This is a genomic window from Raoultella sp. T31 (assembly GCF_002806725.1).
Classification (GTDB): domain Bacteria; phylum Pseudomonadota; class Gammaproteobacteria; order Enterobacterales; family Enterobacteriaceae; genus Klebsiella; species Klebsiella electrica.
Genome location: NZ_PIBO01000028.1, coordinates 1 through 57142, shown reverse-complemented (window position 1 = coordinate 57142; position 57142 = coordinate 1). Strand labels below are relative to the sequence as shown.

Here is a 57142-nt window from a genome sequence, read left to right as displayed (position 1 = left end):
GGCGCTTTAGTTTTATACGTCATCTTCCAGCAGTCGCGCGCCGGTCCCCTCTTCACCCAGCTTATCTCCCGGGTTGCGCAGCGGGCAGTCGCGTCGCGACAGACAGCCGCAGCCGATACAGCCATCAAGCTGGTCGCGCAGCGCGGTCAAGGTATGAATACGCCGATCAAGCTCTTCCCGCCACTGCGATGAGAGCTGCTTCCACTCCTTCGCGCTGAGGTTATGCCCTTCCGGCAACACGCCAAACGCATCGCCAATGGTCGACAGCGGAATGCCGATTCGCTGGGCGATCTTGATGATCGCCACCGCGCGCAGCACATCGCGGCGATAGCGCCGCTGATTACCGGCATTACGCTGGCTGTGGATTAACCCTTTGCTTTCATAGAAATGCAGGGCAGAGACGGCCACGCCGGTTCGTTTTGCCACCTCGCCGGGGGTCAACAGCATTTTCATACGGGGGGATTTCTTTTCCATAAAAGCGCTTTACCTCAAGTTAACTTGAGGAATTATACTCGCCCGCAGACAAAACGACGAATCGAGAATTGAGAGAGGCCGCTTTATGTCCCATCAGGATATTATCCAAACGCTTATTGAATGGATTGATGAACATATCGATCAACCACTTAACATTGATGTAGTCGCCAGAAAATCGGGGTATTCAAAATGGTACCTCCAGCGGATGTTCCGCGCCGTGATGCATCAAACGCTGGGCGATTACATCCGCCAGCGGCGGCTGCTGCTGGCGGCGGAGGCACTCCGCACGACCCAGCGGCCGATCTTTGATATTGCGATGGATCTGGGCTATGTGTCGCAGCAGACGTTCTCACGGGTATTTCGCCGGGAGTTCGATCGTACCCCCAGCGATTATCGCCATCAAATTTCCGCCTGAGCGTTCACATACAAGGGCTGAGCAGCCCAGGCGCGTTGGCCAGCCACCGCCTGAACTCCTGCGGCGGCATCGCTTTCGCAAAGTACCAGCCCTGACAATACCGGACCCCGCGCTTTCGCAGCCAGTTGACCTGATCCGCGGTTTCGACGCCTTCGGCAATGGTCTTTAAGCGCAGGCTGTGAGCCATTTCAATAATATGCTCGGCGATCGTGTAGCTGGCACTGTTGGTGGTGAGCGTGTCGATAAACGATTTATCGATCTTCAGAATGTCTACATTAAGCGAGTGGAGATTCTGCAGATTAGAATAGCCGGTACCGAAGTCATCGATGGCAATTTCATACCCGGCTTCGCGGAATGCCTGGATGACCGGCATCATTTTCTGTACGTCAATAAATCCGCGCTCGGTGACTTCAATTTTAATTTGATGGCTATTCACCGCGTAATTCCGCGCTTTTTCAGTGATTTGGCTAATAAGCCGCGAAGAGTGGAAATCGGTGGCCGACAGGTTAATCGCAATATACAGATGTGGATGTGCAGCCAAAAATTCGCCAAGCCCGGAGAACAACTCATCCACCACGTAATCGGTGACCTGCGCAATCATCCCTTCATTTTCCGCCAGCGGAATAAACTCCGCCGGGGTCATCACCGGTCCGTCAAATCCCGGCCAGCGCAGCAGCGCTTCGGCTCCGACGCAGCGGTTATTTTCGATATCGATTATCGGCTGATAATGCAGGCACAGCTGACGCCGGTTGAGCGCGCGCTGCAGCATATTGCGCGGCGAATGGTATTGCTGTCGGCTGCGCGACCACACCAGTAAAATCAGAATGCTGCAAACGCCCCCCAGCGGGAGGGTGAGCGTCACCTGATCATAAAGGCTCTGGTAATAGCTGGCGTACGAGGTAGACATAATCACGGCGATCGGGCGAAGGGTGGAATGGGCCACGGTGTACACCCGGTTACCCTGCCGGAAAAAGGCATCTTCCTGACGAATCAGGCCATGCAGTGCCGGAGCGTCGGCATTTTTACTGGTGGAGAAAAACTGATAGGTTTTTGTATCGTACAAGCCGTAGGATAAATCTTTATCGCTCGATATTAACGAACTGTAGGAGAGCGGATTAATCACCGCAATGTAGTGCCCGCGCTGCATATAGTTCATCGCAAAGCCGGGATAGAAAGGCGTGTCGCGATAGTAGTAGATAGCGATGTCCGGCTTTTTTGTATAATTCGCCGCAGGAATAAGCCATGCGCTATCGGTGCGAACCGCAGTCGAGCAAAACAAACGCGTACCGTCGGCATAAATTAAATCATCGATATAAAGCAGGCTGCGAACAATCGACAACATATATTGCTGATGTCCGGGAGAGCATATTGACCCTTTAAACTGCAAGGCTTTTTCGCGCGCGCGATCGGCCTCATCAACCACCATTTCCGTTTTCTGCAGCGCCAGCTGTGAAAATGCGCGCAGCCGGTCGGAGGTTTCTGCTTTTGCTCTGATTTGCGCAAACCACAGCGCCAGCACAATGGGGAGCAGAACCACCAGCGTCATTCCCAGTATTCTCAACGCGTTACGCAGTGTGCGACGATTCATTTCCGTTTTTTATCCATGCGACATACCTTATCACGGTAAAAGATCACACTCGTTGTTATACAACAGAGACTATTTTCAGTAACCCGCCATTTGATGTAAAAACCCCATTATCAATAATGATGAATAATACTGATTGCACAGGGAATCAAGAAACATTCTCCGCATTATAAGAACAGAGCCGTTCTCTGATTCGGTTTATCCGTACGATCTGTAGGAATAAGTAATAAAAGCCGCAGATAACGAGCACAAAAAAGAAATCACACGCCGGGAAGACCCGGCTACCTGTTTGACGTCACGGCAAATGAACATTCCATTATTACCCACAATAAAGACATGGCATTAAAAACCGCTAAAAACGCACATTTTTGACTGGTGAATAAAACAGCAAATGTGATATAGTTCACACAACATAATGAAACAAGAACAATGTTTCATTATTCCCCTGATTGCCCGTAGATAGCCAGAGCGCCACGTCATCGTCAGTCTCACCAGGTTGTCAAAGGCACCCGATTTTCTTTGAGGATGAGGTTGATGGCTTCCATAACTACCAGTGTCATACTTTTGCGCTGGCCGCTGGTGAGCGCGGTGCTGATGTTTTTGGCCAGTTCGATGAACATTCAGCTACGTAAAAGTGAGTATGCCGGTTTAGCCGTTATTTGTAGCGGCCTCGGTCTGGTTGCGGCCTGCTGGTTCGCCACCGGCTTATTGGGGATCACGTTGCTGGATATCGCCAGAATCTGGGGCAATATCAAAGACGTCATGATCGAAGTCATGAGTCAGACGCCGACAGAATGGCCGATGGTCATGACCTGATACGCTAAAAGCTTCCCACGGGAGGCTTTTTTATTTACCAACAAATGCTACTCGCAATCCTTTGATATTTTAATAAATTTATCATTATAGATAATATATTTATTCCCAGGCTGGCGCAGCGCCGCCTGGCGAACCACCTCTCCAGGCCGTAGGTACCAGGCCTCGCCCTCTTCTTCCGTTGCATCACATCCCGGCTTAATCAGCAGTTTAAACCAGGTATTGCCGCTGTTGCTGACGCTTCCCGCCTGCCGATCGAAGGCCCATTTGAACTGCACCTGCCGCGGGCGTACCACCAGAATCGTGTCCATCACCACCACCGGATCAATACCGACAGCCCCGCCGGCCGCAGTGCGGCCAATGCGGTTTCGGGTAGGAATTTCACGAAACGACACCCGGTAATAGCGCTCACGATTATCCTGCGGGCCATGATAATAGAATTTAAAATATTCCCCTTGCCCGGCCTGCAGGGTGAGCTGACGCGGGGCAAAGAGCAGCTCGCCATCAGCCGGACGAGAACGGACCTCGTGACTCCCCGGTCGGTCTATTCCGACGACCGAAACCTGATAAAGCCGCGCGCTTGAGTTGTTATTCAGTACCCGTTTGGCGACAAAGCTCTCCTCTGCGCCCAGCGAAAAGGTTAAATTGCCGACGGAAATCGCCCTGCCCGCCGTTGGCAGGCCCAGAAGCAGCAACCACGCGACGGCCCGGAGCAGGTTAATTAATATTGCGCCATGTCGCCTGAACATGAATCTCTCCTGAAGCGCTCACTTCACCAAACCAGCCATCGTCATCTACCGTTCTTAACGAAATATTGTCGTTCATCGGTATAGAAAATTTCACCGTCGTCTTGTTCATCACGCCAATATCGCCGGAGGCATCCGTCCACGGCGTCGTCAGCCACAGCGCATCCGTCATATCGCGCCAGCGGTCATCACAGCCGGCGTCATAATTTTTGCTCGTTCCGCTGCGGGTGGTAAACGTCAGCAGCGCCGGGAAAGGCACTTTTGTCGCCCCGTCCGGCGAACTGAACAGGCAGTATGAACGCCCGGCAATCGACTGCGATGGGCCAGTGACTTTGATCAGGACTTCATCGGCGGCGGTTTTGCCGCTGGTGGTGACGATATAGCCAAAATCCAGCGAGGGCTGCCCCGCGCCGACATACCCTTCGCGCGACGGCGAGCTGATGTACTCATCGGAAATAATGCTGATGCTGAAATCACGCGGTTTGATAATCAGCGAGTTGGAGGTGGAAAATTCGTACCAGCCGGACTCCGGCGAGGTGGTGTTCTGGAAGCGGAAGTTAAACAGATCCTTGGTATTAATATCACTGATGCCCAGCGCCACCATCTGCTTAAAGAAGTTGCTGGAAAAGAAGATGTAGACCGAATCCGAGGCTTTCAGCTCGTTAAACGTATAGTAGTAGGCATTGCCGCTGACCGGCTTCCAGTTGTTACCATTAAGGCTGAACTGCATATCATAGATATTCACCGCCGACGTCAGCGAAGTGTTGTTAATCGCCGGGAAAATATGAATCGAGGTGTTGCTCAGTCCATTATGCTGCAAGGCATAGTTGACCATCTTGCAGCTCAGGCCGCTACGGCTACCAATCGTCTGCGCGCGACAGTTCGAGCTGCCCTCGCCCAGCGTCGGGACCCCATCGCTATTGATAAACACTTCGGTCAGCGAATGGGTGTTAACAAGCTTTAAGTTTGCCGCTTTAGTATGGGTCACTTTACGCACGTACCAGGCGCCGGAGGCCTGATCTTTGCAGCGCGCCCCGCTGCTTGCATCGTAGGAGATGGAGGTCTGGCAGGCGTTGATCGTCATCGACATGCTGCCGCCAACCGGCATCTGCTGTAGATACTGGTAGAAAGCGTCCGACATCATGCCGTGCATCCATTTTTGTCCGCCGGGGGTCACCGTCACACCGTAAAAGCCGTTTGCATCCGTGACCTGAGGCAAAATCAGACTGGTCGCCATATCGCAGCCGGCGTACCAGTTGATGCAGCGCAGGCCGCTCAGGGGATTCGACACCGGCGAATTTTCCAGCCACATGTCAAACTTCCAGTTGGCATTCAGCCCGGTGTTAAAGCCGTTATCGATATAGCCCAGACTCTGCTGATAGATAGTGCCGCTACCGGTGTATTTCAGTCCGGTCCAACGACTGGCGCCAGTCATGCGCGGATCCAGCACGCCGCCCGGCGTGGCGAAAAAGTTATCATCAGAGTTGTTTTCCACAAAAACAAACTGCACCGCTGCCGCGTCCGCCCAGGTTGTTTTCGTTACCGCCGCTTCTGCCCGCGGCGCGCACAGCGCGACGATAAACAGGCAAACCAACGGGAACCACTTAGCTTTCATGACCTTCTCCTGCCTGCTGCGCGCTGGCGTAAGTTTTCAGACCCGTACAGACGACATCGCCGACCCATACCGCTCCGCGCGCCTGACTCAACTCAAGCCCGACTTCACAGCTTTGGTTATTGCCGTAGGTAAAATCGATGGTGGGGTATTTTTTATCCACGTCCATCACGAATCCTCCCGTGTTATCGGTACGAGTCCGGCCAATATGGTTATTGATGTGCGCATTGGCCAGCAGCGTGCCGTCTTCGGCGCGGATGCGCCCGGAAACGGTCACCATCTGTTTCACCTCCGGTTCGATCACCGCCACGTTGCCCGGGTAGAGCGTCAGACTGCTCTTGCGGTTGCTGACAATGTCGTAGCTGTCGAGTGAGTTCTTGCTGTTTTGCAGCTCGACTTCATAACGGCTGTACGGTGAAAGCGGCAGATAGTTGCGTTTGCCGGTAAGCTGGACGACCCGTCCGTTGACCCTGGCGCTTAGCTTGCCGTCATCATCGAGATCGGTGTTAAAAATCACGCCAGCGTTGCCATCGGTGCGGCCGCTGGCGGCAATATTCCCCCCCTGCCAGCCGGCGCTACCGCTGGCGGTCAGGTTGGTATTCACATAGCCGTCAGCGCCGCTGTTAATATTGAGCGTGCCATTGGCATAGCGGGTATCAAACTGGGTATAGGCTCCGCCGCTCAGCGTTTTGTCATTACCGGTATCGCCGGAGATCGCCCGCGAAATATTGGCCCCAAGGGTACGTACCACCCCCTCATCAAACTGTTTACGGGCGGACAGGTTTGCCATGGTGTAGCCGTTCTGGTGGGTCATACCGGCGCTGAACCAGTTGCCCAGCGGGAGTGAGAAGTCGAGCGCGACATACTTCCCGGTACTGCTACTGCTCTCGCCGCCGCCATTATTAAAGCGCTGAATACCGGCACGCAGACCCAGCGAGCCGAAGGCGCCGCTAAAGAGAGTCTGATAATAATCCGCGGTGTAGTAATGGCTGTTATAGCGACGGTCATCGTTGTAGCTAATGCTAAAGGTCCCCAGCTTTGACCACAGCGGGTTCAGGTTAAGGGTTCCGCCAATCGCCCGGTTGTCGGCGTCGCTGCGGCGTAACCTGGCGCCAATAATGGTTTTTTCCTGGTTAAGCCATATAGTGCTGAAACCACCGGGCAACGAAGCGCTGATACTGCCAATGCTGCTCCAGGAGCTATCGCTGGCCAGCATATTTTGCAGGTTAACGTTGACAGACTCGGTCAGCGGGACGGTCAGACGCGTCTCGCCGACGGCATTGCTATCGTAACCGTAGCCGGTTGCTGCCCAGCTGAGCGTGCCCACGGAGCCGGATGTCGACAGGCCCGCCAGCCAGCTCTCTTTCGCCGGTTTGGTCTTTTTACCGCTCTCAGACCAGCTATCCATATGAAAGCTGCCGCCCCACACCTGCCAGGCCAGCGGTGCGCCCGCTCCGCGTCCGCGACTGAACAGTTTGTTCACCCGCTGGGTGCGCTTACTGACCACCCGGCCATTGACGATAACCTCAACGTCCACATCATAAATACCGTATGGTAGCCCCCGGGTGTCCACTTCGTGGTTACCCATCACAAAGTTCTGGACGCTCAGCAGACGCCCGTCGCGCGATAAATGCACCTCCCCCGCGGCAGGTAAAAAAGCCACGATCGGCGTGACCGATTGTGAATTATCAAACACCGTTGAGCTGGCCTGGTTTCCCCAGGATGCGCCGTAGATTTTGCCCGCGGAAATGGCGGTCATCGGCCCAAGCGACTGTAAATTCCACGTATCCAGCATCCCGCCGGCAAAGCGATGCCCGGCGAAATCACGCTCATACATGGCCTTATAAATTTCGCTATCCTGATTGCTGGTTCCGGTGCCATAGAGCGAACCGTCCAACACGATATGGTGCTCGCGCAGCGAGCTGACGCTGTTCAACGACAGATAGCTGGAGGTACTGTTGCCACCGTTACGCATCTGGTTGTTATACACGCCGAGGTTATAGTTCAGACTGCTGCTGAGGCGGTTAACGCTGGACTGGCCGATATCTTCACTGCGTGAGCGCAGGACGGTTCCCAGCGCTTCTCGTTTCACCACCAGTTGCAGCAGCAACTGCCGCAGACTGAGCTGTAGCTGCGCATCGCGGGTGAGCGTGATGTGTAAATCGCTGTTGAAGGGCGTATTCGCCAGTTCAGTCAGCGTTTTTCGGGTTTGCTCACTGACGCTGGCGTTATCGCCGCGCTCTTCCAGTTGAATATGACGGATGCGCAGCGTACCGGCATCCAGCCAGATAAACGCACTGCCAAGGCGCTGGTCGTCCCCGGTACCCGCACTGCCTTCCAGGTGAAGAAACAGCGGGATACTCATTCCATCCTGTAGCGCCTGGCTGAATGCCTGAGGAATCACCACGCCGCCAATTTGCTGCACCTGCTGAGGCGCGGCATTCACACTAAGTGGAAGAGTCAAAATGGCCATGCCGCAGGCAAGGAGCGTTTTCAGCTCAGGTGAAATCCGTCGTAAAGGCATACCCTGATTCCATCAGCACAATTGTTATTTTACGGGAACAAACTGCTCGCCCTGCCAGAGTGCGACCCGCCCCTTTTTATCGGCAACATTCACGCGGGTGAAACGGCGCTCTTTGCCGGGCATGAGGTAATAATTCTCTTTGCATTCTTTGCCATCTGCGGGCTTCAGGCAGGGGCCGTACGCCAGGATGCGCAGCGTGGCGTTGCCGGTATTCACCAGCGTTGCGTTGGCATACTGATAGCGGTAATTAGCCCTACGCGGGGCAACGACCAGGATGGTGCCGATACGGGCCGATGCGGTAGCAACCGCACTGCGCCTGGCGCTATCGCGCTGCGCATCGCTCAATGCCTGATCGAACCAGACAATGCGGTAGTAGCGTTCTTTATTATCCGCCGGCCCCTTATAGAAAAAGCGGATGACATCGCTACTCTTCGCGGGCAGTAGCAGGCTGGCTGGCGTCAGCAGCACTTCGTCCTGACGGTCCATCGGAATCACGCTGCCACCTTCAAGCGGTGAGGAGAGGCGTTCAACATGGATATTGATTAAACGTCCGCTATCGGTGGTGTTTTTAATCTCTTTACTGAGCACGCTGGCGTCGCTGTTCATAAATGAAGAAATATCGCCAACATCCAGTGCCAGGGCCGGCATGATGGCGCAAAAATACAGGCTGATAGCCAGGATGCGGTTTTTCATATGGATTCGGTCCGTGGGAGAAAGCAGGGGGAATCCCCTGCTCGTGCGACAGAGAAATCAGCTGGTCCAGGTCGCGTCGAACTGGACGCTGACGTCACCGCTCCAGATCCCTTCCGGCAGCGTGCTGTAATCGGTCACTGCGGTCGTACCATTGGTGGTGCCGCTGATGATAGAGAAGTTAAAACCATCCTGGGCGGTAGCGCGGCCAGTCTGGTTGTAGCCATTAGACAGCGCGCTAAGGTTGCCGCCCAGAATGCCGTTCTCCGTGTCGATCATCACGGTATTAGCCGATTTTTCGACGGCAACGCCGTTATAATCCACGCCGACATTCAGCGTCGAACCGGAAGTGTCCAGCTGGGTCAGGGTATTGGTAATCAGACGGGAGGTCAGTTTAAATGCTGTCGCAGTCGCATCTCCTTCAATCGCAACATCAAACAGACCTTTCTGGGAGTTAAAACCTTTAATCCCTTCCGCATACTGGAAAGCCAGGCTACCCAGAGGGGTCACAACCAGTTTGCTGGTGGTGTCTTTTTTTGCCGTTGCCGACCAGGTTGCGACGGCCTGAGCCGTAACGTCTGCGGCCTGAACAGCACCCACACAGAAAGTCGTCACAAGAGCTGCTGCTAACATTTTCAATTTCATATTTCATCACCTGATAAAAATAATAGGCTTGTTATCGCCCGTGCTGTTCCATAGTTTTTTATGGAGCCATTACCCTTAAGAACCGGATGTTCTTAAATGCAAAAGTTGAATAAAACCGATAAAACTCACTAAATTCCCGCAAGAATAAAACGCAACCGCACTGCCAGTGATACAATATTAAATAAGAACCATGTCGGCACCTGATGCCGGCAAGATAAAACGCATTAAAGCAAACATGGTTATGTTGTTGTTATTTAGCAACCCGACTTTATTGCTGGTATTGCTTTTATGTAAGCTCACTGTCTTGATACTCAGACCAAGAATTTCAGAAATATCATTAAGTAAGTTACCAATAATCATTAATGACATTATCTTCTCTTCACGCACCGTGAGTTTTCTTTTCCTGGCTTTAAACTTTTTTAATTTAAGGATGCTTGCAACCGTTTTAACACTCGCATCAGAAGACAGAAAGCAGATATTATTAATGTCAGAAACATCACTGACAAATTTGGCATCGGGTGCCACAATCACTTTCGCCGGGCTGTTCGACAAATAGTATTGATACGAACAAAGCATTTTATCTATCTGTGCAAAATGAATAATGACGTAATCTTCAGCGCTCAACGCCTGACACTGCTGGTGCGCATACTCATTGTCAATGTTATCGACCCAGGCGATGTTGCAGTCATCATCAGCCACACAGGCCAGACCCTGCATATAGAAATAATTATCTGTTACGATTAAGACAGCCATGATAACAGAACCTCCATTCCATTGAGCCTGCTTGAACTCATCCGTTGACAGACGCAACATCAATAATGACGTTGGCCCCTGCTTTTTTACTTTTATTTTATGAGCAGTGACAAAACATCACTATTATTTTTGTTACGGTAACGCTGCCACGTTTCATGCACAAATAGTAAGCTTAATAAGCAGAATTTATTACTCATAAAGTTATGAAGGACAAAAAAATCACATTTGTTGAACATTTGTTAAAACTCAAGCCATTGATAATAATGAGAATAAACAGTAAATTTAACAAATAAAAATCAATTTAGAAAAACCTCATTCAGAGATTGAGATTATTCTTAGTTATGAGTGAATGTCAGGTTTACTCTTTGGTGCTAGTATCGCCTCATCAAATCCCAGATAAATGGCACAGTGGTAACTATTCTCACAATAAGAAATCATATATGGCTACTATTTACGTTATCGAGAACACGCTGCGATTTAACTCAGAAGCGCATACTCTCCATTCCATAAAAAGTAATGAACGCATGACTCTGGCAATACCAGCAAGCCTTTGCTTTGATTTGTTAATAAAAAATCAGGGCAGAATTGTCACCCAGGCAGAGCTGCTGCAAAATGCGTGGGGAGAAAGAGGAATGAGTGTTACGCCGAATACTCTACATCAAAATATCTCTTTGTTGCGCAAGTCTTTAAATCACTTCAATGTGAATGGAACACTGATTCAAACAATCCCTAAACGGGGTTTCATGATTGCTGATGAAGCGAATATCCTGATTGACAGTCCCGGGAGTCCTCCACAGAGGGATAGCGTGGTTCCCGAAATAAATCAGATGAACGGGGTTGTGACGGAAGTAGATGACACTCATCATGAAGGGAGCCAGCAACTTCACGCCGACCCGCCGACGACACAAGACAAAGACGATGTCCTGTCAACGGGAATCATCGGCGCAGTGAGAAGCCGACAGACAGGATGGATTGTTGCTGGTATTGCAAGTCTGTTGATTATTCTGCTGCATCTCTACATTAATCAGTCAGCCACAACCGATTCACCTTTCTCGTCATATACGCTGCTCACGACGATCAACAGTTGCAAGATATTTAGAAACGATGATCTAAGGTTTGATGAATACTATATTAACTTCCTTAAAGAGCATAACATCACCTGCTCAAATGGACAGACTATTTATATAACGAATCATTACCCATCGAGCAGGACTTCACTGATCTCCTGTCGATACCCAATAACATCTAATAAAAAATCATTCTGTACTTCATCTTATTACTTAAAATAACTCAATATGAAAACACGAAAGATAAACAAAGCTATTGCATATGCTTTAATTATTATTACGATAAGCCTGACAGTTTATTACATAAGTTCATCTGATGACGGTGAAAGCATTAGCTGTACGTCCGCTTTTTCAATCGTCAACGGTGATGAGGAATTTTCTTTCTCTGTCACTTTCTTTGCCAGTGATGGTGATGGGTTAATGACATTCAATGGTAACTCAGGAAATTCAAAAGATAATATCAGCATCAGAAAATATATAACCTATGTAAAAAACAAAAATAATATTTATATTTTCAGAAGTAGCAGTACTAATGTTCGCTCGAGTGCTACAGCACTACCTGAGAGGTTCGATGAGATTATGCCGCCGTTCTTTACGGAGATCAGTAAAGAAGATCGATTCATTATCAAAATCTTAAAGATAAAACAGGGCTCATGGGTATTTATGTCAACAAATACCCCCTATTTTATTTGCGAAAATAATAATGGGTAGCGCAAGCCTCGCTAGCAGAACGCGTGGTGCGTGAAACTACCAGGACAACGCTTAATCACACAATGCGGCTGATAACAGCAACCCTCGATCGTGGTGGCCCCGAAATCATAGGGACAGGATGGCCTTTCCCTCAGGGCTTCCCACTGTGTATGGCTGTAGGTTGAAATATTATAAACCTTAATATGATGATATTTATCATTAACCAATACTTTCGAGGAAAACAGCCTCATAGATTCCCCGGGAAGTAACAGAATATCGGCCTCATACCATATAATGAATTTTAAAAAGCGCAATCTCGAGATACTCGAAAATGCCACGCCAGAATGAGGGCAGATAATTGTGTTCTGAATTTTCCATTTCATATCGCGTCCTTGTGCTTTCCTGAAAATAGCCACATAGATAGTGATAACAAAGTTTATAATTATCCGCAAGCCCTCCCCTTGATATTATGATGTAAAGTAACGTACGCGGTCAATAAACTGACAGGCAGGCAGTGGCGGACTGATATAAAATGCGTAGACATAAAGAATTAAAATACATAAATCTACATTACGTCGGGTATAAAATTACAATAAGCGGATGATTGAAATAGCGGCCATAATAAACAGCATACGACGACTCACCCTCACCCCATGACGTTATTTGCGCATATTTACCCGGTTGCCCGGATAGTAAACTGAAATGGCTCCGCTCCCGCGCGGCCGGGGGACGGACCGCTCCCGCCACGCTGTGAGGCGCTATCACATTACAGGATACGCGGAGCGCGCAGACATAAAAAAACCTGAGTCCGGTAGAATACCAAACCCAGGCCCTGAAAGCCGCTTCTTAATGTAAACTGTCCAACTTCATGGGGTCAGTCCAAAACGGGGCTTTTTTTTATGCTTTAACCGCAGCGTTTAAGGATAACCTTAGAACGGGATATCGTCATCGAAATCCATCGGTGGTTCGTTAGAAGGGGCTGCCGGTGCCTGCTGCTGCGGACGAGACTGCGCGCCGCCGCTAAACTGGTTGCCGCCCTGCGGCTGCTGCGGCTGACCCCAACCGCCCTGCGCCTGACCGCCGCCTGCCGGAGCACCCGCGCCCTGCTGACGACCGCCGAGCATTTGCATCGTGCCACCAACGTTAACCACGATCTCGGTGGTGTATTTTTCCTGACCGGATTGGTCAGTCCATTTACGGGTGCGCAGCTGGCCTTCAATATAGACCTGAGAACCTTTACGCAGATACTCGCCGGCCACTTCCGCCAGTTTGCCGAACAGCACAACGCGGTGCCATTCGGTCTGCTCTTTCATCTCACCGGTCGCTTTATCACGCCAGGATTCGGAAGTAGCCAGCGTAATGTTGGCAACTGCGCCACCACTCGGCATGTAGCGTACTTCCGGGTCCTGGCCCAGATTACCGACGAGAATCACCTTGTTTACGCCTCTGCTGGCCATGTTTGTGTCTCCTGAATGCATTTCTTAATAGTGTAAACGCGCGAGTGTACCATTTCCAGGCGCTATGTTGATAGCTGGGAAGTATGTTCCAGATAACTCTCGCGGCACGACATTTTTGCATACCCCGCAGGAAAATGCATTCCAATACTGTATATTCAAACAGGTTAAATTGTGTCATAATTAGCCGTTTCTGCCGTTTGTCCTTCTAACAAACCAGGCTATCCGCGTATCTACCGGGAAAGGTGAATGGATAAGATCGAAGTTCGGGGCGCCCGCACCCATAATCTCAAAAACATCAACCTCGTCATCCCACGCGACAAACTGATTGTCGTCACCGGGCTGTCAGGGTCAGGCAAATCCTCATTGGCTTTCGACACACTGTATGCCGAAGGACAACGTCGCTACGTTGAATCGCTCTCCGCCTATGCGCGTCAGTTTCTGTCGCTAATGGAGAAGCCGGACGTCGATCATATCGAAGGGCTGTCGCCGGCGATTTCCATTGAACAGAAATCAACGTCGCATAACCCGCGTTCTACGGTTGGGACCATTACCGAAATTCACGACTATCTGCGCCTGCTGTACGCGCGCGTCGGCGAGCCGCGCTGCCCGGACCATGATGTTCCTCTGGCTGCTCAGACCGTCAGCCAGATGGTCGACAATGTGCTCTCACAACCGGAAGGTCAGCGCCTGATGCTGCTGGCGCCGATCATTAAAGAACGTAAAGGCGAGCACACCAAAACGCTGGAGAACCTCGCCAGCCAGGGCTATATCCGCGCGAGGATCGACGGCGAGGTCTGCGATCTTTCCGATCCGCCGAAGCTGGAACTGCAAAAGAAACACACCATTGAAGTGGTGATCGATCGCTTCAAGGTGCGTGACGATCTGTCCCAGCGTCTGGCCGAATCCTTTGAAACCGCGCTGGATCTTTCCGGCGGTACCGCCGTTGTCGCCAATATGGACGACGAAAAAGCGGAAGAGCTGCTGTTCTCCGCCAATTTCGCCTGCCCGATTTGCGGCTACAGCATGCGTGAGCTGGAGCCTCGCCTGTTTTCGTTCAACAACCCGGCAGGCGCCTGCCCGACCTGTGACGGTCTGGGCGTTCAGCAGTACTTCGATCCCGACAGGGTTATCCAGAATGCCGAGCTGTCGCTGGCGGGCGGCGCCATTCGCGGCTGGGATCGGCGTAACTTCTACTACTTCCAGATGCTGAAGTCGCTGGCGGAGCATTATCAGTTCGATATCGAGGCGCCGTGGGGCACCCTGGCCGCCGACGTGCAAAAAGTCATTTTGTACGGCTCAGGCAAAGAGAATATTGAATTCAAATACATGAACGACCGTGGCGATACGTCAGTACGCCGTCACCCGTTCGAAGGCGTGCTGCACAATATGGAACGCCGCTACAAAGAGACGGAATCCAGCGCGGTGCGCGAGGAGCTGGCGAAGTTTATCAGCAACCGCCCGTGCGCCAGCTGTGACGGTACCCGTCTGCGCCGCGAAGCCCGCCACGTATTTGTCGAAAATACGCCGCTGCCCACCATCTCCGACATGAGCATTGGCCACGCGATGGATTTCTTCAACAACCTGAAGCTCTCCGGCCAGCGGGCGCAAATTGCCGAAAAAGTGCTGAAAGAGATTGGCGATCGCCTGAAATTCCTCGTCAACGTCGGCCTGAACTATCTGACGCTCTCCCGTTCGGCGGAAACGCTCTCCGGCGGTGAGGCTCAGCGTATTCGCCTGGCGAGCCAGATTGGCGCCGGACTGGTCGGCGTGATGTACGTGCTGGATGAGCCGTCCATCGGCCTGCATCAGCGCGATAACGAACGCCTGCTCGGCACGCTGGTCCATCTGCGTAATCTGGGCAATACGGTGATTGTCGTCGAGCATGATGAAGACGCTATCCGCGCCGCCGACCACGTGATCGACATCGGCCCAGGCGCCGGGGTACACGGCGGCCAGGTGGTGGCTGAAGGGACGCTGGACGCGATCATGGCGGTGCCGGAATCCCTGACCGGGCAGTACATGAGCGGCAAACGCAAGATCGAAGTGCCGAAGCAGCGCGTGCCTGCCGATCCGGGAAAAGTCCTGAAGCTTACCGGCGCGCGCGGCAACAACCTGAAGGATGTGACGCTGACGCTGCCGGTCGGCCTGTTTACCTGCATCACCGGTGTATCTGGTTCCGGTAAATCGACGCTGATTAACGATACGCTGTTCCCGATTGCCCAGCGTCAGCTCAACGGCGCGACCATCGTCGAACCTGCGCCATACCGCGATGTGCAGGGGCTGGAACACTTCGATAAGGTTATCGATATCGACCAGAGCCCGATTGGCCGTACGCCGCGTTCAAACCCGGCGACCTACACCGGCGTCTTTACTCCGGTACGCGAACTGTTTGCCGGCGTGCCGGAATCGCGCTCACGCGGCTATACCCCAGGACGCTTCAGCTTTAACGTCCGCGGCGGGCGCTGCGAAGCCTGTCAGGGCGATGGCGTGATTAAAGTCGAAATGCACTTCTTGCCGGATATTTATGTGCCGTGCGACCAGTGCAAAGGCAAGCGCTATAACCGCGAAACGCTGGAGATTAAGTACAAAGGCAAGACCATTCATGAAGTGCTGGATATGACCATTGAAGAAGCGCGCGAGTTCTTTGATGCCGTTCCGGCGCTGGCGCGTAAGCTGCAAACGCTGATGGATGTCGGTCTGACCTATATTCGTCTCGGCCAGTCCGCCACCACGCTGTCCGGCGGTGAGGCCCAGCGCGTGAAGCTGGCGCGCGAGCTGTCAAAACGCGGTACCGGCCAGACGCTCTATATTCTCGATGAGCCGACGACGGGGCTGCACTTCGCCGATATCCAGCAGTTGCTGGAGGTGCTGCACCAGCTGCGCGATCAGGGCAACACCATCGTGGTCATTGAGCACAACCTGGATGTCATCAAAACGGCGGACTGGATCGTTGACCTTGGGCCGGAAGGCGGCAGCGGCGGCGGTGAAATCCTCGTCTCCGGTACGCCAGAGACCGTTGCAGAGTGCGAAGCCTCGCACACCGCGCGCTTCCTCAAACCCTTGCTGAGCTAATCACCGTGCAAGCTGCTGTCGGGTCGGTTCCGACAGCAGCCGCACCGCCTGCTGGTAAGAGGCGTCCACCAGATAGTAAATCTGCGAATCCGGCAAGGAGCCATCCAGAAAGACCGTACTCCAGTGGGCTTTATTCAGATGTCTGCTGGGTCGGATATCCACATGCTGTTCCCGTAGCAGTTCGGCAAGCTCCGGGCTGGCTTTCAGCGACACCGCTGGCCGCTTGTCTTCCACTTCTTTCACTAATGCAAAGAGCACATCCGACACTTTAATCTGCGTGGCTTTCCAGTCGCTGTGCACACTTTGCTCTGCGCCCGGTTTTGCCATGCAGTACAGCAATAACTCCGAAATGGTCATCTGTTATTCCCCCGTGAGCGTCGCAACAATATGCCGCGAACCGCCGTGAATACGATGTTCCCCTAACCAGATTCCTTGCCAGGTCCCCAGCCTGACGCGCCCGTCCTGCACCGGCAGCAGCAGGGAGACGCCAGGCATCGACGACTTGATATGCGACGGCATATCATCAGGACCTTCATAATCATGTTCGTACGGCGCATTGTCCGGCACCGCGTTAAGAAAATACTGCTCCATGTCGTAGCGGACGGTCGGATCGCAGTTTTCGTTAAGCGTCAGGGAAGCGGAAGTGTGCTGGAGCAGCAGATGCAACATACCGACTTTGACGCACGACAGCGCGTGGAGCTGGCCGAGGATCTCATCGGTCACCAGATGAAAGCCGCGGGATTTTGCGCCTAAGGTCAAAGTTTGTTGATGCCACATAAACCACTCCTGTTGCGAATGAATCTTTCTAAGTGTGCAGCAATAAGCGAAAAGGTAAAACCTTGCCACGCGCTTTTTCGTACAAAAAAGCGGCAACCCGCAGGCTACCGCTTTCGTTTGTGACAGATTTCAGCAGCAGGTGAAATTAGTATTCGGAATTGACGATCACTTCTTCACCCAGCGCTCCGGCCATCGGCAACGGTTTATATGACGAATTTGACGCGCGCAGTACGCGAATGCCGCGAGCCCCGGCATCATGCGCGGCAGAGATGTCGTTATCGGAATCACCGTAGAAGACCTTAATATTCTTCTCCTTCAGCCATTGGACTTTTGTATTCTGTCCCGGCTTGTCGCCGGCAAAAATAACCGGATTCATATTTGCCGCCGGGATCAGGAAATCATCCTGCAGCGTTTTCGAGACCGTTTCCGTTTTGGTCTGACTGCGCCCGGTGACGAAGTAAATGCTATCGCCGCGTTTCACATGCATCGCAATCAGCTGGCGCGCCACCTCTTTTGGCATACTGAAATCGTCCCAGCCGTTATTCATTTTTTCCCAGAACTCCGCTTTTTTCAGGTACGCATCGCTGCCGGGAGAGAAGGTTTTTTGCCCGCGCCAGAAGCCGGGGCTGGAAAACAGAACGGTGTCATCGATATCAAAACCGACGGCAAACGGCTGACGCCCCAACAGGCTGTTTTCAATCTGAGCGACGGAAACCCAGTGAACCGGCGCCTGTTCGGCCAGCCTGGCGACGTTGGTGCCTGGATTGAGCTGTGACGGTGAAGATGCCAGGGCGATTGCGGCGTGATTTAACGTGAAAAGTAAGCAGAAGGCGCTAAAGGCCAAAGTTATCTTGCGCATAGTTATCCCTTTTAAACGTCATCCTGAAAACTGCCACCCTGCTGGCGGATCAACCGCGGCGATACCGCGCGGGTGCGGATGACGGTGCGTATAAGTCGTCGAATCGTTATTATTTTTAATAATGTGGCTGCTTATTACTGGACCATGACCTTAACCCCGGTCCTCGCCGATGCAAAGAATTTTCTGCTCAGATGTCATAGAAAAAGAGAATGATCACACTTCGCAAGGGAGTAGTCCTTTCCCGCCAACGGGAAAGGACATATATTCGCAGGGAATTAGATAACGGCAGAAAATGCCTGGGCCACGCGCTGGACATTACGTGAATTGAGACCCGCCACGCACATCCGGCCGCTGGAAATCAGATACACGCCAAACTCTTCACGCAGACGATCAACCTGCGCCGCGCTCAGGCCGGTGTAGCTGAACATCCCACGTTGTTTGAGCAGGTAGTCAAAATTGACGCCCGGAACCGCTTCTTTCAGCACGTTCACCAGCGCCTGACGCATCGCCAGAATGCGCGTACGCATCTCTTCCACTTCCGCCAGCCAGCAGGCTTTCAGCTCCGCATCATTCAGTACGGTCGCGACAACCTGAGCGCCAAAGTTCGGCGGGCTGGAGTAATTGCGACGGACGGTCGCCTTCAGTTGCCCCAGCACGCGGTTTGCGGTTTCGGTATCTTCGCAAACGATCGACAGGCCGCCCACGCGCTCGCCGTACAGCGAGAAAATTTTCGAGAAGGAGTTGCTGACCAGCATCGGTATGCCAACGCGGGCGATTGCGCGAATCGCGTAAGCATCATCATCCATTCCCGCCCCAAAGCCCTGATAGGCGATATCGAGGAACGGAATCAGGTTGCGCGTCTTCAGCACCTCGGCAATGTGATCCCACTGGGCATGATTCAGATCGGCGCCCGTCGGGTTATGGCAGCACGGATGCAGCAGCACGATGTCGCGCTCAGGCAGGGTCTGCAGTTTCGCCAGCAGCGCATCAAAACGCACGCCATTGGTCTCGTTATCAAACCAAGGGTAAGTGCTTACTTCGAAGCCAGCCCCTTCGAATATGGCGATATGGTTTTCCCAGGTCGGGTCGCTGACCCAAACGCGAGACCCCGGGAAGTAGCGTTTTAGAAAATCGGCGCCCACTTTCAAGGCACCGGAACCGCCCAGCGTCTGAATAGAAGCGACGCGGTTTTGCACCAGCACCGGGTGTTCTGCACCGAACAACAGCGGGGCAATCGCGTTGCGATAAGCGTTCAGCCCTTCCATCGGCAGATACAACGAGGCGCCGTGCGGCTGAGCGTTAAGACGCGCTTCCGCTTCAGCAACCGCCTGTAGCTGCGGGATAATCCCGTCTTCGTTGTAATAGAGGCCGATACTAAGGTTTACTTTGTCACTACGCGGATCTTCTTTAAAACGCTCCATCAAGGAGAGAATAGGATCGCCAGCGTAGGCGTCAACTTTTTGAAACACGTGATGTTTCTCCGGGTTTACGAGAGGCAGGTCATAACACAATAAACCGGAAGCGGAAGAAGATCGAGAGGATGTTGACGGATAGTTGGTGGATAGTTGGTGGAAAGTCGGCGAGGATCGCATGTCCCTCGCTCGCCCTCAGGGGGAATGTCCCGGCTCGCGGCGTAAACGCCTTGCCGGTCCGGTGCCGGTTCCAGGCAACAGCCCCGGTCAGCGCAGCGCTGCCGGAGATGTCACAACCGCAATGTATCGACCCGACGTACGCTTAATCCACGTACTTCATCGATACCCTGGAGGTCAGGCGGGTAATAAGTTCGTAAGCACTCACATTCGTCAGTGCGGCAATACGTTCGACGGGCAGACCGTCTCCCCACAGCACCACTGGGTCGCCGGACTTATCCTGCGCCTCGGGCCCCAGATCGACGCAAATCATATCCATCGCCACACGACCCACAATCGGCACTTCCCGGCCGTTAACCAGCACCGGCGTACCGCTGGGCGCCGCGCGCGGGTAGCCGTCGCCGTAACCCATCGCCACCACGCCTAACCGGGTATCACGCTCACTCACCCAGGTCCCGCCATAACCTACCGGCTCACCCGCTTTATGTTCGCGTACGGCAATCAGACTCGACGTCAGCGACATGACCGGCTGACAACCGAAATCTGCGCCGGTGGAGGGGCTATCCAGCGGCGAGACGCCGTACAGGATGATGCCCGGGCGGACCCAGTCAAAATGCGACTGCGGCCACAGCAAAATTCCGCCCGATGCCGCGATGGAACGCAGGCCGGGCTTGTCTTCACTGAAGGTGGTGAAAATATCCAGCTGGCGTTCGGTGGCGCCGCATTCTGGCTCATCCGCCCGCGCAAAGTGGCTGACGATATTGACCGGCTGGCGCACATTTTTGCACTGACTCAGACGCTGCCAGAAGGCGTCCGCCTGTTCCGGCAGGACGCCCAGGCGATGCATCCCGGTGTCCAGTTTCATCCAGACGGTGACGGGCTCAGGCAACTCAGCCTGCTCCAGCGCCTCCAGTTGCTCCGGGCTGTGTACCGCCGTGTGCAGTTGCTGCGCGGAAATCACCGGCAGATCGGCCGCATCAAAGAAACCTTCCAGTAGCAGGAGCGGTTTCGTGATACCGCCAGCGCGCAGGCGCAAGGCTTCTTCGAGACGGGCGACGCCAAAGGCATCGGCATCAGGGAGCGTTCGCGCGGTCTCAAGAAGACCGTGTCCGTAAGCGTTCGCTTTCACCACTGCAACCAGTTTACTGGCAGGCGCCAGTTCACGCAGACGTTGCAGGTTGTGTCGCAGAGCGCGGCGGTTAATCACAACAGTTGCCGCTTGCATTTAAATTCCTTGATAAAAAAGATCGCTTAAATCATTCGTGTTGCAGGACAAAAACGCGCTGGCGTTTTTGAACAGCGCCTGCGCTGGCCCCGAAGGGGCGAGGACGCAGTCCGGGTCACGCGACAAACCTGAGAGTCCCGCGAACTTAGTCCCCTAAGTGACCGGAGCGAGCAGGCGCAGTCAACGTCCCTGCGGCGCGAAGAATGATGGCGATTTATTCGTCGTCGTACTGTGGTCCCGCATAATTATCAAAGCGCGACCACTGCCCGTTAAAGGTCAGACGTACCGTCCCGATAGGCCCGTTACGCTGTTTACCAATAATAATTTCCGCGATGCCTTTTAAATCGCTGTTCTCGTGATAGACCTCATCACGATAGATAAACATGATTAAGTCGGCATCCTGTTCAATGGAGCCAGATTCACGCAAGTCGGAGTTCACCGGGCGTTTATCGGCACGTTGTTCCAGCGAGCGGTTAAGCTGCGACAGCGCCACCACCGGTACCTGCAGCTCTTTCGCCAACGCTTTTAACGAACGGGAAATTTCGGCAATTTCCAACGTACGATTATCGGAAAGCGACGGTACGCGCATCAGCTGCAGGTAGTCGATCATAATCAGGCCGATGCCGCCGTGTTCACGGGCGATACGCCGCGCGCGGGAGCGAACTTCCGTCGGCGTCAGGCCGGAGGAGTCATCGATGTAGATATTGCGTTTTTCCAGCAGGATCCCCATGGTACCGGAGATACGCGCCCAGTCTTCATCGTCCAGCTGGCCGGTACGAATACGGGTCTGATCGACCCGTGACAGCGATGCCAGGGAACGCATCATAATCTGTTCTGATGGCATCTCAAGACTGAAGATAAGTACCGGCTTATCCTGCAACATCGCCGCATTTTCAACGAGGTTCATCGCAAATGTTGTCTTACCCATCGATGGACGCGCGGCAACAATAATCAGATCCGACGGCTGCAGGCCGGCGGTCTTTTTGTTCAGATCGTCATAGCCGGTATTGACCCCGGTGACGCCGTCATGCGGCTGCTGGAACAGTTGCTCGATACGCGCAACGGTCGCATCGAGGACGTCGGCGATATTCTTCGGGCCTTCATCTTTGCTGGCGCGGCTTTCGGCAATCTTGAACACCCGGGATTCGGCCAGGTCGAGCAGGTCTTCGCTGGTACGGCCCTGGGGGTCGAAACCCGCCTCGGCGATTTCATTGGCCACCGAGATCATCTCACGAACAACGGCACGTTCACGGACGATATCCGCATAGGCGCTGATGTTCGCCGCACTTGGCGTATTTTTTGACAGTTCCGCCAGATACGCGAATCCGCCAACGCTGTCCAGCTGTCCCTGACGCTCCAGCGATTCCGCCAGCGTGATCAGGTCGATCGGGCTACCGGTCTCCTGCAGACGCGCCATTTCAACAAAGATATGGCGGTGTGGACGGGTATAAAAATCTTCCGCCACAACGCGCTCGGCGACGTCGTCCCAGCGTTCGTTGTCCAGCATTAAACCGCCCAACACCGACTGTTCCGCTTCAATCGAGTGCGGCGGGACTTTTAACCCGGCGACCTGCGGATCGCGCTCACGGGGTTCAGTCTGCGGTTTGTTGAAGGGTTTATTTCCTGCCATATTGAATACAGATACCGGGATAGAGATGGGGTCGAAATATTAGCACAGGTCTCTGTTTTGACCCACCCAAATGAAACTGGAGAGAGCTATGGCAATACGAATAGAATTTGAACAACACGGTGGGCCGGATGTGCTCAAAGCCGTAGAATTTACCCCTGCGGATCCGCAAGAAAACGAGATCCAGGTAGAAAATAAGGCCATCGGTATTAACTATATCGATACCTACATCCGCAGCGGCCTCTACCCGCCGCCGTCTCTGCCAAGCGGCCTGGGTACCGAAGCCGCGGGCGTGGTGACGAAAGTCGGGCACAGCGTGCAGCACATTAAAGCAGGCGACCGCGTCGTCTACGCCCAGTCAGCGCTGGGTGCCTACAGCTCGGTACATAATGTGGTTGCCGATAAGGCCGCTCTTTTGCCGGACGCTATCTCCTTTGAACAGGCGGCCGCATCGTTCCTGAAAGGGCTGACGGTCTATTACCTGCTGCGGAAAACCTACGAAATCAAGCCCGGCGAAGCATTTCTGTTTCATGCGGCGGCCGGTGGCGTCGGGCTGATCGCCTGCCAGTGGGCGAAGGCGCTGGGCGCTAAACTGATTGGTACCGTCGGCAGCGCGCAAAAAGCGCAGCGGGCAAAGCAGGCCGGCGCCTGGCAGGTGATCAACTATCGCGAAGAGAATATCGTTGAACGCTTAAAAGAGATAACCGAAGGGAAAAAAGTCCACGTGGTCTACGATTCCGTGGGCAAAGACACCTGGGAAGCGTCGCTCGATTGCCTGCAGCGTCGGGGGCTGATGGTCAGCTTCGGTAACTCTTCCGGCCCGGTAACCGGCGTCAATCTGGGGATCCTCAATCAGAAAGGGTCGCTGTATGTCACCCGCCCTTCGCTGCAAGGCTATATCACCAACCGTCAAGAGCTGGCGGAAGCCAGCAGCGAACTGTTTTCGTTGATTGCCAGCGGCGCGATTAACGTTGACGTGGCGGACAGCCAGAAATATGCCCTCACCGATGCCCGACGCGCGCATGAAGTGCTGGAAAGCCGCGCCACTGAAGGCTCAAGCCTGCTGCTGCCGTAACGGGTGAATCAAGGCAAGGTTAACCTGGCCAACGCACCTGTAGTCTGAAGTATGACGGGAGGGGGAGAAAAGTTTAGGGCTTCCATAAGGAAGCCCTGACTTTTTTTAGTTCGGCTGTATGTAGGGTACAGCGCGATGAATTGGTTAACGCGCTAATAGTGACAGATTTAATAAGCAAAACCTACGCTGTTCTATGCAAAATTCTTCAGGTTGTGACCGACCGCTCACTCCCTTAATAACGCCAGCGGTTGTTGCTGCGGTAGTCTGTCGCTTTTGGCGTATTTATCGACCGAATCACCCACACGACCGCAATGGCTAATAGCAGCCACGGCAGCAGTTTAATCATCATCGCAAACAGCCCGCCAACGAACATCAGCACCGTCGCCACGACAATCGCGGCAAGAATCCCCAGAATCGACACGCCGGTGACCAGCAACATGACAAAAAATCCAATGACAAATAAGAGTTCCAGCATCGTCTTCTCCCCAAAGAAATAACCGAATGACTCTCCGGGTATTACAAGAAACGTGCCAAACTTAATATATTGAATTTAAACAAAAACGCCCTGACGATGAGATCAGGGCGTGGCGTATTTGACTAAATTTTAGCGCAAGATTAACGCTTATCGGCAACCCGCTGCAGCGCATGTTCCAGCACGTTGATATCCGCCCCGGCCTTGTGCGCATTTTCACTCAGGTAGCGGCGCCACTGCCGCGCGCCCGGGATGCCCTGGAACAGGCCCAGCATATGGCGCGTGATATGGCCCAGATAGGTGCCGTTGCTCAGCTCACGCTCGATATACGGATACATCGCCCGCACCACGGCGATCGGGTCGCTGTCGGCACTATCCATCGCAAAGATCTCCCGGTCGACCGACGTCAGGATCCCCGGGTTTTGATAGGCCTCGCGCCCCACCATCACGCCATCCATATGCTCAAGATGCAACTTCGCCTCTTCCAGTGACTTAATTCCGCCGTTGATCGCCATCGTCAGGTGCGGGAAGTCGCGTTTCAGCTGATAAACGCGCGGATAATCCAGCGGTGGAATTTCACGGTTTTCTTTTGGGCTCAAGCCGGAGAGCCAGGCTTTACGGGCGTGGATGATAAACATCTCGCACTCTCCGTTTCCGGAGACGGTATTGATGAAATCACACAGGAATTCATAGCTGTCCTGATCATCGATGCCGATACGGGTTTTTACCGTGACCGGGATAGAGACCACGTCGCGCATCGCTTTGATGCAGTCCGCGACCAGCTGCGCATTGCCCATCAGGCAGGCGCCGAACATCCCGTTTTGCACCCGGTCGGACGGACAGCCGACGTTGAGGTTGATCTCATCGTAGCCGCGCGCCTCCGCCAGTTTCGCGCACTGCGCGAGCGCCGCCGGATCGCTGCCCCCCAGCTGCAGGGCCAGCGGATGCTCTTCTTCGCTATAGGCCAGATAATCGCCTTTGCCATGAATAATCGCCCCGGTCGTCACCATTTCGGTATACAGCAGCGTATGGCGCGACAGCAGGCGCAGGAAATAGCGACAGTGCCGGTCTGTCCAGTCGAGCATCGGCGCGATGGAAAAACGATGGGCGGCAAAAGCGTGAGATGTTGGTTCTGGCATCATGGCGAATAAACAGGCATCCGGATAAAAAGGGGCGCTACTATAGCACAAAGATAAATCACAGAGGCAGCGCACCGCGACGGGTGCTCTGCCTCTGCTTGACGAGCTAGCGTCGGCGCGGTTTGCCGTCGTGCGGGCCGAAAAATTGCGGCGGATGATCGACCCAGCGATCCTGACGCACGGCGGCATATTCCGGGTTCAGCGGATAGTAGATGCGGTTAAATTTTTTGTTTGACTCCCCCACCACTAACAAGCGAACTTCCTGGTCGGTATTATTCAAAAAGGTATGACATACCCCGGTTCCGGCCGGAAAACCGACGCTGTCGCCCGGCTCAAGCTTCCACAAGTAGCCGTTAATCCAGACTTCAGGGTAGCCATCCAGCACATAGATAAACTCTTCTTCATCACTCTCAGCATGGGGATAAGAGGTTCGACGGCCTGGGGGCAAACGTTCGTGATGAATACCCAGCCGGTTGAGCCTTAACCCCCGCGCCAGCGGCGCGCCTATGGAAAAACGCTCCGGGTTATTGGGATAAGTGGCATCATCTGGACCTTCCAGTTCGCGCCAATGTCGAATGCAATCAGGTCGTTTCATCGTTTTCTCCCGAAAATGAGATGCATCAGGTATAGCACAAGCTGCCGGTTCTCGGCGTTTTGCCTGGATCGTGATAAAGTAACAACTTAAGACTCACGCAACCAGAGGATGCTCATGAATAAGACCACTTCGCAAGAAATGTTAGCGCACGCTGAAAAGCTCTGCGCACAGCGCGGCGTGCGCCTGACTCCGCAGCGCCTGGAAGTGTTGCGTTTGATGAGCCTTCAGCAAGGGGCGATTAGCGCCTATGACCTGCTCGACCTGCTGCGTGAGAAAGAGCCGCAGGCGAAACCGCCGACGGTCTACCGGGCGCTGGAGTTTTTGCTGGAACAGGGGTTCGTGCACAAGGTGGAATCGACCAACAGCTACGTGCTGTGTCATCTTTTCGATCAGCCGACCCATAGCTCAGCCATGTTTATCTGCGATCGCTGCGGCGTGGTCAAAGAAGAGTGTGCCGAAGGCGTTGAAGACATTATGCATACGCTGGCGGCGAGAATGGGTTTTGCGCTACGCCATAATGTGATTGAGGCGCACGGCCTGTGTGCGGATTGTGTCGAAGTCGAAGCCTGTAGCACTCCGGGACACTGCCATCACGACCATACGATTCAGATTAAAAAGAAAGCCCGCTGAGGCTATTGCCGCAGCGGAAATCCGGGTTGCCGGTACCTCCATGTACCATCGGGCAGGCAATAACCAAGGGTTAATCGTTAACACTCGCCGCTACCCGCGGCGATCGTTTTTTCGCTCCCAGTCAGCCACTTCTTTCTCCGCCTGCTCTTTGGCGTACCCATAGCGTTCCTGGATTTTCCCGACCAGCTGGTCACGCTTGCCCTCAATGACGGTCATATCGTCATCAGTCAGCTTGCCCCATTTTTCTTTTGCTTTACCTTTCAACTGTTTCCAGTTACCGCCGATTTCGTCTTTGTTCATAATTCAATCCTCATCGTTCGGTGAGTTAACAGCCCGCTGTGTGCCGGGCATAGTATTAACTATAGATAAGAATTCTGAGTTTAATTTATTATTCGGAATCTTTAACTAATTACACATCAAAAATCGCTACGAAAACCAGGTGCCGCGCTGCCAGTGTCGCCGCCAGATGACCGCCAGCGACAGACCGCGCAACGCGAGAAACACCGCCAGCGCCAGCCATAGCGCATGGTTGCCGAGGACCGGCAGCGTCAACAGCGTCAGGGCGAACCCCGCCGCCGCCACCGCCATGCTGTTGCGCATCTCAGCCCCGCGCGTCGCGCCGATGAACATGCCATCCAGCAAATAACACCACACGCCAATCACCGGCAGCACGATCTGCCAGATCAGGTAGCGATCGGCAAGCAGTTGAAGCGAGGGCAGCGAGGTCAACAGGGCGATAATCTGCTGTCCCGCCACGGCATAGGTCGCCGCAAATGCCAGCGCCACCATTCCCGACTGACGGCAGGCCGCCCGCCAGACATCAAGCAACTGGCTACCGTCACGCGCGCCGTACGCCTGCCCGGAGTGCGCTTCCACGGCATAAGCGAAACCATCCAGGGCATAGGCGGTGAAGGTCAGCATAGTCATCAGGAGCGCGTTGACGGCGACTACCTCACCGCCAAGGCGAGCGCCGAAGACGGTCACCGCGCCAAAGCAGAGCTGGAGCAGCAGAGAGCGCAGCATGATGTCGCGATTGAGCGCCAGCAAGCGGCGCAGGTCGCCGCGCCACGCGTGCCGGAGCAGGGCAAATGACACGCCGCGCAGCGCCAGCACGCGCCTTGCCATCAGCAGCCCGATGATCAAGGTGACATATTCGGCGCTCACCGTCGCCAGCGCAGCGCCCTGCACGTTCATCTGCAGGCCCATCACCAGCCACAGGTCGAGTACGATATTCAGCAGATTGCCGACGATCAGCAAAATCACCGGCGCCCGGGCATACTGCACGCCCAACAGCCAACCGAGCAGCACCAGGTTTGCCAGCGATGCCGGCGCGCTCAGCCAGCGGATGTCGAGAAAGCGCCGCGCCTGCTCCAGCACCGCGTCATTGCCGCCAACAATATGCAACGCCAGATCGATAAGCGGGGTACGGAAAAGTACAATCAGCAGGCCGGCGCCTGTTGCCAGCCCCAGCGGCTGCACCAGCGCCCGCACCAGGCGCAGAGGATCTTTTGCGCCAAAGGCCTGCGCCGTCAGCCCGGTGGTGCTCATCCGCAGGAAAAGCAGCAGCATGAAGAGAAAGCTGGTGGCCGTCGCGCCGACCGCGACACCGCCGAGGTAAACCGGGCTGTCGAGATGGCCAATCACGGCAGTATCCACCAGTCCCAGCAGCGGAACGGTGATATTGGAGAAAATCATGGGTAGCGCCAGGCGCCACAGGGCCTTATCAGCGGCGTTAAAGAACATGAGAAAGCGCCTGAGCGGAAGGAGACTGCGCAGCATCATGCATCAGACGATGCTGCGTGGGGAAAGCGTTACAGCCACTCACCGTTGCGAATCACACCAACGGCCAGCCCTTCGATAGTGAAGTTTTGCTCGCGTAGATTCACCACGATAGGGGAAAATTCGCTGTTTTCTGGCAGGAGTTCGACGATGTTGCCCTGTTTTTTAAGACGCTTAACGGTCACCTCTTCGTCAATACGCGCCACGACAACCTGGCCGTTGCGTACATCCTGAGTTTTATGGACCGCCAGCAGATCGCCATCGAGAATCCCGATATCTTTCATTGACATGCCGCTAACCCGCAGCAAAAAGTCAGCGTTCGGCTTGAACATCGCCGGATCGACCTGGAAGTGGCCTTCGATATGCTGCTGGGCCAGCAGCGGCTCACCGGCCGCCACGCGGCCAATCAACGGCAGGCCAGGTTCTTCTTCCGTCAGCAGGCGAATCCCCCGGGAGGCGCCGGAGATAATCTCGATCGCGCCTTTACGCGCCAGCGCTTTCAGGTGTTCTTCCGCCGCGTTTGGAGAACGGAACCCCAAGCGCTGAGCAATTTCCGCACGCGTCGGCGGCATGCCCGTCTGGCTGATGTGATCCCGAATGAGATCAAACACCTCTTGCTGCCTGGTCGTTAACGCTTTCATCCCGCCCCCTGGGTGTATATACAGTTATGCTGTGAGTATATACAGCTAACGGTGATTTTGGAATCAAATTTCACACAAAAATCAGGAGATTCTTTCCATTTTGTGTCCCCGATAGCTCACTGCGCCACGGGGGCTTGCCGCCGTCCGGGCAAAAGCCTATCGGGGTCGCCCGCTCGCCAGGAAGACATAGCGAAGCGGGACATCTCGCAAAATGGCCGCTTAGTGGTAGCGGGTCCATAGTAAGAGGCACCAGGTGGTAAGCGCGATCACGATGGCCAGCAGCACCGCCGCGGAGCCCATATCTTTCGCCCGACCGGACAGCTCATGATGTTCCGGGCCAATACGGTCCACCACCGCCTCAATCGCGCTATTAAGAATTTCGACTATCATCACTATCAGGACCGAGCCTATCAGCAGCACACGCGTGACGGCGTCCACGTCCAGCCAGCAGGCGATCGCCACGGCAACAATGGCGGCGACGCCTTCTTGCCGAAATGCGGCCTCATTTATCCATGCCGCACGGAACCCTTTCCAGGAATAACCTGCCGCTTTAATGATTCGGGTTAACCCAGTGGTATTATTGGCCATTAAAAGAACCTTTTATGTAAATGACGTCAATGAGTGTACGCGTTTGCCGCGTGGCAACGGAAATTTTGCACACTTTCTGTTATTCTTGCCGCGCATTTGCATGATTAACCAGAGGCTTCACATCGTTTATGTCCGGCTGGCAACGAATTTACTATAAATTACTGAATTTACCATTACGGGTGCTGGTAAAAAGCAAGTCTATTCCCGCAGAACCTGCTCAGGAATTAGGGCTGGATACCTCACGTCCTATCATGTACGTCCTGCCTTATAATTCAAAGGCGGACCTGCTGACTCTGCGCGCCCAGTGCCTGGAGCACGATTTACCCGATCCGCTTGAACCGCTGGAAATCGACGGCGCGCTGCTGCCGCGCTACGTATTTATCCACGGCGGTCCGCGCGTCTTTACTTACTACGCGCCGAAAGAAGAGTCGATAAAGCTGTTCCACGACTACCTGGATCTGCACCGCAACCACCCCGACCTGGATGTGCAAATGGTGCCGGTGTCGGTGATGTTTGGTCGTGCGCCGGGGCGTGAAAAAGGCGAAGTTAACCCGCCGCTGCGCATGCTGAATGGCATCCAGAAGTTCTTCGCCGTGCTGTGGCTGGGACGCGACAGCTTTGTCCGTTTCTCGCCGCCGGTTTCTCTGCGCAGAATGGCCACCGAACACGGCACCGATAAAATTATCGCCCAGAAGCTGGCCCGCGTCGCACGTATGCACTTCGCCCGCCAGCGTCTGGCCGCCGTCGGCCCGCGCCTGCCGGCGCGTCAGGATCTGTTCAATAAGCTGCTGGCGTCGAAAGCTATCGCCCGCGCGGTGGAAGATGAAGCGCGCAGTAAGAAAATCTCCCATGAGAAGGCGCAGCAAAACGCCATCGCGCTGATGGAAGAGATCGCCGCCAACTTCTCTTATGAGATGATTCGCCTCACTGACCGCGTTCTCGGTTTTACCTGGAACCGTCTGTATCAGGGGATCAACGTCCACAACGCTGAGCGCGTACGTCAGCTGGCCCATGAAGGGCACGAGATTGTCTACGTACCGTGCCATCGTAGCCATATGGACTACCTGCTGCTCTCCTACGTGCTGTATCACCAGGGGCTGGTGCCGCCGCATATTGCCGCCGGTATTAACCTCAACTTCTGGCCAGCAGGTCCCATTTTCCGCCGCGGCGGCGCCTTCTTTATTCGCCGCACCTTTAAGGGCAATAAGCTCTACTCAACGGTGTTCCGCGAGTATCTCGGCGAGTTGTTCAGCCGGGGTTACTCCGTGGAGTACTTCGTTGAAGGGGGCCGTTCCCGTACCGGCCGTCTGCTGGATCCGAAGACCGGCACGCTGTCGATGACCATCCAGGCCATGCTGCGCGGCGGGACCCGTCCGATTACGTTGGTGCCTATCTACATCGGTTACGAGCACGTGATGGAAGTGGGCACCTATGCCAAAGAGCTGCGCGGCGCGACGAAAGAAAAAGAGAGTCTGCCGCAGATGCTGCGCGGCCTGAGCAAGCTGCGTAACCTCGGTCAGGGCTATGTTAACTTTGGCGAACCGCTGCCGCTGATGACTTACCTGAACCAGCATGTTCCGGAGTGGCGCGAGTCTATCGATCCGATCGAAGCCGTTCGCCCGTCCTGGCTAACGCCGACGGTCAACAACATTGCTTCCGATCTGATGGTGCGCATCAACAACGCTGGCGCGGCCAACGCCATGAACCTGTGCTGCACCGCGCTGCTGGCCTCCCGTCAGCGCTCGTTGACCCGCGAACAGCTGACACAACAGCTGGAGTGCTACCTCGATCTGCTGCGCAACGTGCCGTACTCTCCGGATGCGACCACGCCGGCGGCTTCCGCCAGCGAGCTGATTGACCACGCGCTGAAGATGAATAAGTTCGAGGTCGAGAAAGACACTATCGGCGATATCATCATTCTGCCGCGCGAGCAGGCGGTCCTGATGACCTACTACCGCAACAATATCGCCCATATGCTGATGCTGCCGTCGCTGCTGGCGGCGATCATTACCCAGCATCGTCGTATCTCCCGCGCGGAAGTGCTGCGTCACGTTGAGATGTTCTATCCGCTGCTGAAGGCCGAGCTGTTCCTGCGCTGGGAAAAAGCCGAGCTGGCTGGCGTCCTCGATGCCCTGGTGGCGGAAATGCAGCGCCAGGGACTGATTGTCCTGAACGATGATGCCATCAGCATCAATCCGTCCCACTCCCGTTCCCTGCAACTGCTGGCCGCAGGCGCGCGTGAAACGCTCCAGCGCTATGCCATTACCTTCTGGTTGCTGAGCGCGAACCCGTCTATCAACCGCAGTTCGCTGGAGAAAGAGAGCCGCACGGTGGCGCAGCGTCTGTCGGTGCTGCACGGTATCAACGCGCCGGAATTCTTCGATAAAGCGGTATTCAGTACCTTAGTGCTGACGCTGCGCGATGAGGGTTATATCAGCGACACCGGCGATGCTGAGCCGGCAGAGACGCTGAAGGTCTATCAGATGCTGGCCGATCTGATTACGTCGGATGTGCGCTTGACGATTGAAAGCGTCACGCAGGATGAAGCGTAACGGCTGAAACGGACTTACCTCTCCCCCGGCCCGGCATTTGCGCCGCGCGCCGGGGGAAAGGAAGGGACTACTGCAGATAGCTCATCGCCAGACCGAGAAACACCACCAGTCCGACGTAGTTATTATTTAAAAACGCTTTAAAGCAGTCGTCACGTTCGCGACGGAAAATCAGCTTCTGCTGCCAGAAAAACAGCCCTGCGACGATAAACAGCGACCAGTAATATTCCCAGTGCAGCCCGTTCAGCCAGCCGATGGCGGCCAATAGTATCAGCACCCCAATCTGCAACATACCGATAATGGTACGGTCATGTTCGCCGAACAGGATCGCCGTTGATTTAATCCCGATTTTAACGTCATCGTCCCTGTCGACCATCGCGTACTGGGTATCGTAAGCCACCGCCCACAAAATATTGGCGAGAAACATCAGCCAGCAGCTTAACGGCAACGCTTCACTCACCGCCGAGAAGGCCATCGGAATAGACCAGCCAAATGCCGCGCCCAGCACCACCTGCGGCAGATGGGTGTAGCGCTTCATGAATGGATAGACCCACGCCAGCGCCAGCGCCGCCACCGACAGCAGGATAGTCATGGTGTTTAAGGTCAGCACCAGCAGGAACGAGAGCAGCACCAGCACGACAAACAGCACCCGGGCCTCTTTTTCCGTCACCTCCCCGCTCGGCAGCGGACGACGCGCGGTGCGCTTGACGTGGCCGTCAAATTTGCGGTCGGCATAATCGTTGACCACGCAGCCGGCGGCGCGCATCAGCCACACTCCGGCGACAAAAACGGCCAGAATCCACAGCGGCGGAACACCCGGCGTCGCCACCCATAGCGCCCACAGCGTCGGCCACAGCAGCAGCAGCGCGCCGATCGGTTTGTCAGTACGCATCAGGCGATGAAACGCCAACAGCTTATTCTGCGTCAGACTCCACTCCATTTTCTCTTCCTCTTAATACAGCGGCGATGCAGGCAGAAACAGTTCTGTCAGCAGCAGCGGTTTACCGCTCAGCCGCAGGCGGGAACGACGCCCCCAAAGCTCTGCATAACGCCCAATTTCAATAAAGTCACGGGTTAACGTCGACGAGGTGAACAAATAACGGCCCAGCGGCGTCTGCCCAAGCTGCTGCAGCGCCAGTTCGGGACCGCTCAGCGTCGATTCCGGCACGATAGTTCGCCCGGCCAGCCAGGGTTCATCATCGGCGCAGAGAATGATTTCCCGCAGCCAGTAGCGCGCTTCATCTGGCAGCAACGCCTCTTCGCCCACCAGCGCTTCGCGTCCGACAAAATCTTCGTTGACCAGCATAACGCTAACCTTTTTCCCTTGTTGCTCAAAGCGTTTGGTCATTGAGTCTTCCAGCAACAGCCAGTCGCGCAGCGAGGGTTCCAGCGGGGGCATAGCGGCAAAATAGCGCAGCGCACGCAGTTGCGTAAGCGCAGGATGTGACATGCCTGATTCTCCGTTACATAACGTAGCAGCCATTGTATCGCAGAATAAGGTCATCAGGGCGGGCAAAGCGTCAAGATACGATCATCGACGTAACAGCCATGTAACAGCCGCCGCCGCATGATAAAAAAAGGCGCGTCCAGACGGACGCACCTAAAGGCTGTGCCTAAACATCAGCATTGTGGGGAGACGATCACCCCTTGCCTTTTACACTGCTGATAAAGGTGGAACGAGCAGATTTCGAGCCAAGGCGCTCAGCTTCGTTCATCAGTTTGAGGGCTTTATCGATATCACCTTTCGCAACAGCCTGCTTGATGCCGTTGTTAAAGTAAGTTTCGGTATCATCCAGCATCGGTTCGCTCTTCGCCGCGGGCGCTGGCGCCGCAACAGGAGCAACAACCGGCGCGGCGGCTGGCGCGCTATAGACCGGCGCCGCCGTATTGCCGACGGTCACCGGCCCCGGACCGGAGGAGCCGAACAGCGGCCCCACCAGCACGCTGGAACCTGATGAGGTTTTCACTTTCAGGCCCAACGAGCCTTCAGTGGTATGTCTGGCGATCGGATCCGGAATATCCGGCACCGCATTACCGGTCCCTTTGGCGTAGGCCTTCGCCGGATCGATTAATTTAGTGGTCTGCTGCAAATCCTGCGGGGTAGTAAAGACCAGCACATAGATTTTTTGCTGACCTAAAGCCGGCGTCAGGCGCATTACCCCTTCCAGGCGATCCGAGCTCATCACGCCCGGCTCCAGATAGGTAAAATAGCTGCTCGGGAAGAACGCCGATGGCGTCATATTCTGGTCAAAAATCAGCACGTTTGGCGCATAAACGCTGGTTTGCTTATTCACTTCACTGGTCAGGGTCAGGGTCAACTCACCGATATTTGCCGGGATGCTGTAGGCCGCCACAGGGCCAACGATGCCGGGGATATTCAGCGACTGCCCTGCCGTCGCTAACGTCGTGGTTTGCGTTTTCGATTGGTCGACCGGCGTCCAGGTTAGCTGTTGCAACGCGGAAGCAGGAATGGTCGGTGCGGCAGAGGTATTCTGCGGCACGAAATTCACATCAGCAAAACTGACTGCGGGTACGCTGGCCAGCAGGCCGGCGGACAGGCAGAGGGCAACGAGACTTTTCTTCATTTTCATTGTTATCACCTCAATTCCGATGGCCAAGCGGTAGCCAGGCAATAGCCCGCTGAGCCGAAGACAGAGGGGCTTGCGCCCCTCTTTTGGTCATCACACGTCAGGTTGGATTACCACCAGATTTCCATCTGGGCACCGAAGGTCCACTCGTCGCTGTCGCCACGGCTGAAAGTCTTGGCAGAAGTGTCGTTGTACGCCACGCCGGAGGTGTAGCCCGCGCCGGAATCACCGTTCGCGTAGCCCCATTTCTCATCCCACTTGGCGTAGGTGGCGAACAGGCGAATCGCCGGACGGGACCAGATGCTGTCACCCGCCTGCCACTGTTGCGCCAGGGTAATTTTGTACTGGTTGTTGCTGTCGCCGGTTTTCTGCGATTTCACGTTGTCGTAGCCCACTTCCAGCAGGGTGCTCATGATCGGCGTCCATTTGTACATAGGACGCACGCCGACGGTCCACCATTTGGTGCCGTTGTTGTTGTCCAGGTTGACATCCTGGTACATCGCCACGTACATCATGTCCCAATCGTCAGCCAGAGAGACTGCGCCGTGGTCAAGCACGCGCCACATGGAACCGTCGTTGTTGATGCTGCCGCCCTGCGGAACGCCTTTACCGTTAGAGGTCATCGCGTCGGTGGCGTACTGCAGTGCAAACTTGTTGTAGCCTTTCAGGATGCTCTGGGTGTGTTCAGCGGTGAACATCCAGCCATCTTTAGACGCATCTGGCTGCAGGTAGTATTTATCCGGAACGTTGGTATGACCGTAGTCAACACCCAGCTCCAGCGTGCCGCCCGGGTTGATTTCCATCTGCGCTAAACGCACGTCGAAGACGTCGTTCGGCACGATGTTGTCATAGACGCGGTTACCCAGCGCATCACGATCGGCGAAGGTCGCCGAACCGCCGGATTCAGAAGAACGGGTCGCTGCCAGAGAGAGTTTACCGAAGCCCAGATCAACGTTTTCAAGACCCGCACCAGGACCGGAGATATCCCAGTAGTAGAAGTCGATCATGTGCACGTCATGACGCTGGTAGAAACGCTTACCGGCCCAGATAGTGGAGCCTGGCAGCCAGTCGATCAGGTTTTTACCCTGCACGTTCGCTTCACGGAATGCCGGGCTGGTGGATTCCCAGTCATTTCGCTGCGATACGGAGTAGGCAACGTTAGTATCGAAGTAGAAGCTCTTATCACCTTCTTTCCAGACTTCCTGACCCAGTTTTAATTCCGCATAGGTTTCACATTCGTTACCAAGACGGTATTTACTTTGAGCACCGGTTGCCTGGAAGCACTGTTGTTCACCGCCGCTGCCGGTCCAGCCGATACCGGAACGGGCATAACCGTGGAAATCGACGGCCAACGCCTGAGCAGACATAACGCCTGCCGCGACGGCTACCGCCAGTGGAAGTTTGCGCAGAGTAATCATCATTCTATCTCCTGAGATCATTGCTTTTCTTTGAACACTTCGCCCGTCGTTATGCCTGCCTGCAGCGCGCTAAGGGGTTCGTGTTTTTTTTTAATGGGAAGCCTTATACGCCCGGCTCTTTATGCAACCGACGACACGCCGTACCATCCTCACGGAATAAATGGCAGCGCTCTGGCGGCAAACCGATAGCGAATGTGGCTCCCTCTTCTACCAACACCACGTCATTCTGGCGGTAAACCAGGTTTTGACGGATGGCGGGGATCTGGATATGAATTTGTGTTTCGTGACCAAGCTGCTCAACCACCTGAACGACCCCTTCGAGGGTGACGTCGGCGATATCGCTGGGCAGCAGATGTTCCGGGCGGATACCTAAGGACATATTGGCGCCAACCTGAACGCGGGCGCTGTCTACCGGCAGCCAGACGTGCTGATGGTTCGGCAACTCAACCTGAACCTGCTCAATGGCGGTTGCGGTCACTTTTACCGGCAGGAAGTTCATCTTTGGCGAGCCAATAAAGCCCGCGACAAAGCGATCGGCCGGGTAGTGATACAGTTCCAGCGGTTTCCCGACCTGCGCCACGCGGCCGGCGTCCAGCACCACAATTTTGTCGGCCAGCGTCATCGCTTCGACCTGATCGTGGGTCACGTAGATCATCGTGCGCCCAAGGCGCTTATGCAGGCGGGAGATTTCGATACGCATCTGCACACGCAGCGCGGCGTCGAGGTTAGACAGCGGTTCATCGAGCAGGAACACGCGGGGTTCGGCTACCAGGGTACGGCCAATCGCCACACGCTGACGCTGTCCACCGGATAATGCCTTCGGTTTACGCTCCAGCAGATGCGCCAGCTGCAGGACTTCCGCCACCTGAGTGACGCGCTGGTTAATTAAATCTTTTTTAGCGCCGGCCAGCTTGAGGCCGAAAGACATGTTTTCCGCAACGGAAAGATGAGGGTAAAGCGCATAAGACTGGAACACCATCCCGATGCCGCGTTCGGCCGGAGGGATATCGTTCATTCGCACATCGCCAATAAATAAATCACCGCTGGTTATGGTTTCCAGCCCGGCAATCATACGCAGCAGGGTCGATTTGCCGCAGCCCGATGGCCCGACAAACACCACGAACTCCCCTTCCTGAATGTCGAGATTGATATCTTTCGATACCACCACGTCACCCCAGGCTTTCGTTATATTTCGCAGCTGTACGCTCGCCATCCCCATCTCCCTTCGTTACAACCTGTCACTAACAGACACATTCAAGATGGGCTGACTATGCGGCATTCATTTACCTGTTGAATCCTCCACCCCCGCCTTTTTTATGGGGGAGGAGACGGGAGGATGAGAGATTGCCCCTCATAGCGGGGGATGGCGAGGCCAAGCCATTTTCGTGATGCAGGTAGCAAAAATGGCCTCGCTTTTATGTGCTCCAGACCCCAATACGCGCATTTCTGCAATGCAGATCACACAAACCGCGGGTGGGGCGTAGACACGGGGAGGATGGAAAGGGGTTGTTAAAAAAGGAAACTCATCACCGTTAAGCCACCTAAGTGTATCCACGAGCACATCACCAAAAAGGACTGGTATATGAAAATCAAAACCGGCGCTCGCATCCTCGCGTTGTCTGCATTGACGACGATGATGTTTTCCGCCTCTGCCCTCGCCAAAATTGAAGAAGGTAAGCTGGTTATCTGGATTAACGGCGACAAAGGCTATAACGGTCTCGCCGAAGTGGGTAAGAAGTTTGAAAAAGACACCGGCATTAAAGTTTCCATCGAACATCCGGATAAGCTGGAAGAGAAATTCCCGCAGGTCGCGGCGACTGGCGACGGCCCGGACATCATCTTCTGGGCTCATGACCGTTTCGGTGGCTATGCACAATCTGGCCTGCTGGCTGAAATCTCCCCGGACAAAGCGTTCCAGGACAAACTCTATCCGTTTACCTGGGATGCCGTACGCTATAACGGCAAACTGATCGCCTACCCTATCGCGGTTGAAGCACTGTCGCTGATTTACAACAAAGACCTGGTCCCGAATCCGCCGAAAACCTGGGAAGAGATCCCGGCGCTGGATAAAGAACTGAAAGCGAAAGGTAAGAGCGCGCTGATGTTCAACCTGCAAGAACCGTACTTCACCTGGCCGCTGATCGCCGCTGACGGCGGGTATGCGTTCAAATTTGAAAACGGCAAGTATGACGTCAAAAACGTGGGCGTCGACAACGCTGGCGCGAAAGCCGGTCTGACCTTCCTGGTTGACCTCATCAAGAATAAACACATGAACGCCGATACCGATTACTCCATCGCTGAAGCAGCCTTCAACAAAGGCGAAACCGCGATGACCATCAACGGTCCGTGGGCGTGGTCGAACATCGATAAGAGCAAGATCAACTACGGCGTCACCCTGCTACCCACGTTCAAAGGCAAACCGTCTAAACCGTTCGTTGGCGTACTGAGCGCCGGTATCAACGCCGCCAGCCCGAACAAAGAGCTGGCGAAAGAGTTCCTCGAAAACTACCTGCTGACCGACCAGGGCCTGGACGAAGTGAACAAGGACAAACCGCTGGGCGCCGTTGCGCTGAAATCCTTCCAGGAAAAACTGGAGAAAGACCCGCGTATTGCCGCCACCATGGCGAACGCCCAGAAAGGCGAAATCATGCCGAACATCCCACAGATGTCCGCCTTCTGGTATGCCGTACGCACCGCGGTTATCAACGCAGCTAGCGGTCGTCAGACCGTCGATGCCGCGCTGAAAGACGCCCAGTCTCGTATCACTAAGTAAGCAGAAAAACGGCGGGTAGCGCATGCGTTTACCCGCCCTACGACTACGGCACGATCCGTAGGTCAGGTCAGCGCAGCGCCACCTGACGATAAGTCTCCATCGTTGTAGAGGAAGAACCCCATGGATGTCGTTAAAAAGAAACACTGGTGGCAAAGCCCGCAGCTGACATGGTCTGTGATTGGCTTGCTGTGCCTGCTGGTGGGTTACCTTGTCGTTTTGATGTACGCCCAGGGGGAGTACCTGTTTGCCATCCTGACGCTGATTTTAAGCTCAGCGGGTCTGTATATCTTCACCAACCGCAAGGCCTATGCCTGGCGCTATGTCTACCCGGGTCTCGCCGGGATGGGGCTGTTCGTCCTGTTCCCGCTGGTCTGCACCATCGCTATCGCCTTCACCAACTACAGCAGCACCAACCAGCTGACCTTTGAGCGCGCTCAGGCAGTGCTGATGGACCGCTCATTCCAGGCCGGTAAATCCTACAACTTCTCGCTGTTTCCGGCGGGAGATGAGTGGAAACTGGCGCTGACCGATGGCGACAGCGGCAAAAATTATGTCTCCGACGCCTTCAGGCTGGGCGGCGAGCAGAAACTGGCTTTAAAAGAAGGTGAAGCGCTGCCGGAAGGCGAACGCGCGAACCTGCGTATCATCACCCAAAACCGCACCGCGCTGAACCAGCTGACCGCCATCCTGCCTGACGACAGCAAAGTTGTCATGAGTTCACTGCGCCAGTTCTCCGGCACCCAACCGCTGTATACGCTGGCAAACGATGGCACGCTGGCCAACAACCAGAGCGGCGTAAAATATCGGCCGAACAATGACGTCGGTTTCTACCAGTCCATCAATGCCGACGGTAGCTGGGGCGCTGAGAAGCTGAGTCCGGGCTACACCGTCGGGATCGGCTGGGATAACTTCACCCGCGTCTTTACCGATGAAGGGATTCAGAAACCGTTCTTCGCTATCTTCGTCTGGACGGTGGTCTTCTCAGTCCTGACCGTGATTCTGACCGTGGCCGTGGGCATGGTCCTTGCCTGCCTCGTGCAGTGGGAATCCTTGAAAGGCAAAGCGATTTACCGCGTTCTGCTGATTCTGCCTTACGCCGTGCCGTCGTTTATCTCGATTCTGATTTTCAAAGGGCTGTTCAACCAGAGCTTTGGTGAAATCAACATGATGCTCAGCGCGCTGTTCGGCATCAAGCCAGCCTGGTTCAGCGATCCGACCACCGCGCGTTCGATGATCGTTATCGTCAACACCTGGCTGGGCTACCCGTACATGATGATTCTGTGCATGGGCCTGCTGAAAGCGATCCCTGACGATCTGTACGAAGCCTCGGCAATGGACGGCGCCGGTCCATTCCAGAACTTCTTTAAGATTACGCTGCCGCTGCTGATTAAGCCGCTGACGCCGCTGATGATCGCCAGCTTCGCCTTTAACTTTAACAACTTCGTGCTGATTCAGCTGTTGACCAACGGTGGGCCGGACCGTCTCGGCACGACCACGCCGGCCGGCTATACCGACCTGCTGGTCAGCTACACCTACCGTATCGCCTTCGAAGGCGGCGGCGGTCAGGACTTTGGTCTGGCAGCGGCGATAGCCACCCTGATCTTCCTGCTGGTAGGCGTACTGGCGATTGTTAACCTGAAAGCCACACGAATGAAATTCGATTAAGGAGGGCTCTGAACATGGCTATGGTACAACCCAAATCTCAGAAGCTGCGTTTATTCACCACGCACCTCCTGCTGCAGGTTTTCATCGCGGCGATCATGTTCCCGCTGCTGATGGTGATTGCTATCTCGCTGCGCGAGGGTAACTTCGCCACCGGCAGCCTGATCCCGGACCGGATCTCCTGGGAGCACTGGCGGCTGGCGCTGGGCTTCAGCGTCGAGCATGCGGATGGCCGCGTCACCCCGCCACCTTTCCCGGTGCTGCTGTGGCTGTGGAACTCGGTGAAAGTGGCCGGGATCACCGCCATCGGTATCGTGGCGCTCTCCACGACCTGCGCCTACGCCTTCGCCCGTATGCGCTTCCCGGGCAAAGCGACCCTGCTGAAGGGGATGCTGATTTTCCAGATGTTCCCGGCGGTGCTGTCGCTGGTGGCGTTATACGCCTTGTTTGACCGCCTCGGCCAGTATTTGCCGTTTGTCGGCCTGAATACTCACGGCGGTGTCATCTTCGCCTATATGGGCGGGATTGCGCTGCACGTCTGGACGATTAAGGGCTACTTCGAAACCATCGACGGCTCGCTGGAAGAAGCGGCGGCGCTGGATGGCGCGACGCCGTGGCAGGCCTTCCGTCTGGTCCTGCTGCCGCTGTCGGTACCGATTCTGGCGGTGGTGTTTATTCTGTCGTTCATTGCCGCGATTACCGAAGTGCCGGTGGCCTCGCTGCTGCTGCGCGATGTGAACAGCTATACCCTGGCCGTCGGTATGCAACAGTATCTCAACCCGCAGAACTACCTGTGGGGCGACTTTGCCGCTGCGGCGGTGCTCTCCGCCATTCCGATTACGGTTGTCTTCCTGCTGGCCCAGCGCTGGCTGGTTAACGGCCTGACGGCAGGCGGGGTGAAAGGTTAAGTTTCATCGTTATACCCGCCCCAAATTTCAGCGCAGGGACGGTGCTTTAGGTGCTGTACACGAACCCCAACCGGGTACGGCAACTACCGCCCTCAGTTGAAAAAGTAAGGCAAATGCCACTGCTATCCTCAACTGGACCCTACATAAATTAAGTTTTGTGACTGTTGGTCAGCGGCCTCTGGAGGCCGCTTTTTTTATTCGCGTTTCAGCCGGTTGGAGTTACACAGCCACAGCGTAATCACCAGAATCAGGATCGCTGCCGAATAGATAAGTACCGCCATGGGCGATTCGTGATCGACAATAATCAGGCGCACAATCGCCGTAATGCCGATATAGACAAAATAGCGCAGCGGGAAGTGAAAGCCCGACTCAAAGTACTTCACAATCAGCGCGATAAATTCGAAATAGAGAAAATAGACCACCAGCCCTTCGACCAGCTTGTACTTACTGACCGGTTCCGGAGTAAACAGGACATGCGCCAGATGGAATGTCTCTTTCCCCAGGAAAACCACCAGGATTATCCCGAGGCACAACAGCGCCAGATTCAAAACCGCCTGCATGGCGGTCGCCACAAAATTGACCAACGGACGATAGACCGGCGGCATAGGTACACCTCTTATCTTCATTATTCCTGCCGATCTGTATAACGCAAAAATGTGATACAGATCGATATTTTTCGTTAACTTTTTGCGTCTGTTGCGTCAAATGTAACAATCACTTGCCAGACTGGCGGGTTAAAAAGGAAACAGCAATGCTGACAATACGTACGGCGCACCGGGAAGACGCTCCCCTGCTGAGTGAAATGGGGAACGCCAGCTATCGTCACCACTTTACCCATCTCTGGCATAGCGCCAGTGAGCTGGCGCTCTTTCTCCAGCAGGAGTACTCCCTGCCCGCGCTTCAGCGCAGCCTCGCCGATGAGCGCAGCTGCTGGCTGATTGCCGAAGACCAGCATCCTGTCGGCTTCGCGAAATACAGCTGCCACCAGCCGATGGCGGCCGATGGCCCGCACGGCACGTTGCTGCATAAGCTCTATTTACTGCCTGCTGAAACAGGGCATGGCTACGGTGAGCAGATTTTTAGCGCCGTTGCGGCGCGGGCAAAGGCGGCGGGCGATGACTGGCTGTGGCTAGAAGTCCTCGCCAGCAATCCTGGCGCCAGGCGTTTTTATGAGCGTTCAGGTATGCAATATGTGAAAGACAGCCTGTTCCGCTCCGCAACCCAGATGAGCACACTACATATTCTGGCCAAACCTATCTGAGGGACGCTATGCACACTCTTCGTGAAACCGGCATCCGTAACGTCGCCAGCGGCGAGAACGTGGTGATTTATCAGCCTGCCAATCTCTATGACTGCACGCTTGGCGATAACGTTTTCGTCGGGCCATTCGTCGAAATTCAGGGCAATACGCGCATCGGCGCCGACAGTAAAATCCAGTCCCATACCTTTATCTGCGAGTATGTCACGATCGGCGAACGTTGCTTTATCGGCCACGGCGTGATGTTTGCCAACGATATGTTTCGCGAGGGGCGTCCCGATGACAACCGGGAAAACTGGGGGCGAATTACCATCGGGAACGATGTCTCTATCGGCAGCGGCGCGGCCATTCTGGCGGTCAGCATCTGCGATGGCGCGGTGATTGGCGCAGGGAGCGTGGTCACGAAATCGATAACAGAAAAAGGCGTGTGGGCAGGAAACCCGGCGAAACTACTGCGGCGGCTATAAGCAAAAATGCCGACCCGGAAGGTCGGCATTGAGATCGGTTCGCGGTTATGCCCGGATATTTGCCGGGCGGCGGCTGACGCCTTGCACGGCCTACAAAACACGGCCCCTAGACCCATGCAAGCGACGCGCCGGGATGATGACGCCTTGCATGACCAGCAACACACACTCCGTAGGCCCGCGCAAGCAACGCGCCGCCGGGCGAACGCACAAAAGCACATAGCCTGAATACCGATCGCCCTGACCGGTATTCAGGCACCCGCGACTTATGCGCGCCAGGCTTTGTAACGGTTGATCAGGCCGTTCGTCGAGCTGTCGTGGCTGCTGATTTCTGCACCATCTTTCAGCTCTGGCAGAATGCGGTTTGCCAGCTGTTTGCCTAACTCAACGCCCCACTGGTCGAAGGTGAAGATGTTGAGGATCGCGCCCTGAGTGAAGATCTTATGCTCATACAGAGCAATCAGCGCGCCCAGGCTGAACGGGGTGATTTCGCGCAGCAGGATGGAGTTGGTTGGGCGGTTGCCTTCGAACACTTTGAACGGCACCACGTGATCCAGGGTTGCCGGATCTTTACCCTGGTCACGATATTCCTGCTCAACCACTTCGCGGGATTTACCGAACGCCAGCGCCTCGGTCTGTGCAAAGAAGTTAGACAGCAGCTTCGGATGGTGATCGGAGAGCGGGTTATGAGTAATAGCCGGGGCGATAAAATCGCACGGTACCATCTTAGTGCCCTGGTGGATCAGCTGGTAGAACGCGTGCTGACCGTTGGTACCCGGTTCACCCCAGATGATCGGGCCGGTCTGGTAATCCACGGCGTTGCCGTTACGGTCAACGTATTTGCCGTTAGATTCCATGTTGCCCTGCTGGAAGTAGGCCGCAAAGCGGTGCATGTACTGGTCATACGGCAGAATGGCTTCGGTTTCCGCGCCGAAGAAGTTGTTGTACCAGATACCGATCAGCGCCAGCAGCACCGGCAGGTTTTTCTCTGCCGCAGTGGTGGAGAAGTGTTTGTCCATCGCATGCGCGCCGGAGAGTAGCTCAACAAAGTTGTCGAAGCCCACGGACAGGATGATCGACAGACCAATCGCTGACCACAGCGAGTAGCGACCGCCAACCCAGTCCCAGAACTCGAACATGTTAGCGGTGTCGATGCCGAACTCACCCACCGCTTTGCCGTTGGTGGAGAGCGCCGCGAAGTGCTTCGCCACGTGTTTTTCGTCACCGGCGGTGCTCAGGAACCAGTCGCGCGCGCTGTGGGCGTTGGTCATGGTTTCCTGGGTGGTAAAGGTTTTAGAGGCGACCAGGAACAGCGTGGTTTCCGGGTTTACGCCCTTCAGCACTTCGGCGATATGGGTGCCGTCGACGTTAGAGACAAAGTGCATATTAAGGTGGTTTTTATACGGACGCAGCGCTTCGGTCACCATGAACGGGCCGAGGTCAGAGCCGCCGATACCGATATTCACGACGTCGGTAATCGCTTTACCGGTATAGCCTTTCCAGCTGCCGGAGATGATCGCTTCAGAGAAATGCTTCATCTTTTCGAGAACAGCATTCACTTCTGGCATCACATCTTTGCCATCAACAATAATCGGGGTATTGCTACGGTTGCGCAGAGCAACATGCAGAACCGCGCGATCTTCAGTGCGGTTGATCTTCTCACCGGAGAACATGGACTTGATAGCCGCTGCCAGATCGGTCTCTTTCGCCAGAGCCTGCAGTTTAGCCAGCGTCTCTTCGGTAATGCGGTTTTTTGAAAAATCCACCAGCATCAGATCGTCGAACGTTGCGGAAAACTTAGAAAAACGGTCGCTGTCTTGCGCAAAAAGCTCGCTGATAGTGACATCTTTCATTTCATCAAAGTGTTTCTGTAATGCCTGCCAGGCAGAGGTCTGCGTTGGGTTGATGTTTTTCATTAGCAATACTCTTCTGATTTGAGAATTGTGACTGCGGTCGATTGTAGCGCCGGCGGCAAAAAATTGTGATGATTTTTATGTCATGCCTATGACACGCGTCAGGAACAGGGTCAGATCGGAGCAAAAAGCCTCTACGAGTATAGTCATCATAAGGCTTTTTTCTGTTAATCCCCCGAGCATGAAAAATCCGCATAACCGCAGCGTTGACATACCCGCTCCGAAGCCTTTATATAACTGCACTTGTATTGCTCGCGCATTTCACGCTACAGCGAAAGGGTATTGCTGGGATAATCACCAGCGCCTCAGGCAAAGTGAAAGACGTCGGTAATTGCCAGAAGAGGTGCGTTGCCCAGGTAACCGTATTGGAGGAACCAGTCCGGCGAAAATACGTGAGGGGGAGCAACGCCGAGGTGATAAAGCGTCTGGTACGCACATCACCGGCCACAGGGGCTGAATCCCCTGGGTTGTCACCAGAAACGTTCGCAGTCGGGCGTTTCATACCCAGGAACTGACGCAAGGCGTCGGGGAGCGGGTCTACAAGGTGGAGCACTTCTGGGTGACATCGTAGCTGTTTATTGCTCTGCGCCCACCCTGTTTTTCGCTCTTCCCTTGTGCCATGGCTGAATAATTTGGCCTGGCTTATTAAGACATTTTATTACTGTAAGCTGGTGTCCAGCCCCACTCAGGAATCGTTTTAATAAGTCAGGCCCTCCTGACACGAGGTTGTTATGACAGATTTAGTTGTAGCCAAATTCGGCGGCACCAGCGTTGCCGATTTCGATGCCATGAATCGCAGCGTGGATGTTGCGCGACTTGATGAGAACACGCGCGTCGTGGTGTTATCGGCCTCTGCGGGTGTGACCAATCTTCTGGTTGCTTTGGCTGAAGGGCTGGAACCCGCTGAGCGTTTTGAAAAGCTCGAATCACTGCGCCAGATTCAATTCAATATCCTGGAGCGCCTGCGCTATCCCAACGTGATTCGCGAAGAGATCGAGCGCCTGCTGGAAAATATCACCACCCTGGCAGAAGCCGCTGCGCTGGCAAGTTCCGCGGCGCTGACCGACGAACTGGTCAGCCATGGCGAACTGATGTCCACCCTGCTGTTTGTCGAAATTCTCCGCGAGCGCGGTATCGCGTCACAGTGGTTCGATGTGCGTAAAATTATGCGCACCAGCGATCGCTTCGGCCGCGCCGAGCCGGACATTGCCGCACTCGCCGAGCTGACGCAGCTGCAGCTGACTCCGCGCCTGGCTGAAGGTCTGGTGGTCACTCAGGGCTTTATCGGCAGCGAAGCCAAAGGTCGTACCACTACGCTGGGCCGCGGCGGCAGCGACTATACCGCCGCTCTGCTGGGCGAAGCCTTGAACGCCAGCCGTGTCGATATCTGGACCGATGTCCCGGGGATCTACACCACCGACCCGCGCGTCGCGCCGGCGGCAAAACGTATCGATGTCATCGCCTTTGCCGAGGCGGCCGAAATGGCCACCTTTGGCGCCAAAGTGCTTCATCCGGCCACCCTGCTGCCCGCCGTACGTAGCGATATTCCGGTCTTCGTCGGCTCCAGCAAAGAACCCACCGCCGGCGGAACGCTGGTGTGCAATAAAACCGAAAATCCGCCGCTGTTCCGCGCGCTGGCCCTGCGCCGTCGCCAGACGCTGCTGACGCTGCATAGCCTGAATATGCTGCACTCGCGCGGCTTCCTCGCGGAAGTGTTCGGCATCCTCGCGCGGCACAATATCTCCGTGGATCTGATAACCACATCCGAAGTCAGCGTTGCGTTGACCATGGATACCACCGGTTCGACCTCCGCCACCGATACACTGCTGACCCAGGCGCTGTTGACCGAGCTCTCTTCCCTGTGCCGCGTAGAAGTGGAGCAGGATCTGGCGCTGGTGGCGTTAATCGGTAACGAATTGTCGCGCGCCTGTGGCGTGGGCAAAGAAGTTTTCGGCGTCCTGGAGCCGTTCAATATTCGTATGATTTGCTACGGCGCCTCCAGCCACAACCTCTGCTTCCTGGTACCCGGCGCGGATGCCGAGAAAGTCGTGCAGAAATTGCATCATAATTTGTTTGAATAATATTTCTTCACGCGATAAATATTACCTATAGCCGGGCTCGAACCCGGCTTTTTTATAACTATATCAACACAACACCCCTCTATCGTGCGGACGGCTGGCCGGTGAACGCTCCTTGATGCACGGCAGACAACGTGTCCGGGAAAACAGGCACCGCCTGCGCTGGCATAGTCCGAAAGATGAGGCGTTAATCGCAAGGAAAACAACATGCTCGCTATTCTGACGAGGCTGTTCCCGTTATGGGCGCTGCTGCTCTCTGTTCTGGCTTATTACACCCCGTCGACCTTTACCCCCGTCGGGCCATGGGTGACCACGCTGCTGATGCTCATCATGTTCGGAATGGGGGTGCATCTGAAACTGGACGACTTTAAGCGCGTGCTGTCGCGCCCGGCGCCGGTGGCCGCAGGTATTTTTCTTCACTATCTGGTGATGCCCCTCGCCGCCTGGGCGCTGGCGCTGCTGTTCCATATGCCGCCCGAGCTTTCCGCCGGTATGGTGCTGGTCGGGAGCGTCGCCAGCGGGACCGCATCGAACGTGATGATCTATCTCGCAAAAGGCGATGTGGCGCTGTCTGTCACCATCTCATCGGTTTCTACGCTGGTCGGCGTGGTGGCGACGCCGCTGCTGACGCGACTGTATGTGGATGCGCACATTCAGGTCGATGTCATGGGGATGCTGCTCAGCATCCTGCAGATCGTGGTGATCCCGATTGCGCTGGGACTGGTGATTCACCATACGCTGCCCAAAGTGGTGAAAGCGGTTGAGCCTTTTCTGCCTGCCTTCTCGATGATCTGCATCCTGGCGATCATCAGCGCCGTCGTCGCTGGTTCTGCCTCGCATATCGCTTCGGTGGGCCTGGTGGTCATTGTCGCGGTGATCCTGCATAACGCCATCGGTCTGCTCGGCGGCTACTGGGGCGGGCGGCTGTTTGGCTTTGACGAGTCAACCTGTCGGACGCTGGCGATTGAAGTGGGGATGCAAAACTCCGGTCTTGCCGCTGCGCTGGGGAAAATCTACTTCGGCCCGCTCGCCGCGCTGCCCGGCGCGCTGTTTTCAGTCTGGCACAACCTGTCCGGTTCGCTGCTGGCGGGCTACTGGTCGGGAAAACCTACCGCCAAAAACGAGAACACACGCTGATATTCCGTCGCCCGGGCCAACGGCCCGGGTATTTTCCCGTCTGCGCCCTCTTCTACGAGGCTAACGCGCTGTCCGTCGGCCCGCGATTACCGTACACTGGGTTATCCGGCAGACTGAGGGCACCACTATGGCACTTCCCCGCATTACGCAAAAAGAGATGACAGAGCGCGAGCAACGCGAACTCAAAACGCTGCTTGACCGGGCCCGGATTGCGCACGGTCGAGCGCTGACCAACGCCGAGACCAACGCCGTCAAGAAAGAGTACATCGACAAGCTGATGGCGCTGCGTGAAGCCGACGCGAAAAAGGCCCGCCAGTTAAAGAAAAAGCAGGCCTACAAACCCGATAGCGAAGCCTCATTTTCGTGGTCGGCGAGCACGCCAACGCGCGGCAGGCGTTAACGCCCTTTCTTTTTCCGCCCCGGCTGAGTAAAACGTTTTCCGTTAGACGCCGGGCGTCCTTTCTCGTTTTTCTCATTGCTCTTTTCAACCTTCACCACCGGACGCTTGATCCCGGCGGTTTTCGGTTTGGCTTTCGCCTTCGGTTTAGCCTCAGAGGACGAATTCTCAATCAGCTTAAACAGCGCCACCAGCTCATCATCCGTCAGGTCGCGCCACTCACCGAGCGGCAATCCCGACAGCCCGACGTTCATGATGCGCGTCCGTTCAAGCTTCGTGACCTCATAGCCAAAGTGCTCACACATCCGGCGAATCTGCCGGTTCAGGCCCTGAACCAGGGTAATGCGGAACACCAACGGCGCTTCCTTCCTGACTTTGCACTTCTTCGTTACCGTACCGAGAATCGGTACCCCGGCCCCCATGCCGCGGATAAACTCGTCGGTCACCGGCTTGTCCACCGTCACCAGATACTCTTTTTCGTGATCGTTGCCGGCACGCAGGATCTTATTCACCAGATCGCCGTGGTTGGTCAGAAAGATCAGCCCCTGAGAGTCTTTGTCCAGTCGACCAATCGGGAAGACGCGCTTGCTGTGGTTAACGAAATCCACAATGTTATCGCGCTCGCTGTCTTCCGTTGTGCTGACAATACCGACCGGTTTATTCAGGGCGATGAACACCAGATCTTCGGCCTCGCGCGGTTCGATCAATTGACCGTTGACCTTCACGACATCGCCAGGATTGACCTGATCGCCAATGGCCGCGCGCTTGCCATTGATAAAAACATTGCCTTGTTCAATGTAGCGATCGGCTTCGCGACGCGAGCAAATTCCGCTTTCACTGATGTATTTATTGAGTCGGGTTGATGAGTCTGGCAGCATAAATTCTCCTGTAAAAGCGAAATATACCTCAGGCCGCGGACAATCAAAAATAATCGCGTTGCTCCGGCTAGCCGCTAAATGTGATCCGTCACACCTTTCTCCACAAAAGTGTTCCCCCCTGTCCCGTGCAATTCTGTCCGGCGAAAATAAGCAGAATCAAACCATTAGCTCAACCTGCACAAACGTGCCATCTCCAGGCAGGTCAGCAATCAAATGTGCAAAACAAACCGCCACCTTATAGTGATGAAATAGCGGAAAATTGCTTTGTCGCCGGCGATGGTTGGGGTTATATCAGATCAAGTGAGCAAGAATGTCGTTTGCACAAATGTGCAGGAGTTCCACGATGGCGATCGAAAATAGCGATGATATCCGCTTAATAGTCAAAGTTGCCCAGCTCTACTATGAGCAGGACATGACCCAGGCGCAGATTGCCCGCGAGCTGGGTATTTACCGCACCACCATCAGCCGCCTGCTGAAACGCGGTCGCGAGCAGGGTATCGTCACCATCGCCATCAACTACGACTACAACGAAAATCTGTGGCTGGAACAGCAGCTGAAAGAAAAATTCGGTCTCAAAGAGGCGGTGGTGGCTTCCTGCGAATCATCGCAGGAAGAGGAGCAGTTGAGCACTATCGGACAGCATGGCGCTCAGTTGATCGACCGCCTGCTTGAGCCTGGCGATATTATCGGCTTTTCCTGGGGACGGGCGGTCCGTGCGCTGGTCGAAACGCTCCCGCAGGCCAGCCAGTCGCGGCAGGTGATTTGCGTACCGATTATCGGCGGCCCCTCGGGCAAGCTGGAGAGCCGGTATCATGTGAACACGCTGACCTACGGCGCCGCTGCGCGGCTGAAAGCCGAATCGCATCTTGCTGACTTCCCGGCGTTGCTGGAAAACACCTTGATTCGCAACGGTATTATGCAGTCCCGGCATTTTAAAACGATTTCATCCTACTGGGAGAATCTCGATGTCGCGCTGGTGGGCATCGGTTCCCCGGCAATTCGCGATGGCGCCAACTGGCATGCGTTTTATGGTAGCGAAGAGAGCGATGATCTCAACGCGCGGCACGTCGCCGGCGATATTTGTTCACGCTTTTATGATATCAACGGTATCGCCGTTGAAACCAATATGAATGAAAAGACACTCTCCATCGATATTGCCCGATTAAAACAGGTACGTTATTCCGTAGGTATCGCCATCGGTGAAGAAAAATATAGCGGTATTATCGGCGCATTGCGCGGCGGTTATATTAACTGCCTGGTGACAAATCGAGAAACCGCAGAGCTGTTACTGAAATAAAAGACGTTCCCCCTTTGACGCAGTTTGCTCTGCGTGGGATCCCTTTACCTGAAAATGAGATGACGATTATGCAAACATGGCTAAATCTGCAAGATAAAATCATTATTGTTACCGGCGGCGCTTCTGGAATTGGCCTGGCCATTGTTGATGAATTATTAAGTCTCGGCGCCAATGTCCACATGACCGATATTCACGGTGGCGATAAGCATCGCCAGACTGACCATTACAGATTCTGGCCAACGGATATTTCCAGCGCCAGCGAGGTGAATCACACTGTCGAGCAAATTATTCAACAATACGGTCGTATCGATGGTCTGGTAAATAATGCCGGAGTGAATTTCCCGCGTCTCCTCGTCGATGAGAAAGCCCCGGCAGGACGCTACGAACTCAATGAAGCCTCTTTTGAAAAGATGGTGAACATCAACCAAAAAGGGGTCTTTTTGATGTCGCAGGCGGTGGCCCGACAGATGGTGAAACAGCGCGCAGGGGTCATTGTTAACGTCTCGTCGGAAAGCGGACTGGAAGGCTCTGAAGGTCAGAGCTGCTATGCCGCAACCAAGGCCGCACTGAATAGCTTCACGCGTTCATGGTCCAAAGAGCTGGGGAAACACGGTATCCGCGTCGTGGGCGTGGCGCCAGGCATCCTCGAAAAAACCGGGTTGCGCACGCCAGAATACGAAGAAGCACTGGCCTGGACGCGCAACATCACCGTCGAGCAACTGCGCACGGGCTATAGCAAAAATGCGATTCCGATTGGTCGCTCCGGCCGTCTGAGCGAAGTGGCCGACTATGTCTGCTATCTGCTGTCAGAGCGGGCAAGCTACATAACCGGAGTAACCACTAACATCGCCGGCGGTAAAACCCGCGGATAAGGAGTAGATATGGTGAATGTGATTTTCTGCGCCCACGGTCAATTGGCCTGCGCCATGCTGGATTCGGTGCGGATGGTCTATGGTGACGTGCAGGCCAGCGCCGTGGCATTTATGCCCGGCGAAAACGCCAGCGACATCGCCACCAGGCTGGATGAGTTAGTAAGCACTCACAATGACAGTGAGTGGCTGATCGCCGTCGATTTACAGTGCGGCAGCCCGTGGAATGCCGCTGCCGGACTGGCGATGAAAAACCCGCGGCTGCGGGTCATCAGCGGCCTCTCATTACCGCTGGCGCTGGAACTGGTGGATAACCAGCAGACCCTGACCGCAGACGCCCTGTGTGCACATCTGACGACCATCGCCAGCCAGTGCTGCGTGGTCTGGCGACAGCCGGAAACCATTGAGGAGGATTTTTGATGAATATTACGCTTGCCCGTATTGATGACCGCCTGATCCATGGCCAGGTGACTACCGTATGGTCAAAAGTCGCCAACGCTCAGCGCATTATTATCTGCAACGATGACGCTTATAACGACGAGGTGCGGCGGACTTTACTCCGCCAGGCCGCGCCTCCGGGCATGAAGGTCAATGTTGTTAACCTCGAAAAAGCGGTCGCTGTTTATCACAACCCGCAATATCAGAACGAGACCGTGTTTTATTTATTTACCAATCCCCAGGATGTTTTAACGATGGTCAGGCAAGGGGTCAATATTGCCACTTTAAATATTGGTGGCATGGCCTGGCGACCGGGTAAAAAACAATTAACCAAGGCGGTATCTTTAGACGATGAAGATATTCATGCGTTTCGTCAACTGGATAAACTGGGCGTTAACCTGGATTTACGCGTGGTGGCGTCAGATCCATCCATCAATATTCTCGACAAAATAAACCAGCACTCTTTTACAGAATAAAACAGCGCCTGTATTTTGCACATCGTTATTCTGAGTGGTACACCCTGGAGATAGACTTAGCACAATACCTTGTGACAAGTTTAAAAATATAAAACCCATGCCATGACCGTCAGAGTAAGACCGTGTTAATGCCGTAACAGGCAGGGATTTGCATACCCTCAAGGTGACATATTATGGAAATCAGTACCCTACAAATAATCGCCATATTTCTTTTTTCCTGTATTGCCGGGATGGGCAGCGTGCTGGATGAATTTCAGACGCACCGCCCGTTAATTGCCTGCACGGTCATCGGCTTAATTCTCGGTGATTTAAAAACCGGGATTATGCTCGGCGGCACGCTGGAGCTGATCGCGCTCGGCTGGATGAACGTCGGCGCCGCGCAATCGCCGGATTCGGCGCTGGCCAGCATCATCTCCGCGATTCTGGTTATCGTCGGCCATCAAAGCATCGCCACCGGGATCGCCATCGCGCTACCGGTGGCCGCGGCAGGTCAGGTACTCACCGTTTTCGCCCGCACCATCACGGTGGTGTTTCAACACGCAGCGGACAAGGCGGCAGAAGAGGCGCGTTTTCGCACTATCGACATGCTGCATATCTCGGCGCTGGGCGTACAGGCGCTCCGCGTCGCGATTCCGGCTCTGGTGGTCTCGCTGTTTGTCAGCGCTGACATGGTCAGCAGCATGCTGAGCGCCATCCCGGAATTTGTCACCCGCGGCCTGCAAATCGCCGGCGGTTTTATTGTGGTGGTGGGCTACGCCATGGTGCTGCGCATGATGGGCGTCAAATACCTGATGCCGTTCTTTTTCCTCGGTTTTCTGGCGGGAGGCTATCTCGATTTCAGCCTGCTGGCCTTCGGCGGCGTGGGGGTCATTATCGCGCTGATTTATATCCAGCTGAACCCGCAATGGCGCAAGGCCGAGCCCCGGCAGGCGACCGCCTCCTCCACCGCCCTTGACCAACTTGACGACTGATGGAGCCCGTTATGGAACCGAAAAAACTCACCCAAGGCGACCTGGTTAACATCTTTCTGCGCTCCAACCTACAGCAGGCCTCCTTCAACTTCGAACGTATTCATGGTCTCGGCTTTTGCTACGACATGATCCCGGCGATCAAGCGTCTCTATCCGCTAAAAGAGGATCAGGTGGCGGCGCTAAAACGCCATCTGGTGTTCTTCAACACCACTCCCGCCGTCTGCGGCCCGGTGCTGGGCGTCACCGCGGCGATGGAAGAAGCGCGGGCCAACGGCGCGGCCATCGACGATGGGGCGATCAACGGCATCAAAGTTGGCCTGATGGGGCCGCTGGCCGGGGTCGGCGATCCGCTGGTCTGGGGCACCTTACGCCCGATTACCGCGGCGCTCGGCGCGTCGCTGGCGCTGTCGGGGAACGTTCTTGGGCCACTTCTCTTTTTCTTTATTTTCAATGCAGTACGTCTGGCAATGAAATGGTACGGCCTGCAGCTCGGCTTCCGTAAGGGGGTCAATATCGTCAGCGATATGGGCGGCAACCTGCTGCAAAAACTGACCGAAGGGGCCTCTATTTTAGGTCTGTTCGTGATGGGCGTGCTGGTCACCAAGTGGACCTCCATCCACGTGCCGTTGGTGGTGTCGCAAACGCCAGGGGCCGACGGCACCACCGTCACCATGACCGTACAAAACATCCTCGACCAGCTTTGTCCCGGCCTGCTGGCGCTGGGCCTGACGCTGCTGATGGTGCGCCTGCTCAATAAAAAAGTTAACCCGGTATGGCTGATCTTTGCCCTGTTCGGGCTGGGGATTATCGGTAACGCGCTGGGCTTCTTGTCCTGATTATTCGGCCCCGGCCGCGCCGGGGTCACTTCAATAAGCTAACCCCGCAGTCAAAGGGGATGAGGTGGTAAACATGAAAACAACGGCTCTACGCCTTTACGGTAAACGCGACCTGCGTCTGGAAACCTTTGAACTCCCGGAAATGCAGGATGACGAGATCCTCGCCCGCGTGGTCACCGACAGCCTGTGCCTCTCTTCCTGGAAGGAGGCCAACCAGGGGGAAAACCATAAAAAGGTGCCGGACGACGTGGCGGTGAATCCGATTATCATCGGCCATGAATTCTGCGGCGAAATCCTCGCGGTCGGCAAAAAGTGGCAGCATAAATTCCAGGCCGGCCAGCGCTACGTCATTCAGGCCAACCTGCAGCTGCCGGATCGCCCCGATTGCCCCGGCTACTCCTTCCCGTGGATCGGTGGCGAAGCGACTCACGTGGTGATCCCGGATGAGGTCATGACGCAAGATTGTCTGCTCACCTGGGAAGGCGATACCTGGTTTGAAGGCTCGCTGGTCGAACCGCTCTCCTGCGTGATCGGTGCATTCAACGCCAACTATCATCTGCAGGAAGGGAGCTATAACCATGTGATGGGCATCCGGCCTCAGGGCCGCACGCTGATCCTCGGCGGTACCGGCCCAATGGGGCTGCTGGCTATCGACTATGCGCTGCATGGACCGGTGAACCCTTCTCTGCTGGTCGTGACCGACACCAATAAGCCGAAGCTGAGCTACGCCCGTCAGCATTATCCGTCAGAGCCGCAAACGTTGATCCATTACCTCGACGGCCACGATGCCGGACGCGAAACGCTGATGGCGCTGACCGGCGGCCACGGCTTCGATGATATTTTTGTGTTCGTGCCGAATGAGCAGCTGATTACCATGGCGTCTTCGCTGCTGGCCGCGGACGGCTGTCTGAACTTCTTTGCCGGTCCGCAGGATAAGCAGTTCAGCGCGCCGATAAACTTTTACGATGTGCATTATGCCTTTACACATTACGTCGGGACTTCCGGCGGCAATACTGACGATATGCGGGCCGCCGTCGCGCTGATGCAGGAGAAAAAAGTCCAGGCGGCGAAAGTGGTGACCCATATTCTCGGGCTGAATGCGGCGGGCGAAACCACCCTCGATTTGCCGGCCGTCGGCGGCGGTAAAAAGCTGGTGTATACCGAAAAATCGCTGCCCTTGACCCCTCTTGGCGCCATTGCCGACCCTGAGCTGGCGGCAATTATAGCCCGTCATCATGGGATCTGGTCCGCTGAAGCGGAACAGTATCTGCTGACCCACGCACAGGACATAACTCATGATTAATCGCGAAACACAGCTCTGCATGTCGCTGGCCAGTCGCCCAGGCAACTTCGGTACCCGTTTTCACAACTATCTGTATGGGAAGCTGGGACTGAATTTCATCTATAAAGCTTTTACCACGCAGGATATCGCCGCGGCGGTAGGAGGGGTACGGGCGCTGGGCATTCGCGGTTGCGCAGTCTCAATGCCGTTTAAAGAGAGCTGTATGCCTTTCCTTGACGCCATTGATCCTTCAGCCAGGGTGATTGATTCGGTCAATACCATCGTTAACGACCACGGCAGGCTGACCGGGCTCAATACTGACTATATTGCGGTGAAGAGCCTGATCGACCGCCACCAGCTGGATACTCATGCCAGCGTGATGATTCAGGGCAGCGGCGGCATGGGTAAAGCGGTTATTGCCGCCTTTCGCGACGCTGGCTTTCGCGAGGTGGTGATCGCCGCCCGCAATCGTGATAGCGGCCTGGCGCTGGCGAAACAGTACGGTTTTCAGTGGCAGCCGCACCCTGAAGGAATCCAGGCCGATATTCTGGTTAACGTCACGCCGCTCGGCATGGCCGGCGGTACGCAAAGCGATACCCTGGCGTTCAGTCAGCCGATGGTTGAGCAGGCTCAGGTGGTGTTTGACGTGGTGGCCCTGCCGCCGGAAACCCCGCTGATTCGTCTGGCGCAGGCGCTGGATAAGCAGATTATCAGCGGTGCGGAGGTGATTGCGCTACAGGCGGTGGAACAATTCGTACTTTATACCGGCGTACGTCCGGATGCCGATCTGGTCAACGAGGCGGCGGCATTTGCGCGAGCAGGGTAAGTCTGGGCGCCAGGGAGGGCGCACTTCCTGCAATTTGTGACTCCGGTTGCATACTCTTGTCTCCCCTTAACCGCTCCCCTCTTCTTACTCGTCACCGCGGCTAAGAGGCCCGGTGTCGCCCGCTGCCTTGCCATATCGTGGGCCATATCAGCGGCCTGTGGGCAACCGGTGGTAGGATCGCCTGCGACGCTATCACCTGGCTAAAAGCCCGGTGAAGCGTAGCGGTAGTCCGGTTAAGCGTAACGGTAGCCCGGCTAAGCGTAGCGCGAGCCGGGGGGCAGGCCACCGTTTCTGAACCCCGACCACTCTTTTCCCGGAGGCGGTGCTGCGCACCTGTCCGGGCTACCCGTCCGCAGACGACGATGGACCGTCGCCCGGAGAAGCGCAACGGTAGCCCGGTTAAGCGCAGCGGTAGCCCGATGAAGCACAACGGTAGTCCGGTTAAGCACAGCGGTAGCCCGGCTAAGCGTAGCGCGAGCCGGGGGCAGGCCACCGTTTCTGAACCCCGACCACTCTTTTCCCGGAGGCGGTGCTGCGCACCTGTCCGGGCTACCCGTCCGCAGACGACGATGGACCGTCGCCCGG

56 protein-coding genes and 1 riboswitch are annotated in these 57142 nt (G+C 55.2%); of the genes, 25 read left to right on the top strand and 31 right to left on the bottom strand.

Features of this window, described 5'->3' with window-relative positions:
* Nucleotides 1–12: 12 nt before the first annotated feature.
* Nucleotides 13–474, bottom strand: a complete 462-nt coding sequence (soxR, locus tag CWM52_RS17840) for a redox-sensitive transcriptional activator SoxR (RefSeq protein ID WP_100685326.1) — start codon at nt 472–474, stop codon at nt 13–15.
* A gap of 85 nt (nt 475–559) precedes the next feature.
* Between soxR and soxS the strand changes: the two genes are divergently transcribed.
* On the top strand, nt 560–889 hold the full coding sequence (gene soxS, locus CWM52_RS17835) for a superoxide response transcriptional regulator SoxS (protein ID WP_004856516.1): 330 nt from the start codon (nt 560–562) through the stop codon (nt 887–889).
* A gap of 4 nt (nt 890–893) precedes the next feature.
* Here soxS and CWM52_RS17830 read toward each other — a convergent pair whose 3' ends face one another.
* Nucleotides 894–2477, bottom strand: coding sequence for an EAL domain-containing protein (locus CWM52_RS17830; RefSeq protein ID WP_100685325.1), 1584 nt, complete (start codon nt 2475–2477; stop codon nt 894–896).
* A gap of 531 nt (nt 2478–3008) precedes the next feature.
* Between CWM52_RS17830 and CWM52_RS17825 the strand changes: the two genes are divergently transcribed.
* Entirely contained in the window at nt 3009–3290 is a 282-nt protein-coding gene (locus CWM52_RS17825; RefSeq protein WP_100685324.1) for a YjcB family protein, read from the top strand.
* Between the two features lie 47 nt (nt 3291–3337).
* On the opposite strand, the gene CWM52_RS17820 is transcribed toward CWM52_RS17825, so the two are convergent.
* From CWM52_RS17820 to CWM52_RS17795, 6 genes are all read right to left on the bottom strand, one after another.
* The gene (locus tag CWM52_RS17820) at nt 3338–4036 is read right to left on the bottom strand and encodes a fimbria/pilus periplasmic chaperone (protein WP_100685323.1); all 699 of its coding nucleotides are present in this window, start codon (nt 4034–4036) and stop codon (nt 3338–3340) included.
* A complete protein-coding gene (gene ecpD / locus CWM52_RS17815) occupies nt 4005–5648 on the bottom strand; it encodes a fimbrial adhesin EcpD (protein WP_100685322.1) in 1644 nt (547 codons plus the stop codon). The genes CWM52_RS17820 and ecpD overlap by 32 nt, the downstream gene beginning before the upstream one ends.
* Entirely contained in the window at nt 5638–8169 is a 2532-nt protein-coding gene (locus CWM52_RS17810; protein WP_100685321.1) for a fimbrial biogenesis outer membrane usher protein, read from the bottom strand. The genes ecpD and CWM52_RS17810 overlap by 11 nt, the downstream gene beginning before the upstream one ends.
* 24 nt (nt 8170–8193) lie before the next feature.
* Nucleotides 8194–8862, bottom strand: coding sequence for a hypothetical protein (locus CWM52_RS17805; protein ID WP_100685320.1), 669 nt, complete (start codon nt 8860–8862; stop codon nt 8194–8196).
* A 57-nt stretch (nt 8863–8919) separates the two neighbouring features.
* On the bottom strand, nt 8920–9504 hold the full coding sequence (gene ecpA, locus CWM52_RS17800) for a common pilus major fimbrillin subunit EcpA (RefSeq protein WP_100685319.1): 585 nt from the start codon (nt 9502–9504) through the stop codon (nt 8920–8922).
* 177 nt (nt 9505–9681) lie between these two features.
* Entirely contained in the window at nt 9682–10317 is a 636-nt protein-coding gene (locus tag CWM52_RS17795) for a LuxR C-terminal-related transcriptional regulator (RefSeq protein WP_227521312.1), read from the bottom strand.
* A gap of 380 nt (nt 10318–10697) precedes the next feature.
* Here CWM52_RS17795 and CWM52_RS17790 point away from each other — a divergent pair, with 380 nt between their 5' ends.
* The gene (locus CWM52_RS17790; RefSeq protein WP_100685317.1) at nt 10698–11546 is read left to right on the top strand and encodes a winged helix-turn-helix domain-containing protein; all 849 of its coding nucleotides are present in this window, start codon (nt 10698–10700) and stop codon (nt 11544–11546) included.
* A gap of 6 nt (nt 11547–11552) precedes the next feature.
* Nucleotides 11553–12035 (top strand): hypothetical protein, encoded by a 483-nt coding sequence (locus CWM52_RS26870; RefSeq protein WP_224742510.1) that lies wholly within the window; start codon nt 11553–11555, stop codon nt 12033–12035.
* A gap of 11 nt (nt 12036–12046) precedes the next feature.
* On the opposite strand, the gene iraM is transcribed toward CWM52_RS26870, so the two are convergent.
* The gene (iraM, locus tag CWM52_RS17780; RefSeq protein ID WP_100685339.1) at nt 12047–12397 is read right to left on the bottom strand and encodes an anti-adapter protein IraM; all 351 of its coding nucleotides are present in this window, start codon (nt 12395–12397) and stop codon (nt 12047–12049) included.
* 546 nt (nt 12398–12943) lie between these two features.
* Complete coding sequence (gene ssb1, locus CWM52_RS17775; protein ID WP_100685316.1) at nt 12944–13471, bottom strand: single-stranded DNA-binding protein SSB1; 528 nt, start codon at nt 13469–13471, stop codon at nt 12944–12946.
* A 246-nt stretch (nt 13472–13717) separates the two neighbouring features.
* Between ssb1 and uvrA the strand changes: the two genes are divergently transcribed.
* Complete coding sequence (gene uvrA / locus CWM52_RS17765; protein ID WP_100685315.1) at nt 13718–16543, top strand: excinuclease ABC subunit UvrA; 2826 nt, start codon at nt 13718–13720, stop codon at nt 16541–16543.
* Here the strand turns inward: uvrA and CWM52_RS17760 are convergent, their stop codons facing one another.
* From CWM52_RS17760 to dnaB, 6 genes are all read right to left on the bottom strand, one after another.
* Nucleotides 16544–16900, bottom strand: a complete 357-nt coding sequence (locus CWM52_RS17760; protein WP_100685314.1) for an MmcQ/YjbR family DNA-binding protein — start codon at nt 16898–16900, stop codon at nt 16544–16546.
* 3 nt (nt 16901–16903) lie between these two features.
* On the bottom strand, nt 16904–17320 hold the full coding sequence (locus tag CWM52_RS17755; protein WP_100685313.1) for a secondary thiamine-phosphate synthase enzyme YjbQ: 417 nt from the start codon (nt 17318–17320) through the stop codon (nt 16904–16906).
* 145 nt (nt 17321–17465) lie between these two features.
* Entirely contained in the window at nt 17466–18179 is a 714-nt protein-coding gene (gene aphA / locus CWM52_RS17750) for an acid phosphatase AphA (protein WP_100685312.1), read from the bottom strand.
* A gap of 275 nt (nt 18180–18454) precedes the next feature.
* A complete protein-coding gene (gene tyrB, locus CWM52_RS17745; protein ID WP_100685311.1) occupies nt 18455–19648 on the bottom strand; it encodes an aromatic amino acid transaminase in 1194 nt (397 codons plus the stop codon).
* Between the two features lie 265 nt (nt 19649–19913).
* Nucleotides 19914–20993, bottom strand: coding sequence for an alanine racemase (gene alr / locus CWM52_RS17740; RefSeq protein WP_100685310.1), 1080 nt, complete (start codon nt 20991–20993; stop codon nt 19914–19916).
* 214 nt (nt 20994–21207) lie between these two features.
* Nucleotides 21208–22623, bottom strand: a complete 1416-nt coding sequence (gene dnaB, locus CWM52_RS17735) for a replicative DNA helicase (RefSeq protein ID WP_100685309.1) — start codon at nt 22621–22623, stop codon at nt 21208–21210.
* Between the two features lie 88 nt (nt 22624–22711).
* Between dnaB and CWM52_RS17730 the strand changes: the two genes are divergently transcribed.
* A complete protein-coding gene (locus CWM52_RS17730) occupies nt 22712–23695 on the top strand; it encodes a quinone oxidoreductase (RefSeq protein ID WP_100685308.1) in 984 nt (327 codons plus the stop codon).
* Nucleotides 23696–23927: 232 nt separating this feature from the next.
* On the opposite strand, the gene pspG is transcribed toward CWM52_RS17730, so the two are convergent.
* The 3 genes from pspG to CWM52_RS17715 form a co-directional block, all read right to left on the bottom strand.
* A complete protein-coding gene (gene pspG / locus CWM52_RS17725; protein WP_100685307.1) occupies nt 23928–24170 on the bottom strand; it encodes an envelope stress response protein PspG in 243 nt (80 codons plus the stop codon).
* 140 nt (nt 24171–24310) lie between these two features.
* Nucleotides 24311–25309: a tRNA dihydrouridine(20/20a) synthase DusA gene (gene dusA, locus CWM52_RS17720; RefSeq protein ID WP_100685306.1), complete on the bottom strand. Its 999-nt coding sequence runs from the start codon at nt 25307–25309 to the stop codon at nt 24311–24313.
* A gap of 103 nt (nt 25310–25412) precedes the next feature.
* The gene (locus CWM52_RS17715; protein WP_100685305.1) at nt 25413–25901 is read right to left on the bottom strand and encodes a cupin domain-containing protein; all 489 of its coding nucleotides are present in this window, start codon (nt 25899–25901) and stop codon (nt 25413–25415) included.
* 114 nt (nt 25902–26015) lie between these two features.
* Here CWM52_RS17715 and zur point away from each other — a divergent pair, with 114 nt between their 5' ends.
* Nucleotides 26016–26531: a zinc uptake transcriptional repressor Zur gene (gene zur, locus CWM52_RS17710; RefSeq protein WP_100685304.1), complete on the top strand. Its 516-nt coding sequence runs from the start codon at nt 26016–26018 to the stop codon at nt 26529–26531.
* Nucleotides 26532–26621: 90 nt separating this feature from the next.
* Here zur and CWM52_RS17705 read toward each other — a convergent pair whose 3' ends face one another.
* From CWM52_RS17705 to CWM52_RS17690, 4 genes are all read right to left on the bottom strand, one after another.
* A complete protein-coding gene (locus tag CWM52_RS17705; RefSeq protein ID WP_100685303.1) occupies nt 26622–26831 on the bottom strand; it encodes a CsbD family protein in 210 nt (69 codons plus the stop codon).
* A 126-nt stretch (nt 26832–26957) separates the two neighbouring features.
* The gene (dinF, locus tag CWM52_RS17700; protein WP_100685302.1) at nt 26958–28274 is read right to left on the bottom strand and encodes an MATE family efflux transporter DinF; all 1317 of its coding nucleotides are present in this window, start codon (nt 28272–28274) and stop codon (nt 26958–26960) included.
* Nucleotides 28275–28342: 68 nt separating this feature from the next.
* Nucleotides 28343–28951: a transcriptional repressor LexA gene (lexA, locus tag CWM52_RS17695; protein WP_004856448.1), complete on the bottom strand. Its 609-nt coding sequence runs from the start codon at nt 28949–28951 to the stop codon at nt 28343–28345.
* A gap of 219 nt (nt 28952–29170) precedes the next feature.
* A complete protein-coding gene (locus CWM52_RS17690) occupies nt 29171–29539 on the bottom strand; it encodes a diacylglycerol kinase (RefSeq protein ID WP_100685301.1) in 369 nt (122 codons plus the stop codon).
* A 128-nt stretch (nt 29540–29667) separates the two neighbouring features.
* On the opposite strand from CWM52_RS17690, the gene plsB reads away from it, so the two are divergent.
* A complete protein-coding gene (gene plsB, locus CWM52_RS17685; protein ID WP_100685300.1) occupies nt 29668–32091 on the top strand; it encodes a glycerol-3-phosphate 1-O-acyltransferase PlsB in 2424 nt (807 codons plus the stop codon).
* 67 nt (nt 32092–32158) lie between these two features.
* Here plsB and ubiA read toward each other — a convergent pair whose 3' ends face one another.
* The 5 genes from ubiA to malK form a co-directional block, all read right to left on the bottom strand.
* Nucleotides 32159–33028 carry a 4-hydroxybenzoate octaprenyltransferase gene (ubiA, locus tag CWM52_RS17680; protein ID WP_100685299.1) on the bottom strand — a complete coding sequence of 290 codons (870 nt, stop codon included), beginning with the start codon at nt 33026–33028 and terminating at the stop codon, nt 32159–32161.
* Between the two features lie 12 nt (nt 33029–33040).
* On the bottom strand, nt 33041–33538 hold the full coding sequence (gene ubiC, locus CWM52_RS17675) for a chorismate lyase (RefSeq protein WP_100685298.1): 498 nt from the start codon (nt 33536–33538) through the stop codon (nt 33041–33043).
* Between the two features lie 190 nt (nt 33539–33728).
* On the bottom strand, nt 33729–34679 hold the full coding sequence (malM, locus tag CWM52_RS17670) for a maltose operon protein MalM (protein WP_100685297.1): 951 nt from the start codon (nt 34677–34679) through the stop codon (nt 33729–33731).
* 107 nt (nt 34680–34786) lie between these two features.
* Nucleotides 34787–36097, bottom strand: a complete 1311-nt coding sequence (locus CWM52_RS17665; protein ID WP_100685296.1) for a maltoporin — start codon at nt 36095–36097, stop codon at nt 34787–34789.
* Nucleotides 36098–36197: 100 nt separating this feature from the next.
* The gene (gene malK, locus CWM52_RS17660) at nt 36198–37307 is read right to left on the bottom strand and encodes a maltose/maltodextrin ABC transporter ATP-binding protein MalK (RefSeq protein WP_100685295.1); all 1110 of its coding nucleotides are present in this window, start codon (nt 37305–37307) and stop codon (nt 36198–36200) included.
* Nucleotides 37308–37676: 369 nt separating this feature from the next.
* Here malK and malE point away from each other — a divergent pair, with 369 nt between their 5' ends.
* The 3 genes from malE to malG all read left to right on the top strand — a co-directional run bounded on the left by malE (nt 37677) and on the right by malG (nt 41437).
* Nucleotides 37677–38867, top strand: a complete 1191-nt coding sequence (malE, locus tag CWM52_RS17650; RefSeq protein ID WP_100685294.1) for a maltose/maltodextrin ABC transporter substrate-binding protein MalE — start codon at nt 37677–37679, stop codon at nt 38865–38867.
* A gap of 120 nt (nt 38868–38987) precedes the next feature.
* Nucleotides 38988–40532, top strand: coding sequence for a maltose ABC transporter permease MalF (gene malF / locus CWM52_RS17645; RefSeq protein WP_100685293.1), 1545 nt, complete (start codon nt 38988–38990; stop codon nt 40530–40532).
* Nucleotides 40533–40546: 14 nt separating this feature from the next.
* Nucleotides 40547–41437 (top strand): maltose ABC transporter permease MalG, encoded by an 891-nt coding sequence (gene malG / locus CWM52_RS17640; RefSeq protein WP_100685292.1) that lies wholly within the window; start codon nt 40547–40549, stop codon nt 41435–41437.
* 194 nt (nt 41438–41631) lie between these two features.
* Here malG and psiE read toward each other — a convergent pair whose 3' ends face one another.
* The gene (gene psiE / locus CWM52_RS17635; RefSeq protein WP_100685291.1) at nt 41632–42042 is read right to left on the bottom strand and encodes a phosphate-starvation-inducible protein PsiE; all 411 of its coding nucleotides are present in this window, start codon (nt 42040–42042) and stop codon (nt 41632–41634) included.
* 146 nt (nt 42043–42188) lie between these two features.
* Here psiE and CWM52_RS17630 point away from each other — a divergent pair, with 146 nt between their 5' ends.
* Both CWM52_RS17630 and CWM52_RS17625 read left to right on the top strand, forming a co-directional pair.
* Complete coding sequence (locus tag CWM52_RS17630) at nt 42189–42698, top strand: GNAT family N-acetyltransferase (protein WP_100685290.1); 510 nt, start codon at nt 42189–42191, stop codon at nt 42696–42698.
* Nucleotides 42699–42706: 8 nt separating this feature from the next.
* Nucleotides 42707–43162: an acyltransferase gene (locus CWM52_RS17625; protein WP_100685289.1), complete on the top strand. Its 456-nt coding sequence runs from the start codon at nt 42707–42709 to the stop codon at nt 43160–43162.
* A 263-nt stretch (nt 43163–43425) separates the two neighbouring features.
* On the opposite strand, the gene pgi is transcribed toward CWM52_RS17625, so the two are convergent.
* On the bottom strand, nt 43426–45075 hold the full coding sequence (gene pgi, locus CWM52_RS17620) for a glucose-6-phosphate isomerase (RefSeq protein ID WP_100685288.1): 1650 nt from the start codon (nt 45073–45075) through the stop codon (nt 43426–43428).
* 327 nt (nt 45076–45402) lie between these two features.
* Nucleotides 45403–45635, top strand: a riboswitch (Lysine riboswitch).
* 168 nt (nt 45636–45803) lie between these two features.
* Here pgi and lysC point away from each other — a divergent pair.
* From lysC to CWM52_RS17600, 3 genes are all read left to right on the top strand, one after another.
* Nucleotides 45804–47153: a lysine-sensitive aspartokinase 3 gene (lysC, locus tag CWM52_RS17610; protein ID WP_100685287.1), complete on the top strand. Its 1350-nt coding sequence runs from the start codon at nt 45804–45806 to the stop codon at nt 47151–47153.
* 204 nt (nt 47154–47357) lie between these two features.
* Nucleotides 47358–48287 (top strand): ketopantoate/pantoate/pantothenate transporter PanS, encoded by a 930-nt coding sequence (gene panS / locus CWM52_RS17605; RefSeq protein WP_100685286.1) that lies wholly within the window; start codon nt 47358–47360, stop codon nt 48285–48287.
* A 127-nt stretch (nt 48288–48414) separates the two neighbouring features.
* Nucleotides 48415–48687: a DUF3811 domain-containing protein gene (locus CWM52_RS17600; RefSeq protein WP_100685285.1), complete on the top strand. Its 273-nt coding sequence runs from the start codon at nt 48415–48417 to the stop codon at nt 48685–48687.
* Here CWM52_RS17600 and rluF read toward each other — a convergent pair.
* Entirely contained in the window at nt 48684–49562 is an 879-nt protein-coding gene (gene rluF, locus CWM52_RS17595; RefSeq protein ID WP_100685284.1) for a 23S rRNA pseudouridine(2604) synthase RluF, read from the bottom strand. The two genes, CWM52_RS17600 and rluF, sit on opposite strands and share 4 nt — an antisense overlap.
* 343 nt (nt 49563–49905) lie before the next feature.
* Here rluF and CWM52_RS17590 point away from each other — a divergent pair, with 343 nt between their 5' ends.
* The 9 genes from CWM52_RS17590 to CWM52_RS26525 all read left to right on the top strand — a co-directional run.
* Nucleotides 49906–50859 (top strand): sugar-binding transcriptional regulator, encoded by a 954-nt coding sequence (locus tag CWM52_RS17590; protein WP_131049846.1) that lies wholly within the window; start codon nt 49906–49908, stop codon nt 50857–50859.
* A gap of 68 nt (nt 50860–50927) precedes the next feature.
* Complete coding sequence (locus CWM52_RS17585; protein WP_100685337.1) at nt 50928–51731, top strand: SDR family oxidoreductase; 804 nt, start codon at nt 50928–50930, stop codon at nt 51729–51731.
* A 9-nt stretch (nt 51732–51740) separates the two neighbouring features.
* Complete coding sequence (locus CWM52_RS17580; protein WP_015585374.1) at nt 51741–52148, top strand: mannose/fructose/sorbose PTS transporter subunit IIA; 408 nt, start codon at nt 51741–51743, stop codon at nt 52146–52148.
* Entirely contained in the window at nt 52148–52642 is a 495-nt protein-coding gene (locus CWM52_RS17575; RefSeq protein ID WP_100685283.1) for a mannose/fructose/sorbose PTS transporter subunit IIB, read from the top strand. Before CWM52_RS17580 ends, CWM52_RS17575 begins: the two co-directional genes overlap by 1 nt.
* Before the next feature lie 173 nt (nt 52643–52815).
* A complete protein-coding gene (locus CWM52_RS17570) occupies nt 52816–53613 on the top strand; it encodes a PTS mannose/fructose/sorbose transporter subunit IIC (RefSeq protein ID WP_100685282.1) in 798 nt (265 codons plus the stop codon).
* A gap of 11 nt (nt 53614–53624) precedes the next feature.
* Nucleotides 53625–54449: a PTS system mannose/fructose/sorbose family transporter subunit IID gene (locus CWM52_RS17565; protein WP_100685281.1), complete on the top strand. Its 825-nt coding sequence runs from the start codon at nt 53625–53627 to the stop codon at nt 54447–54449.
* A 73-nt stretch (nt 54450–54522) separates the two neighbouring features.
* A complete protein-coding gene (gene sorE, locus CWM52_RS17560; RefSeq protein WP_100685280.1) occupies nt 54523–55752 on the top strand; it encodes an L-sorbose 1-phosphate reductase in 1230 nt (409 codons plus the stop codon).
* Nucleotides 55745–56557 (top strand): shikimate 5-dehydrogenase, encoded by an 813-nt coding sequence (locus CWM52_RS17555; RefSeq protein WP_100685279.1) that lies wholly within the window; start codon nt 55745–55747, stop codon nt 56555–56557. The genes sorE and CWM52_RS17555 overlap by 8 nt, the downstream gene beginning before the upstream one ends.
* A gap of 362 nt (nt 56558–56919) precedes the next feature.
* On the top strand, nt 56920–57142 hold a 223-nt coding region (locus CWM52_RS26525), incomplete at its 3' end, for a hypothetical protein (RefSeq protein WP_206057723.1).

Bases quoted from the DNA above. Each gene is read 5' to 3' on its own strand.
- soxR (WP_100685326.1), bottom strand. From the start codon at position 474: ATGGAAAAGAAATCCCCCCGTATGAAAATGCTGTTGACCCCCGGCGAG.
- soxS (WP_004856516.1), top strand. From the start codon at position 560: ATGTCCCATCAGGATATTATCCAAACGCTTATTGAATGGATTGATGAA.
- CWM52_RS17830 (WP_100685325.1), bottom strand. From the start codon at position 2,477: ATGAATCGTCGCACACTGCGTAACGCGTTGAGAATACTGGGAATGACG.
- CWM52_RS17825 (WP_100685324.1), top strand. From the start codon at position 3,009: ATGGCTTCCATAACTACCAGTGTCATACTTTTGCGCTGGCCGCTGGTG.
- CWM52_RS17820 (WP_100685323.1), bottom strand. From the start codon at position 4,036: ATGTTCAGGCGACATGGCGCAATATTAATTAACCTGCTCCGGGCCGTC.
- ecpD (WP_100685322.1), bottom strand. From the start codon at position 5,648: ATGAAAGCTAAGTGGTTCCCGTTGGTTTGCCTGTTTATCGTCGCGCTG.
- CWM52_RS17810 (WP_100685321.1), bottom strand. From the start codon at position 8,169: ATGCCTTTACGACGGATTTCACCTGAGCTGAAAACGCTCCTTGCCTGC.
- CWM52_RS17805 (WP_100685320.1), bottom strand. From the start codon at position 8,862: ATGAAAAACCGCATCCTGGCTATCAGCCTGTATTTTTGCGCCATCATG.
- ecpA (WP_100685319.1), bottom strand. From the start codon at position 9,504: ATGAAATTGAAAATGTTAGCAGCAGCTCTTGTGACGACTTTCTGTGTG.
- CWM52_RS17795 (WP_227521312.1), bottom strand. From the start codon at position 10,317: ATGTTGCGTCTGTCAACGGATGAGTTCAAGCAGGCTCAATGGAATGGA.
- CWM52_RS17790 (WP_100685317.1), top strand. From the start codon at position 10,698: ATGGCTACTATTTACGTTATCGAGAACACGCTGCGATTTAACTCAGAA.
- CWM52_RS26870 (WP_224742510.1), top strand. From the start codon at position 11,553: ATGAAAACACGAAAGATAAACAAAGCTATTGCATATGCTTTAATTATT.
- iraM (WP_100685339.1), bottom strand. From the start codon at position 12,397: ATGAAATGGAAAATTCAGAACACAATTATCTGCCCTCATTCTGGCGTG.
- ssb1 (WP_100685316.1), bottom strand. From the start codon at position 13,471: ATGGCCAGCAGAGGCGTAAACAAGGTGATTCTCGTCGGTAATCTGGGC.
- uvrA (WP_100685315.1), top strand. From the start codon at position 13,718: ATGGATAAGATCGAAGTTCGGGGCGCCCGCACCCATAATCTCAAAAAC.
- CWM52_RS17760 (WP_100685314.1), bottom strand. From the start codon at position 16,900: ATGACCATTTCGGAGTTATTGCTGTACTGCATGGCAAAACCGGGCGCA.
- CWM52_RS17755 (WP_100685313.1), bottom strand. From the start codon at position 17,320: ATGTGGCATCAACAAACTTTGACCTTAGGCGCAAAATCCCGCGGCTTT.
- aphA (WP_100685312.1), bottom strand. From the start codon at position 18,179: ATGCGCAAGATAACTTTGGCCTTTAGCGCCTTCTGCTTACTTTTCACG.
- alr (WP_100685310.1), bottom strand. From the start codon at position 20,993: ATGCAAGCGGCAACTGTTGTGATTAACCGCCGCGCTCTGCGACACAAC.
- dnaB (WP_100685309.1), bottom strand. From the start codon at position 22,623: ATGGCAGGAAATAAACCCTTCAACAAACCGCAGACTGAACCCCGTGAG.
- CWM52_RS17730 (WP_100685308.1), top strand. From the start codon at position 22,712: ATGGCAATACGAATAGAATTTGAACAACACGGTGGGCCGGATGTGCTC.
- pspG (WP_100685307.1), bottom strand. From the start codon at position 24,170: ATGCTGGAACTCTTATTTGTCATTGGATTTTTTGTCATGTTGCTGGTC.
- dusA (WP_100685306.1), bottom strand. From the start codon at position 25,309: ATGATGCCAGAACCAACATCTCACGCTTTTGCCGCCCATCGTTTTTCC.
- CWM52_RS17715 (WP_100685305.1), bottom strand. From the start codon at position 25,901: ATGAAACGACCTGATTGCATTCGACATTGGCGCGAACTGGAAGGTCCA.
- zur (WP_100685304.1), top strand. From the start codon at position 26,016: ATGAATAAGACCACTTCGCAAGAAATGTTAGCGCACGCTGAAAAGCTC.
- CWM52_RS17705 (WP_100685303.1), bottom strand. From the start codon at position 26,831: ATGAACAAAGACGAAATCGGCGGTAACTGGAAACAGTTGAAAGGTAAA.
- dinF (WP_100685302.1), bottom strand. From the start codon at position 28,274: ATGTTCTTTAACGCCGCTGATAAGGCCCTGTGGCGCCTGGCGCTACCC.
- lexA (WP_004856448.1), bottom strand. From the start codon at position 28,951: ATGAAAGCGTTAACGACCAGGCAGCAAGAGGTGTTTGATCTCATTCGG.
- CWM52_RS17690 (WP_100685301.1), bottom strand. From the start codon at position 29,539: ATGGCCAATAATACCACTGGGTTAACCCGAATCATTAAAGCGGCAGGT.
- plsB (WP_100685300.1), top strand. From the start codon at position 29,668: ATGTCCGGCTGGCAACGAATTTACTATAAATTACTGAATTTACCATTA.
- ubiA (WP_100685299.1), bottom strand. From the start codon at position 33,028: ATGGAGTGGAGTCTGACGCAGAATAAGCTGTTGGCGTTTCATCGCCTG.
- ubiC (WP_100685298.1), bottom strand. From the start codon at position 33,538: ATGTCACATCCTGCGCTTACGCAACTGCGTGCGCTGCGCTATTTTGCC.
- malM (WP_100685297.1), bottom strand. From the start codon at position 34,679: ATGAAAATGAAGAAAAGTCTCGTTGCCCTCTGCCTGTCCGCCGGCCTG.
- CWM52_RS17665 (WP_100685296.1), bottom strand. From the start codon at position 36,097: ATGATGATTACTCTGCGCAAACTTCCACTGGCGGTAGCCGTCGCGGCA.
- malK (WP_100685295.1), bottom strand. From the start codon at position 37,307: ATGGCGAGCGTACAGCTGCGAAATATAACGAAAGCCTGGGGTGACGTG.
- malE (WP_100685294.1), top strand. From the start codon at position 37,677: ATGAAAATCAAAACCGGCGCTCGCATCCTCGCGTTGTCTGCATTGACG.
- malF (WP_100685293.1), top strand. From the start codon at position 38,988: ATGGATGTCGTTAAAAAGAAACACTGGTGGCAAAGCCCGCAGCTGACA.
- malG (WP_100685292.1), top strand. From the start codon at position 40,547: ATGGCTATGGTACAACCCAAATCTCAGAAGCTGCGTTTATTCACCACG.
- psiE (WP_100685291.1), bottom strand. From the start codon at position 42,042: ATGCCGCCGGTCTATCGTCCGTTGGTCAATTTTGTGGCGACCGCCATG.
- CWM52_RS17630 (WP_100685290.1), top strand. From the start codon at position 42,189: ATGCTGACAATACGTACGGCGCACCGGGAAGACGCTCCCCTGCTGAGT.
- CWM52_RS17625 (WP_100685289.1), top strand. From the start codon at position 42,707: ATGCACACTCTTCGTGAAACCGGCATCCGTAACGTCGCCAGCGGCGAG.
- pgi (WP_100685288.1), bottom strand. From the start codon at position 45,075: ATGAAAAACATCAACCCAACGCAGACCTCTGCCTGGCAGGCATTACAG.
- lysC (WP_100685287.1), top strand. From the start codon at position 45,804: ATGACAGATTTAGTTGTAGCCAAATTCGGCGGCACCAGCGTTGCCGAT.
- panS (WP_100685286.1), top strand. From the start codon at position 47,358: ATGCTCGCTATTCTGACGAGGCTGTTCCCGTTATGGGCGCTGCTGCTC.
- CWM52_RS17600 (WP_100685285.1), top strand. From the start codon at position 48,415: ATGGCACTTCCCCGCATTACGCAAAAAGAGATGACAGAGCGCGAGCAA.
- rluF (WP_100685284.1), bottom strand. From the start codon at position 49,562: ATGCTGCCAGACTCATCAACCCGACTCAATAAATACATCAGTGAAAGC.
- CWM52_RS17590 (WP_131049846.1), top strand. From the start codon at position 49,906: ATGGCGATCGAAAATAGCGATGATATCCGCTTAATAGTCAAAGTTGCC.
- CWM52_RS17585 (WP_100685337.1), top strand. From the start codon at position 50,928: ATGCAAACATGGCTAAATCTGCAAGATAAAATCATTATTGTTACCGGC.
- CWM52_RS17580 (WP_015585374.1), top strand. From the start codon at position 51,741: ATGGTGAATGTGATTTTCTGCGCCCACGGTCAATTGGCCTGCGCCATG.
- CWM52_RS17575 (WP_100685283.1), top strand. From the start codon at position 52,148: ATGAATATTACGCTTGCCCGTATTGATGACCGCCTGATCCATGGCCAG.
- CWM52_RS17570 (WP_100685282.1), top strand. From the start codon at position 52,816: ATGGAAATCAGTACCCTACAAATAATCGCCATATTTCTTTTTTCCTGT.
- CWM52_RS17565 (WP_100685281.1), top strand. From the start codon at position 53,625: ATGGAACCGAAAAAACTCACCCAAGGCGACCTGGTTAACATCTTTCTG.
- sorE (WP_100685280.1), top strand. From the start codon at position 54,523: ATGAAAACAACGGCTCTACGCCTTTACGGTAAACGCGACCTGCGTCTG.
- CWM52_RS17555 (WP_100685279.1), top strand. From the start codon at position 55,745: ATGATTAATCGCGAAACACAGCTCTGCATGTCGCTGGCCAGTCGCCCA.